General features: G+C 68.9%; 44 protein-coding genes, 5 tRNA genes and 8 pseudogenes. 31 read left to right on the top strand and 26 right to left on the bottom strand.

Going from position 1 to position 47881, the window contains the following annotated elements; all coding sequences use genetic code 11:
• Positions 1-57: 57 nt before the first annotated feature.
• The 4 genes and pseudogenes from BW737_RS05220 to BW737_RS05205 form a co-directional block, all read right to left on the bottom strand.
• Positions 58-1295 (bottom strand): annotated as a pseudogene (locus tag BW737_RS05220) (TadA family conjugal transfer-associated ATPase).
• Complete coding sequence (locus BW737_RS05215) at positions 1289-1507, bottom strand: hypothetical protein (RefSeq protein ID WP_143233282.1); 219 nt, start codon at positions 1505-1507, stop codon at positions 1289-1291. Before BW737_RS05215 ends, BW737_RS05220 begins: the two are co-directional and overlap by 7 nt.
• The gene (locus BW737_RS05210; RefSeq protein WP_086615463.1) at positions 1480-2397 is read right to left on the bottom strand and encodes a cellulose synthase operon protein YhjQ/BcsQ; all 918 of its coding nucleotides are present in this window, start codon (positions 2395-2397) and stop codon (positions 1480-1482) included. The genes BW737_RS05215 and BW737_RS05210 overlap by 28 nt, the downstream gene beginning before the upstream one ends.
• 146 nt (positions 2398-2543) lie before the next feature.
• The gene (locus BW737_RS05205) at positions 2544-3218 is read right to left on the bottom strand and encodes a Fic family protein (protein WP_257210497.1); all 675 of its coding nucleotides are present in this window, start codon (positions 3216-3218) and stop codon (positions 2544-2546) included.
• A gap of 1064 nt (positions 3219-4282) precedes the next feature.
• Here BW737_RS05205 and BW737_RS05200 point away from each other — a divergent pair.
• From BW737_RS05200 to BW737_RS05180, 5 genes are all read left to right on the top strand, one after another.
• Complete coding sequence (locus BW737_RS05200) at positions 4283-5212, top strand: hypothetical protein (RefSeq protein ID WP_257210496.1); 930 nt, start codon at positions 4283-4285, stop codon at positions 5210-5212.
• A gap of 127 nt (positions 5213-5339) precedes the next feature.
• A complete protein-coding gene (locus tag BW737_RS17790) occupies positions 5340-6236 on the top strand; it encodes a hypothetical protein (RefSeq protein ID WP_257210495.1) in 897 nt (298 codons plus the stop codon).
• Positions 6237-6427: 191 nt separating this feature from the next.
• Entirely contained in the window at positions 6428-7144 is a 717-nt protein-coding gene (locus BW737_RS05190) for an AzlC family ABC transporter permease (RefSeq protein WP_086615462.1), read from the top strand.
• On the top strand, positions 7138-7461 hold the full coding sequence (locus tag BW737_RS05185; protein ID WP_086615461.1) for a branched-chain amino acid transporter permease: 324 nt from the start codon (positions 7138-7140) through the stop codon (positions 7459-7461). The genes BW737_RS05190 and BW737_RS05185 overlap by 7 nt, the downstream gene beginning before the upstream one ends.
• Positions 7462-7560: 99 nt before the next feature.
• Positions 7561-8682, top strand: coding sequence for an alpha/beta fold hydrolase (locus tag BW737_RS05180; protein WP_086615460.1), 1122 nt, complete (start codon positions 7561-7563; stop codon positions 8680-8682).
• On the opposite strand, the gene nth is transcribed toward BW737_RS05180, so the two are convergent.
• Positions 8588-9334 (bottom strand): endonuclease III, encoded by a 747-nt coding sequence (nth, locus tag BW737_RS05175; protein WP_257210494.1) that lies wholly within the window; start codon positions 9332-9334, stop codon positions 8588-8590. The two genes, BW737_RS05180 and nth, sit on opposite strands and share 95 nt — an antisense overlap.
• 116 nt (positions 9335-9450) lie before the next feature.
• Here nth and BW737_RS05170 point away from each other — a divergent pair, with 116 nt between their 5' ends.
• The gene (locus BW737_RS05170; RefSeq protein WP_086615458.1) at positions 9451-10128 is read left to right on the top strand and encodes a Crp/Fnr family transcriptional regulator; all 678 of its coding nucleotides are present in this window, start codon (positions 9451-9453) and stop codon (positions 10126-10128) included.
• Positions 10129-10576: 448 nt separating this feature from the next.
• Here the strand turns inward: BW737_RS05170 and BW737_RS05165 are convergent.
• Positions 10577-10762: pseudogene (locus tag BW737_RS05165) on the bottom strand (DUF4177 domain-containing protein); the annotation flags it as partial.
• Between the two features lie 132 nt (positions 10763-10894).
• Positions 10895-11218: a WhiB family transcriptional regulator gene (locus tag BW737_RS05160; protein ID WP_073331031.1), complete on the bottom strand. Its 324-nt coding sequence runs from the start codon at positions 11216-11218 to the stop codon at positions 10895-10897.
• Positions 11219-11477: 259 nt separating this feature from the next.
• Between BW737_RS05160 and BW737_RS05155 the strand changes: the two are divergent.
• From BW737_RS05155 to BW737_RS05145, 3 genes and pseudogenes are all read left to right on the top strand, one after another.
• Positions 11478-13665: pseudogene (locus BW737_RS05155) on the top strand (transglycosylase domain-containing protein).
• A gap of 1 nt (position 13666) precedes the next feature.
• A pseudogene (locus tag BW737_RS05150) lies at positions 13667-14631 on the top strand (metallophosphoesterase).
• A gap of 77 nt (positions 14632-14708) precedes the next feature.
• A tRNA-Pro gene (locus tag BW737_RS05145) sits at positions 14709-14782 on the top strand.
• An 808-nt stretch (positions 14783-15590) separates the two neighbouring features.
• On the opposite strand, the gene BW737_RS05140 is transcribed toward BW737_RS05145, so the two are convergent.
• From BW737_RS05140 to BW737_RS05130, 3 genes and pseudogenes are all read right to left on the bottom strand, one after another.
• Positions 15591-16559 carry an NUDIX hydrolase gene (locus BW737_RS05140; protein ID WP_257210493.1) on the bottom strand — a complete coding sequence of 323 codons (969 nt, stop codon included), beginning with the start codon at positions 16557-16559 and terminating at the stop codon, positions 15591-15593.
• A gap of 69 nt (positions 16560-16628) precedes the next feature.
• Positions 16629-19254: pseudogene (locus BW737_RS05135) on the bottom strand (RNA degradosome polyphosphate kinase).
• A 117-nt stretch (positions 19255-19371) separates the two neighbouring features.
• Positions 19372-20059 (bottom strand): annotated as a pseudogene (locus BW737_RS05130) (hypothetical protein).
• A gap of 275 nt (positions 20060-20334) precedes the next feature.
• Between BW737_RS05130 and BW737_RS05125 the strand changes: the two are divergent.
• Positions 20335-20408: transfer RNA gene (locus BW737_RS05125), tRNA-Lys, on the top strand.
• 69 nt (positions 20409-20477) lie between these two features.
• On the opposite strand, the gene BW737_RS05120 is transcribed toward BW737_RS05125, so the two are convergent.
• From BW737_RS05120 to BW737_RS05105, 5 genes are all read right to left on the bottom strand, one after another.
• Positions 20478-20675 carry a hypothetical protein gene (locus tag BW737_RS05120; protein ID WP_143233281.1) on the bottom strand — a complete coding sequence of 66 codons (198 nt, stop codon included), beginning with the start codon at positions 20673-20675 and terminating at the stop codon, positions 20478-20480.
• A 226-nt stretch (positions 20676-20901) separates the two neighbouring features.
• The gene (locus BW737_RS05115; protein WP_086615455.1) at positions 20902-21159 is read right to left on the bottom strand and encodes a GlsB/YeaQ/YmgE family stress response membrane protein; all 258 of its coding nucleotides are present in this window, start codon (positions 21157-21159) and stop codon (positions 20902-20904) included.
• Between the two features lie 166 nt (positions 21160-21325).
• Positions 21326-21667 carry a GntT/GntP/DsdX family permease gene (locus BW737_RS19835; RefSeq protein WP_420835706.1) on the bottom strand — a complete coding sequence of 114 codons (342 nt, stop codon included), beginning with the start codon at positions 21665-21667 and terminating at the stop codon, positions 21326-21328.
• A complete protein-coding gene (locus BW737_RS19830; RefSeq protein ID WP_420835705.1) occupies positions 21643-21948 on the bottom strand; it encodes a GntT/GntP/DsdX family permease in 306 nt (101 codons plus the stop codon). The genes BW737_RS19835 and BW737_RS19830 overlap by 25 nt, the downstream gene beginning before the upstream one ends.
• 217 nt (positions 21949-22165) lie before the next feature.
• Entirely contained in the window at positions 22166-22687 is a 522-nt protein-coding gene (locus BW737_RS05105; RefSeq protein WP_086615454.1) for a gluconokinase, read from the bottom strand.
• 248 nt (positions 22688-22935) lie between these two features.
• Here BW737_RS05105 and BW737_RS05100 point away from each other — a divergent pair, with 248 nt between their 5' ends.
• Positions 22936-23622: a FadR/GntR family transcriptional regulator gene (locus BW737_RS05100; protein WP_257210498.1), complete on the top strand. Its 687-nt coding sequence runs from the start codon at positions 22936-22938 to the stop codon at positions 23620-23622.
• Between the two features lie 73 nt (positions 23623-23695).
• On the opposite strand, the pseudogene BW737_RS05095 reads toward BW737_RS05100, so the two are convergent.
• The 3 genes and pseudogenes from BW737_RS05095 to msrB all read right to left on the bottom strand — a co-directional run bounded on the left by BW737_RS05095 (position 23696) and on the right by msrB (position 26251).
• A pseudogene (locus tag BW737_RS05095) lies at positions 23696-24729 on the bottom strand (AEC family transporter).
• A 19-nt stretch (positions 24730-24748) separates the two neighbouring features.
• Positions 24749-25729 carry an endonuclease/exonuclease/phosphatase family protein gene (locus BW737_RS05090; RefSeq protein ID WP_086615452.1) on the bottom strand — a complete coding sequence of 327 codons (981 nt, stop codon included), beginning with the start codon at positions 25727-25729 and terminating at the stop codon, positions 24749-24751.
• A 63-nt stretch (positions 25730-25792) separates the two neighbouring features.
• Positions 25793-26251, bottom strand: a complete 459-nt coding sequence (gene msrB, locus BW737_RS05085; protein ID WP_180272067.1) for a peptide-methionine (R)-S-oxide reductase MsrB — start codon at positions 26249-26251, stop codon at positions 25793-25795.
• Positions 26252-26518: 267 nt separating this feature from the next.
• Here msrB and BW737_RS05080 point away from each other — a divergent pair, with 267 nt between their 5' ends.
• Positions 26519-28015: a carboxylesterase family protein gene (locus tag BW737_RS05080; protein ID WP_086615450.1), complete on the top strand. Its 1497-nt coding sequence runs from the start codon at positions 26519-26521 to the stop codon at positions 28013-28015.
• A 42-nt stretch (positions 28016-28057) separates the two neighbouring features.
• On the opposite strand, the gene BW737_RS05075 is transcribed toward BW737_RS05080, so the two are convergent.
• Both BW737_RS05075 and BW737_RS05070 read right to left on the bottom strand, forming a co-directional pair.
• Positions 28058-29665, bottom strand: coding sequence for a mechanosensitive ion channel family protein (locus tag BW737_RS05075; protein WP_086615449.1), 1608 nt, complete (start codon positions 29663-29665; stop codon positions 28058-28060).
• Positions 29666-29780: 115 nt separating this feature from the next.
• On the bottom strand, positions 29781-30074 hold the full coding sequence (locus BW737_RS05070; RefSeq protein WP_143233280.1) for an arginase family protein: 294 nt from the start codon (positions 30072-30074) through the stop codon (positions 29781-29783).
• Between the two features lie 149 nt (positions 30075-30223).
• Here BW737_RS05070 and BW737_RS05065 point away from each other — a divergent pair, with 149 nt between their 5' ends.
• The 10 genes from BW737_RS05065 (at position 30224) to BW737_RS05035 (ending at position 38267) form a co-directional block, all read left to right on the top strand.
• Positions 30224-30577: a PadR family transcriptional regulator gene (locus BW737_RS05065; protein WP_086615447.1), complete on the top strand. Its 354-nt coding sequence runs from the start codon at positions 30224-30226 to the stop codon at positions 30575-30577.
• A gap of 104 nt (positions 30578-30681) precedes the next feature.
• The gene (locus BW737_RS16705; protein ID WP_218961788.1) at positions 30682-31173 is read left to right on the top strand and encodes a permease prefix domain 1-containing protein; all 492 of its coding nucleotides are present in this window, start codon (positions 30682-30684) and stop codon (positions 31171-31173) included.
• A 1223-nt stretch (positions 31174-32396) separates the two neighbouring features.
• Positions 32397-33020 carry an ABC transporter substrate-binding protein gene (locus BW737_RS16700; RefSeq protein ID WP_218961787.1) on the top strand — a complete coding sequence of 208 codons (624 nt, stop codon included), beginning with the start codon at positions 32397-32399 and terminating at the stop codon, positions 33018-33020.
• Complete coding sequence (locus tag BW737_RS16695) at positions 33017-33319, top strand: hypothetical protein (RefSeq protein WP_218961786.1); 303 nt, start codon at positions 33017-33019, stop codon at positions 33317-33319. Before BW737_RS16700 ends, BW737_RS16695 begins: the two co-directional genes overlap by 4 nt.
• Positions 33229-33681 carry an extracellular solute-binding protein gene (locus BW737_RS16690; protein ID WP_218961785.1) on the top strand — a complete coding sequence of 151 codons (453 nt, stop codon included), beginning with the start codon at positions 33229-33231 and terminating at the stop codon, positions 33679-33681. Before BW737_RS16695 ends, BW737_RS16690 begins: the two co-directional genes overlap by 91 nt.
• A gap of 188 nt (positions 33682-33869) precedes the next feature.
• Positions 33870-34403 (top strand): carbohydrate ABC transporter permease, encoded by a 534-nt coding sequence (locus tag BW737_RS17785; protein ID WP_257210492.1) that lies wholly within the window; start codon positions 33870-33872, stop codon positions 34401-34403.
• Positions 34404-34417: 14 nt separating this feature from the next.
• Positions 34418-34879 carry a carbohydrate ABC transporter permease gene (locus tag BW737_RS17780; RefSeq protein ID WP_257210491.1) on the top strand — a complete coding sequence of 154 codons (462 nt, stop codon included), beginning with the start codon at positions 34418-34420 and terminating at the stop codon, positions 34877-34879.
• Positions 34876-35808, top strand: coding sequence for a carbohydrate ABC transporter permease (locus tag BW737_RS05045; protein WP_218961784.1), 933 nt, complete (start codon positions 34876-34878; stop codon positions 35806-35808). The genes BW737_RS17780 and BW737_RS05045 overlap by 4 nt, the downstream gene beginning before the upstream one ends.
• Positions 35805-37241: a GH1 family beta-glucosidase gene (locus BW737_RS05040; protein ID WP_086615446.1), complete on the top strand. Its 1437-nt coding sequence runs from the start codon at positions 35805-35807 to the stop codon at positions 37239-37241. Before BW737_RS05045 ends, BW737_RS05040 begins: the two co-directional genes overlap by 4 nt.
• 12 nt (positions 37242-37253) lie before the next feature.
• Positions 37254-38267: a LacI family DNA-binding transcriptional regulator gene (locus tag BW737_RS05035; RefSeq protein ID WP_086615445.1), complete on the top strand. Its 1014-nt coding sequence runs from the start codon at positions 37254-37256 to the stop codon at positions 38265-38267.
• 65 nt (positions 38268-38332) lie between these two features.
• On the opposite strand, the gene BW737_RS05030 is transcribed toward BW737_RS05035, so the two are convergent.
• From BW737_RS05030 to BW737_RS05020, 3 genes are all read right to left on the bottom strand, one after another.
• Positions 38333-38405 (bottom strand) — tRNA-Phe (locus BW737_RS05030).
• Between the two features lie 47 nt (positions 38406-38452).
• Positions 38453-38526: transfer RNA gene (locus BW737_RS05025), tRNA-Asp, on the bottom strand.
• 25 nt (positions 38527-38551) lie between these two features.
• Positions 38552-38624 (bottom strand) — tRNA-Glu (locus BW737_RS05020).
• A gap of 161 nt (positions 38625-38785) precedes the next feature.
• Between BW737_RS05020 and BW737_RS05015 the strand changes: the two are divergent.
• The 5 genes and pseudogenes from BW737_RS05015 (at position 38786) to BW737_RS16090 (ending at position 43380) form a co-directional block, all read left to right on the top strand.
• Positions 38786-39174 (top strand): annotated as a pseudogene (locus BW737_RS05015) (metallopeptidase family protein).
• Between the two features lie 63 nt (positions 39175-39237).
• Positions 39238-40407 carry an ABC transporter ATP-binding protein gene (locus BW737_RS17775; RefSeq protein ID WP_257210490.1) on the top strand — a complete coding sequence of 390 codons (1170 nt, stop codon included), beginning with the start codon at positions 39238-39240 and terminating at the stop codon, positions 40405-40407.
• A gap of 26 nt (positions 40408-40433) precedes the next feature.
• Positions 40434-41774, top strand: coding sequence for an FtsX-like permease family protein (locus BW737_RS05005; protein WP_099330337.1), 1341 nt, complete (start codon positions 40434-40436; stop codon positions 41772-41774).
• 128 nt (positions 41775-41902) lie between these two features.
• Positions 41903-42514: an NAD(P)H-dependent oxidoreductase gene (locus tag BW737_RS05000; protein WP_073331086.1), complete on the top strand. Its 612-nt coding sequence runs from the start codon at positions 41903-41905 to the stop codon at positions 42512-42514.
• 710 nt (positions 42515-43224) lie between these two features.
• On the top strand, positions 43225-43380 hold the full coding sequence (locus BW737_RS16090; protein WP_180272065.1) for a hypothetical protein: 156 nt from the start codon (positions 43225-43227) through the stop codon (positions 43378-43380).
• A gap of 343 nt (positions 43381-43723) precedes the next feature.
• On the opposite strand, the gene BW737_RS04995 is transcribed toward BW737_RS16090, so the two are convergent.
• The gene (locus tag BW737_RS04995) at positions 43724-44401 is read right to left on the bottom strand and encodes a hypothetical protein (RefSeq protein ID WP_257210489.1); all 678 of its coding nucleotides are present in this window, start codon (positions 44399-44401) and stop codon (positions 43724-43726) included.
• Here BW737_RS04995 and BW737_RS17770 point away from each other — a divergent pair.
• From BW737_RS17770 to BW737_RS04980, 4 genes are all read left to right on the top strand, one after another.
• Positions 44396-44614, top strand: coding sequence for a hypothetical protein (locus tag BW737_RS17770; protein ID WP_257210488.1), 219 nt, complete (start codon positions 44396-44398; stop codon positions 44612-44614). The two genes, BW737_RS04995 and BW737_RS17770, sit on opposite strands and share 6 nt — an antisense overlap.
• Positions 44615-45097: 483 nt before the next feature.
• A complete protein-coding gene (locus tag BW737_RS04990) occupies positions 45098-45568 on the top strand; it encodes a phage holin family protein (protein WP_086615465.1) in 471 nt (156 codons plus the stop codon).
• On the top strand, positions 45565-45975 hold the full coding sequence (locus tag BW737_RS04985; RefSeq protein ID WP_086615442.1) for a hypothetical protein: 411 nt from the start codon (positions 45565-45567) through the stop codon (positions 45973-45975). Before BW737_RS04990 ends, BW737_RS04985 begins: the two co-directional genes overlap by 4 nt.
• A gap of 212 nt (positions 45976-46187) precedes the next feature.
• A complete protein-coding gene (locus BW737_RS04980; RefSeq protein ID WP_086615441.1) occupies positions 46188-46397 on the top strand; it encodes a DUF3073 domain-containing protein in 210 nt (69 codons plus the stop codon).
• A 120-nt stretch (positions 46398-46517) separates the two neighbouring features.
• Here the strand turns inward: BW737_RS04980 and purM are convergent, their stop codons facing one another.
• Together purM and BW737_RS16085 are read right to left on the bottom strand one after the other, a co-directional pair.
• Entirely contained in the window at positions 46518-47681 is a 1164-nt protein-coding gene (gene purM / locus BW737_RS04975) for a phosphoribosylformylglycinamidine cyclo-ligase (RefSeq protein WP_086615440.1), read from the bottom strand.
• On the bottom strand, positions 47678-47842 hold the full coding sequence (locus tag BW737_RS16085; protein ID WP_180272066.1) for a hypothetical protein: 165 nt from the start codon (positions 47840-47842) through the stop codon (positions 47678-47680). The genes purM and BW737_RS16085 overlap by 4 nt, the downstream gene beginning before the upstream one ends.
• Positions 47843-47881 lie beyond the last annotated feature (39 nt).

Here is a 47881-nt window from a genome sequence, read left to right as displayed (position 1 = left end):
CGCGTCCCGGGCCCGGCGGCGAACCCGGCAGCAGCGGGGTGGGAGTCTCCCGGGTGCCTATGCCCAGGGCTGCGGCAACGGACGCTCCCCGATCCGTGCGGCCAGGCGGTCCACGCCGGGCCCGGCCGCCACCGCACCGTCGGTGTCCACCACCAGGGCGTCCCGGCACCGCATCCGCTCGCCGTCCCGCTCCAGCACGCCGACGGCGGCTACCCGGCGCAGCGTGGCCGCGCCGGGTCGGGTCTGGCGGCGCAGGTGGACGACGGCGTCGAGGGCGCTGGCGGCCTGGGCGGCGACGGCGCTCTCGCCCATGCCGGCCAGCGCGCCCAGGGCGGTCAGGCGAGCGGGGACGTCGGCGGGTGAGTTGGCGTGCAGGGTGGCCCAGCCGCCCTCGTGGCCGGTGTTGAGCGCGGTGAGCACGTCGCGTACCTCGGGGCCGCGGCACTCTCCGAGCACAATCCGGTCCGGGCGCATGCGCAGCGCGGTACGCACCAGGGTGGTCATGGGAACGGCGCCGACGCCTGAACGTTCTCTCCGCGCTCTTGCAGGTGAATCACATGCGGGTGGTCGGGGCGCAGCTCGCTGGCTTCTTCAATACACACGATCCGCTCGTCACCAGGCACCTGCCCCAGCAGGGCCGCCAGCAGGGTGGTCTTGCCGGTGCCGGTGGCGCCGGTGACTAGGCAGTTGGCGCGGCGGTCCACGAGCGCGGTCAGGACGGTGTCCATGCCGGGAGCGATGGTGCCGACGGCGACCAGCTCGGTCAGGGTGAAGGCGCGACGGCGCTTGGTGCGCAGGCAAATTAGGGTGCCGTCGGCACTGAGCGGCGGCAGGACGGCGTTCAGGCGGGTGCCGTCGGCCAGAGTGACGTCGACGATGGGGCTGGCGTCGTCCAGGCGGCGCCCGCACGCGGCGGCCATGCGCACGGCCAGCGCCCGCGCCTGTGCCTCTGGCAGGCTGGTGTCGGGAACCGCTTCGAGCCCACGGCCGCGATCGATCCAGGTGCGGCCGGCGCCGACGAGCACGTCGGTGACGCCGTCCAGTTCCAGCAGTGGTTGCAGGACGGGGCCGGCGCCCGCGACGTCGGCGCGCACATGTCGAGTGAGGCGGGCCAGACCGCCCGCGCCGGTGGTGGGAGCAGCCCCGGAGCCGAGGGCGGCGTCGAGGCTGGCGCCGTGAGCGAGGGCGCTGCGCACGCGGGTCAGTTCGTCGCGCCTCGCATCCCCGGCACCCGTTGCCGGAACTCCCGCCGGCCGGATACCGCCCGTTCCAGCCGGTGAGGTCGCGGCTACCATGGCGCGTCCTCGGGCGCTTCGTCGTCGCCCAGCAATCGCTCGGCGACGGCGCGCGCCTGGGAGCGCAGGGCGCCGCGGCCGCGGGTGGGGTCGTCCCCGCGGGCGATGCGCTGGGCGACTGCGCGCTCGTGCGGAAGGACGGCGAGGACCTCGGTGCCGGTCGTCAGCGCCAGCTCGTCTGGAGTCAGGTCCTCACCGAGCTTGCGCACCACCGTGTACACCCCGGGCGGCGTGGCGAGGCCCGTACCCGCCAGATTCGGCGGAGCGGCCTGCGCGGCCGGCGCTGGCGCCGCCTGGAACCGGGCCGCCAGAGCTCCGCGGCTACGGCCGAGCGCAGGTCGAGGCCGGACACCAGCAGGACGGTGGCACCCGGGGGTGCCGGCCAGCCGCGAGGCAGGTCGAGCAGCACCAGGTCGTGCTGGGCGCGCAGGGCATCCAGGGCGGGGCGCAGCTGCTGCGGATCGCGGGGCCCGCCGCGCCCGTCACCGGTCAACACGGGCATGCCCAACCAGGCGGGCAGGGCGGTGGTGAGTTTCTCCGGGCGGAAGGCAGGCTCGTCGTCGGGCAGGTCCGCCCAGCGCAGGCCAGGCAGTACGCCGTCGCCCAGGAGCAGGCCCAGGCCACCGGCAGGGTCGGCGTCCACGATGGCGACGCCGCTGCCGCGGGCGTGGCACGCACGCGCCAGGTGCAGCAGGAAGGTGCTGGCACCGAGCCCGCCACGGGCCCCTACGACCACCAGGAGCCGGGCCCGCGGCGGGTGCTGCGCGGCCAGCAGCAAGACCATGAGGTGGTCGGCGCCGTCGGGACCGCAGCAGCGCTCGAGGCTCCCGACCACAATCCCGGGTTGTGTTTGCACCGCGGGACTCTCCTGCCGCGTCAACAGCAGCACGGCGGAGACCTCCGGGTCGGCGAGCAGGGCGCGGGCGGAGCCGAGCGGGTCCTCGCCGGGTGCGGTGCCGACGGGGTCGGCACCGGTGCAGGCGCGCACGATGTCCGCCGGAAAGCTGTCCGGAACGGCGAGCGGATGGGCGGCAGGGGGCGCGCCGTCGGGGGCGCTGGCGAGGAGTACCCGCACATTGGGGACGAGTGGGGCGGTGTCCATGGGGCCTCCTGGGCGATGGTGCCGGGCGGCCGGTGCTGGTTCCGCCCGCCAACAGAGTGCGCTGGGTACCGCAAATGGTGCTGACGGCCTGTGGATAGGGCTCGCGCAGGCTGTCTTGAACCGTGCCTGTGGACAGCGGTCGAGGCTCAGGGCACGGCGGTGGTTCCGGCCTGGACGGAACGGCAGATGGCCTGCGCCTCCTGGATACCGACGAGGATCGCCTCCGCCTGCCACAGGATCCAGTCGATTACGCCGTCGGGCTGCCCGGAGGCGTAGGCGGCGGCCGCCGCGGCGTAGGCGCCGGGCGCGCGGCCGGCGTACTGGTCGACGACGGCCACGCCGGTGGGTTCCAGCCCGTCGCGGGTGATCAGATAGCGCACCAGCAGCCGGCCGACGGCGGCGTTGGCGGCGCTGAAGGGGCGGGCGGCGATCATCTCGCCGTGCACCACGGCGGCGCGCACGAGCGCGGGGGCACCGGGGAGGTCAATGAGGCCCAGCAGGGCGGCGATACGGTCCCGCAACGCGTCGGCGTCCGGGGCCGCCCCGGGACCGCCCTCTAGCGGCATCGTCCCCGGGGCACGTGGAATAGCGACGGCGTCCACGGGGATTTGTCCGGTGGCCGCGAGTGGGCCGGCGACGTCGCGGTGCAACGCGGTCAGTAAGGCGCGGGGACTCGGTTGGGCGGGACGGACGGGGCCGGCCAGGTCGGGCATCCATTCGGTAAGGCGCACGCCGGCGCGCCACAGGCCGGCGGCGACGTCAAGGGAGGGGTCGCCGGTGGCGGCCTCGGTCAGAATGCAGGCGGCGACGGCGTCGCGCAACACCGCGGTGGGCAGGACGACGCCCTCGACGGCGGCGGAGGCGATGGCGCTGCGTATTGCGGTCTCGGCGCGGGCCTCGCGCCAGCGCGACGCAGGGCCTGGTGCCAGCGCAGCTGTGTGGAGGCCTCGCGCACGGCGTCCTCGGCGCGCTTGACCCGCGGATCGGCGGCGAACGTGTCCAGCGCCCGAACGATCGGATCACCGGCAGGTGCGTGCCGCTGGTGCCGCGCACGAGCCGGGTCGGTTGCACGCGCAGCCCCGTCCCTGCGCCCTGGCCGTTCACCGGGCGGCGGCCCGATCGTCACCCCCAGGCTGATCACGGGGTCACTGTATGCGTGTGGGCGGAGCCACCGCAAGCCGGCGCAGATGGGACTACATCGCAAACACCCGTTATGTGCAATGCACCGCCAGCAGATGTCACACAGGTGCCCATTGTGTGCAAAGTGGCTCTTCCGGTTTGTAGGTGTGGTGGCTGGCGTGTTGCGGGGTGAAGGACCTGGTGAGCCTGCCGGTTCACCACGCCGCGCTTGTCTGCCGGCAGCCCCGCTGTCCGGAAGCGGGTTCATCTGCAACGCCACTTCGGGGTTAACAACGCCTGTTAACGGTCTGCTGAAGGGCCCGAAGGTATACAGCAGAACGTTAAGTAGCGTTGTTAACGCCCAACCGGCGCAACAGACCCCTCAGCCCGACTCAACCACCACACCCACAAACCGGAGGAACCCCATTGATCCTGTCGTCGTAGCAGGCATAGCCCACTACCAGTTCGAGACTCTGCACCCTTTCCGCGACGGCTGCTGGACTGACGCCGGTGCAGGAGGAACTGAAGCAGGTCGTTCATGTCTCCTCCCCGCGCTCGGCTCATGCCACTGACCTGGTTGACCTGACGGTCTCCACGCCGTCGTTCACAGTGCGCAAGGCAGCCGCACCGCTTCACCGCGCCTAGGGTTCTGCAGGTTCTACTGACCGGCGGAGACCTCGAGGATGCGGAGTAGTCGGCGCCGACGCGCCCCGACCGGCTTCCAGCGGAGCCCACCCTAACTGGCCACTCATCTAGAATCGCCTTTGTGACGCAAGACATTGGCTCCATCGAGACTGCGGCGCCGCGCTCGCGCCGCGGCGACTATCTGCTGACCGCTGTGGTCGGCCTGCTGGTACCGCCGCTGACGCTCGCCCTAGCGGGCGTGACCGCCCAGGCCTCCGCCGCCGGCCAGCTGGGGCGCATCATCGTGTTCGGGCTGCTCATGCTGATGCTGTCCGCCCTGGCGCAGTGGCTGTTCGCGGTGCGTTCCTCTTTGGGCGGTCTGGTAGGGGGAATCGTCGCGCTGGTGGCGCAGGCCGTAATCCTGCTCAGTCCCGAGCGCGCCACCGCCGCTCCCTTCGCATGGGCCCGTTCCCTGATCCCCACCGGCGCCGTGCTCATCGTGGCGGGACTGCTGCTGGGAGGTTCCTGGGGCATGCGCCTGGCCCGCCGCGCGGGCCGCGCGGAGGCACGCCTGTCGGTAAGGCTCGGCGCAAATGACCGGAGACCGGGAGTCACCCCGGCGGCGCCGCCTTCGCGACGACGCGATCATGTGGCCTCCTTCCCGTTTACGGCAGTGGCAGTAGGAGCCGGCCTGGCCCTGATCGCGGCCGGGTACGCGCCCCTGGTATCCCCAGGAGCAGCGCTCGGTGGTGCTCTGCTCGGGCCCGCACTAGCGCTGGTGCTGTTGGTCTTGGGCGCAGCACTGACGGGCAGATCGACCCTGGGGGCCCGCGTCACGGGGGCATTGCTGGTGCTGTTGTCCCTGCCCGCAATGCTGGCGCAGGTGTGGCCGCACCTGCCGGGAACCGTCCTGTTGGCCCGGTTGCTCCCCCACGACCCGACCGGCATCAGCCTGCTGCTGACGGGCACCGTGCTGCTCACGGTCGGCTGGGGCGCGCACCTGGCCCGTCACCGGGGCCGGGCGGGCGAACTCGCCGAGCTGCATTCCCGCGAAACGTCGCCGCGCGCTTAGCCTGCCGCGCCGACCCCGCCCCCTCCAGTTCCGCCCGCGCCTACTCGGTCGAGTTTCGTCACGGCCCCGGCACGCCTCCCCGCGGGCGGGTGCCCGACCGTTACCGTGGGCGTAGAAGGAGGTCCCGATGAGCACCGACACCACCGCCGGAAACGACCCCGAGACCCAGGCCGCCGACCCCGATGCCGAATCCGCGGCATGGGCCCACGCATCCGCGCAGGTAGACGCCGAAGCCGGGCGCACCACCGACGCGCCGGACGCCGCCGAATCAGCGCCCAGCGCTGCCGATCTCGCGGCCGCCCCCGCCACCGCGGAGGCCACCGCAGACTCCGTCGCCAGCCCCAGCGCACCGGACGAGAAGGCCACCTCCACCCTGTCCCCACCGGAGCCCGCCCCGGCCCCGGCCACTCACGCATCGCCCGCCTCGCAGAACACCGCACCCATGCCGGTCGACGCCGCCCCCGCCGCCGCGCGGCCCCGGCCGCGTACGGAGGACGACATCCTGCTGGACGGCTCCAGCGTCGTCGGCCACCCTAAGTCCCGCGCCGCCGCCCACTGGGCCGGCGTACTGGTCTGGGTAATCGCCCTGCCCCTGGCCTGGTACCTCTTTCACGCTGGGGCCACCGCTGCGGTCGACGGTGCCGCCCCACTGACCTTCGGCACGCCGGTGCGCGCGCTAGTGGAGCTGGGCGCGGGCGCCGTCGTGCTCGCCATCGCGTTGTGGACGGCTAGCCGCTCCAGCCTGGGGTCCTTCGTCGTCGGCGTGATCTCACTGCTGGGCGGTGTGCCGTTCCTGGCGGCGCCGACGGCGATGAACGACTCGGTCGGGCCGTTCCTGGACCGGCTGACGGCGCACTCGAACCTGGGCGCATCCCTGTCCAGCTACTTCTGGGCTGATGCCGTCAGCGGCAAGTTCATTGCCTTCGGCCTGTTCATGATCATGGTTGGCGTGGTCTCGCACAATGCCCGCCGCGCGGGTCGGCGCGAGCAGGAGATCATCGACCGCGGACGCCGCCACGACTGACCCGAGCAGCGACCGCGCCTGCCACGGCGCCATCGTCCACCGGCGGCCCGCCCCCCGCACAGCGGCGCAGTCTCAGCATGAAGCCAACGGCGTTCCCGCCTCCAACAGCAGCCTAACCTGGGCCGGTGCCCGATCCCCGTATCTCACCCGCCGGCCCACGCCCGTCATCCACGCCTCGCCCGGCGTCGCAGATGGCGACGAGGCGTGACGCCGCCCGCGACGCCGTACCGGTCGTCATCGGTTACATCACGCTCGGCCTGGCGGCAGGCCTGCTGCTGGTCGCCGAGGGCCTGGACTGGTGGTGGGCGCCGCTGTGGAGCGTGCTCATCTACTCCGGCACCATGCAGATGCTGCTGGTACCGCTGGCCGGCGCCGGGGAGCCGCTGGCCGCAATCGCCGCCTCTACGCTGTTCGTGTCTGGCCGGCACGTCTTCTACGGGCTGGGGTTCCCACTGGACCGAGTGCGCGGCCGCCTGGCGACCCGCCTGTACGCGATCCACGCCATCACCGACGAGGTGTATGCCCTGCTGGCGTCGCGGGAGCGGGCGGCGATGAGCGGACGCTACATCGTCACCGTCGAGGCCATGAGCCACAGCGCATGGATTTCCGGTACCACCGCGGGGGCGCTTGCGGGCACCGGCCTGGCGGCCCTAGTCGGCGAGCGGGTGGAGCTGCTCGGCTTCGTGCTGACGGCGCTGTTCGTGGTCCTGGCGATTGAGAACTGGCGCTCCCACCCGGACCTGGCGGTGCTGCTGATCGGGTTCGTGGCCGGCGCCGTCGGACTGGCGGTGGGCGGTTCGGCGGCCCTGCTCAGCGCCCTGGGCACCCTCGCGGTCGCCCTGATCGCGCTGTACACCTGGCGGCAGCGTGCCGCCCGTCCCGCCGGCGAGGAGGCGCACCGATGCTGACCAACTCCCAACTGGCGCTGACCGTTGTGGTGGTGGCGGCCATTACCTACGGCTGCCGTATCGCGCCCTTCGTGCTCCTGCGCGGGCGCGGCCGGGTACCGCTGCTGACCTTCCTCGGCGACGCCATGCCGCTGGGCGTCATGATCGTGCTGGTGGCCTACACACTCGACGGCGTGACCACCGCCCCGGCCACCTGGCTGCCCGCCGTCGTCGGCATCGGCGCCACCGCCGCACTGCACCTGTGGCGCCGGGCGATGGGCCTGTCGCTGGTGGGAGGCACCGCCGTCTACGTGGCGGCCTCGCTGCTGATGGCCTGAGCCGCTGGGCTCAACGAGCTTCGTTGCTGCGATACCGACCTAGGCGAGGAGCGGCCACAGATCGAGCGGGTGCGGCCGTCTTGCCAGTAGGCTGCCGGTGTGCAAGCCACCGTGACTCGTCCCGGACCGTGGACCCACCGCCACGTCACCGCCGGCGGTACCCGTTTCCACGTCGTCCTGGCCGGCCCCGAGGCTCCCCTGACCTCCGCCGTCCCACGCCCGGCCCCATCAGCCTCACGTGGCCCCGAGACTGCCGTGCCGGCCGGCCATCCGGTTCTCCTGCTGCATGGCTTCCCCGAGTGCTGGTGGACGTGGCGACACGTGATCCCGGCACTGGCGGACGCCGGCCACCGCGTGATCGCCGTCGACCTGCGCGGCTTCGGTGGCTCCGACCGCCCGCCGTCGGGCTACGACCTGGTCACACTCGCCCGGGACGTCGCCGCCGTGGTACGCGCGCTCGGACACGACCATGCGATCATCGTCGGCGCCGGGCTCGGCGGGCAGGTCGGCTGGACGCTGGCCAGTCTGGAGCCGGAGCTGACGGTGGGGCTGATACCGATTGGCGCGCCGCATCCGCTGGCCGTGCGTTCCCTGCCCATGCGCAACGTCATGGGCTCGGCGGTGCAGCACCTGTTCTTCAATGTGCCGCTGCTGCCCGAACGCAGCCTGAGGACGACGGCGGGCGTCGAGCGGCTACTGCGCTCGTGGGCGGCCCCGGCCACGCGCCCCCTGGTCACCGAGGGCGCCGAATACTACGCCGCGCTACTGGCGCGTCCGGGCGCGGCACGCTCCGCGCTGGAGAACACCCGCCGCTCCACCCTCACGCGCGCCGAGGTGCAGACGCTGAACCGGCCGACGACGGTGCCGGTGCTCTCCGTGCAGGGCGAGTTCGACCCGGTGCAGCCCGCTCGGGCCCACGCCCGCGATACTCATCATGTGGTCGGCGTCCTGCAGCAGGTGACCATCCGCGGCGTAGGGCACTTCCCGCAGGAGGAGGCGCCGGAGCGGCTGGTGGATGTGCTGCTGCCCTTCCTCACCGAGCTGGCGGCCCCGCCCCGGCAGGACGCGCCACAGTCGCAGTCCTCCGCCCGGGTCCAGCGGACCGGTTGGCGCCGCGGGACGTCGTTCATACGCCGACCCGGGGGCATAGCCCGGCGGCGTTTAACACGCACGCCTCGCAGCGGGGCGCACGGGCGCGGCACACCGTCCTCCCATGCATGATGAGGCGGTGACAGCCGTCGGTCCACCGCTCCGGCGCCCATAGGGCGGCGAGATCGCGTTCGACGGCGAGCGGGTCGTGCGCCGTCGTCCAACCCAGGCGGCGCGATAGGCGGCCCACATGCGTGTCCACCGTGATCGCGGGCATGCCGAAGGCGTTGCCGAGCACCACGTTGGCGGTCTTGCGCCCCACCCCGGGCAGCGCCACCAGCGCCTTCCGGTCTGCGGGCACCGCACCGCCGTGAGCGGCCACCAGTTCGGCACCCAGTGCGATCAGCCGCGCGGCGCGGGTGTGGTGCATGCCCAGGGGCCGCAGCCGCGTCTCCAGGTCGGCCCGGTCCGCGCCGGCGAGCGCGGCCGCGTCCGGGTAGCGGGCGAACAGGCCCGGGGTGATGGTATTGACGCGGGCGTCGGTGGTCTGCGCGGACAGGACCGTCGCCACCAGCAACTGGAAGGGACCGTCGTGATCCAGGGTGCAGCCGGCGTCCGGATACAGGCGGATGAGTTCTTCGTCGACGGCGGCAGCCCGCTGGACGGCCGCATCGTTCGGGGCGCTCGGCGCGCTCGGGGCGGGCGTCGGCCCGTCCGCCCTAGGCACCGGCCCGCCCGACGCCGTCGCCTGCATTCCCGAAGACTCGTTGATTTGACCTGGCACACAGTGAGACTACAATGCTCGTCGGCGTGCCACAGGTCACAAGCCGTGGCTAGGATATGACGTAAGAGGCCCCGCTCGTTCCCGGGCCCGCCGCACGACACCACAGGAGGACCTTCGTGGAAGACAGCATCATCTCCAAAATCCCGTTGTTTGAGGGGATGAATCCGGAGGAGCGGGAAGAACTGCGCAACATGATGACGCAGACCACCCTGCGCCGCGGCGAGATCCTCTTCAACGAGGGCGACCCGGGCGACCGCCTGTACATCCTCCTGTCCGGCAAGATCAAGCTCGGCCACGCCTCGGCCGACGGGCGGGAGAATCTGCTGGCGGTGCTCGGCCCCGGCGAGGTCGTCGGTGAGCTGACCCTGTTCGATCCGGGTCCGCGCTCCACCACGGCGACCGCGGTCGCCCCCACCGACCTGCTGGCGCTGGAGCACACCCAGCTGATGAGCTTCATCGAGACGCACCCCACCCTGGCCAAGGACATGCTGCGCGCCCTGGCCCAGCGGCTGCGCCGCACCAACACGGCCCTGGCCGACCTGGTCTTCTCCGACGTGCCCGGCCGCGTCGCCAAGGCCCTGCTGGACCTCGCCGACCGCTTCGGCTCCAGCACGGAAGACGGCGTGCACGTGCCGCACGACCTCACCCAGGAGGAGCTCGCCCAGCTGGTCGGCGCCTCGCGCGAGACGGTCAACAAGTCGCTGGCGGAGTTCGTCTCCCGCGGTTGGATCCGCCTGGAGGGACGCGCCGTAACGCTGCTAGACGTCGACCGCCTGCGCCGCCGCGCCCGCTGACGTCCACGCCTTCTCTCCCCCGAGAACGGCACAAGTAACCCGCCGAAACCGACACGAATGACGTGTCGGTTTCGGCGTGTTTGCAGGTTGTCGGCGTGAATGTGTGTGCGGTCCGGGCGTGTCACGGGGATGCCCGCCGGTGAGCTCTTCGGTTTGGACCGCTATCCCCTGTTTGGACCGCGTAAGTCCATTTGGACCGCTTGCCCCTGTTTGGACCGCCGTTGTGTGCCACATGAGCGGTCCAAACCGACATGAGCGGTCCAAACCGACGTGAGGGGTCCAAACCGACGCGAGGGGTCCAAAGTGCGCTTCGAACCGGGTTGTGGTCGCGGCGGTGTGCGGTGGTCGAGGCCACGCGGCACGTCGGCAAACGCGAAGAGTCCCTCTTCCCGGGCAGCAGGATTACTGTCACTGCTTCCTCGACACTCCCGCACCGCGCGGAACCCTCAGCCAATGGCCGCTTCAGATAGGCGACCAGGTTCTCCGCACCGTTCGGGCCGGGAATCACCTGCACGAGTTCCCAGCCGTCGGCTCCCCACTGGTCAAGAATCTGCTTGGTGGCGTGGACGAGCAGGGGCACGGTTGCGTACTCCCACCGGGTTGTTGCCGGGGCATTGCTGGTTGCATCAGTCATGACCCGAGCCTATGGGCCCATGACTGTCGCTGAAAGCCTCGCAGAGACCTTGGCGGCAATGTCACCCCATACGGTCGGCAATACCGGTCCCCGCGCACACATGCGCCGGACGCGACCGCCCGGGCAGCGGACTCACCGCACGCGCGCGAGAATGCGGGGAGCGCGCCGAGCGTGAATCTCCGCGACGAGCTCGTCGTCCTCCCGGCGCAGCCACTCGCTCCAGTCGGTCACCTCCGGGAACCGCCGCAGCAGCGCTCGGCGTTCGCGCTCGGTCAGTCCTCCCCAGACACCAAAACTCAGCTCGGAGTCCAGGGCCTCCGCCAGGCACTCCATACGTACCGGGCAGGTGAAGCACAGCGAACGGGCATCGCGCTGTTCCGCCCCCTTGCCGAAGAGCCTGTCGGGCTGCACGCTTGCGCAGGCCGCACGGGCCGCCCAAGTCTGGTCGCTCGTCATTTCTCACTCCCCTACCGCTGCGGCCGACTACAATGTCAGCCGGGTCACACGTAGACGGTATGCCAACCGATGGTCATTTGCCAAATTGACCAGCGCGCGTTGCCCGCGCGCGAGCCATGCGCCCCGGTAGGCCCAGCGAGATCGTCACACAAGCCACCGCTGCCACCGACGCCGCGCAACGCTCCTCTTAGGCGTTTTTCAGCCGCCGTCCGCCGTCGCCCGGTGCACAAACAGACCATTTCGCCGTAGTGTGGGCCTCATGTCGAAGTCTTCCTCCCGCGGCAGGTCCTTATCCTCCCCGGCCCAGGTCGTAGCGATGCTGCTGGTCTTCCTGCTCCTGTCCGGCGCGGGCGGAGTGCTGGCGGCGGGCTTCGCCATGCCCGCCGTCGGGGTCGCCTCCGCGATCACCAACGCCTCCGCCCAGCTCTTCGACGAGCTGCCCGACGACTTCAACGTCCTTGAGCCCAGCCAGGTCTCGGTGATCAAGGCCTCCGACGGCAGCCAGATCGCCCAGTTCTACGCCGAGAACCGCATCGTCGTCTCCCTGGACGATATTTCCCCGAATATGCAGAACGCCATCGTGGCCGTAGAGGACCAGCGCTTCTACCAGCACAAGGGCATCGACCCGGCCGGCATTGTGCGTGCCGTGGTCTCCAACGCCAACGGCGGCTCGCAGGGCGCCTCCACGCTCACCCAGCAGTATGTCCGCAACGTCCTCATCGAGGCGGGCCTGCAGAACGACGACGACGCCGCCGTCGCCGCCGCCAAGGCGCCTACCGTTGCCCGCAAACTGCGGGAGATCAAGTACGCGCTCACCCTGGAGCAGAAGTACTCCAAGCAGCAGATCCTCGAGGGCTACCTCAACATCGCCTCCTTCGGCCCGTCTACCTACGGGGTGGAGGCCTCCGCACAGCACTACTTCTCCCACTCTGCCAAGGACCTTTCGGTTGCTGAGGCGGCACTCCTGGCGGGTCTTACCAACGCCCCCGGAATGTACGATCCCGTCCAGTACCCGGACAAGGCGAAGACCCGGATGGACTGGGTGCTGCAGAAGATGTACGAGGAAGAGTTCATCACCGCCGAGGAGTACCAGGCCGGGCTGGACACTCAAATCACGGACCTGCTGAAGGTAACCGACTCGGTGGGCGGCTGCGGGGCCGCGGGCTCGGCCGCCTACTTCTGCGAGTATGTGGTTGGGGAAATCGAGAACTCCGACATCTTCGGCGACACCGAGGCCGAACGCCGCCAGTTGCTGCTTCGGGGTGGCCTGGAGATCACCACCACGCTGGACCCGGCCAAGCAGAAGAACGCTAACGACACGATCCAGGCCTACGTGCCCACCGGCGATCCGTCGAACGTCAAGACGGCACTGGTGTCGATCGAGCCGGGCACCGGCCGGATCCTGGCCATGGCCCAGAACACCAACTACGGCGATGCCACCGGCTCCGACCCCACCGCCACCCAGATCTCCTACTCGGCCGACTATCTGCACGGCGGCATGGAGTCGAACGGCTTCCAGCCCGGGTCGGCGTTCAAGACCTTCGCCCTGGCCGAGTGGTACCAGGAGGGCCGCTCCGGGTACACGGTCACCAACACCACGCCACGCACCTTCTACTCCTCCGACTGGAACATCTCCTGCGACCCCGACTTCCACCCCGAGGCCTGGGCACCCAAGAATGCCGACGCCTCCGAGAACGGCCGGCACACGGTAATTGACAACACCGCCATGTCGATCAACGTCGGCTACGCGAGATGCTCGCCCAGATGGATGTGTGTAGCGTCACCCAGCTGGCGGCCGATATGGGCGTTACTAAGGCCAGTGGGGATCCGGTCGACCCCTATCCGTCCATCGTGCTCGGTGGCACCGAGACCACGCCCATCGCCATGGCCAACGCCTATGCGACCTTCGCCGCCCACGGCGTGTACTGCACCCCCATTGCCATCGACTCGATCACCGACGCGACGGTAATGAGATGAGTACGCCGTCGGCCAGCTGCAGCCAGGTGATGAGCGCAACCGCGGCAGACCAGGTGACCCTCACGCTCCAATCGGTACTGACCAGCAAGGGCACCGGTACGGCGGCCACCCTTACTGGGCGCCCCGCGGCCGGCAAGACCGGCACCACCGACAAGATGGACAACGCCTGGTTCATCGGCTACACCCCGCAGCTGGCCACCGCCATATGGACCGGCCACTCCGACGGCTATTACGCCATGAACGGCCAATACATCGGCGGGCGCTACTACGCCACCATGTACGGCGCCGACCTGCCCGCACCCATGTTCAAGACCTACATGGACGCCGCCCTGGCCGGCGAGCCGGTGGAATCCTTCAACCAGGTCAGCCTCGGCGCCGGCGCACCGACAACCAGCAACTCCGACGACGACGCCCAGGCGCAGCAGAACTCCACCGCGGCCCAGGACGACGACTCCGACGACGAGGACTGATATGTCCACGGCCCGCAACGCCGTGCTCGGCGGCCTGGCCGCCGGCGCCGGTCTACTCGGTTATGCGCTGCTCGAGGCGCGCTCGCCGGTGCTGCGCCGGGTGGATGTGCCCGTGCTGTCACCCGGCCAGCGCCCGCTTACGATCCTGCACCTGTCCGACCTGCATCTGACCGACCGTACCGAGGCGCGGGTGGAGTGGGTGCGTGGTTTGGCGAACACACGCCCCGACGTCGTCGTCAACACCGGCGACAATCTGTCCTTCGCAAGTGGACTGGAACCGCTGGGCCGGGCGCTAGAGCCTTCGCACGCCTGCCCGGCGCCTTCGTCATGGGCGATCACGACTACCGCACCACGGTATTCAAGTTGCCCACCCGCTACCTGCGCCGCGATCCGCGCTCCGGCGACGACCCCGAGCAGGAGGCCGCCGTTGAGCCGCTCCCCTGGCGGGAGGTACGCGACCTGCAGGCCGACGCCGGCTGGGTCAATCTGACCAATGCCCGCGGCAACCTCCACGTCAATGGCCGCCGCATCGAGCTGGTGGGGGTGGATGACCCGCATGTAGATCGGGACGCATTCCCGCCCCCCGCGCTGGTGCCCCCGAGCACGGACGACGGCGATCCGCTCCTCGACCGTGCTGGCAGGCCGCTGCGGTTGGGGCTACTGCACGCCCCCTACCGGCGGGTCCTGGAGGCCATGGCGGCAGACGGCGTGCAACTTGCCTTCGCCGGGCACACCCACGGCGGGCAATTGTGTCTGCCCGGATACGGGCCGCTGGTGACCAACTGCGACCTGGATCGCCGCCGAGCCTCGGGACTGTCGCATTGGCCGGACGCCCGCCTCGACGGCCGTGAGACCGACGCCATGTTCTTACACGTGTCCGCCGGCCTGGGTACCAGCCCGTACACACCGGTGCGTGTGGCATGCCGCCCGGAGGCAACACTGCTGACGCTGCTGCCGGCAGGCTGATCGCCCGGCGGGTGACCGAATCCTCAGACACACGATTTCCCCCACCGGCGCGACGGCGGCTATAGTCGTCCCGCACACGGGGTGTGGCGCAGTTTGGTAGCGCGCTTCGTTCGGGACGAAGAGGTCGTGGGTTCAAATCCCGCCACCCCGACGACGAGGACGCCCGCGAGCTTGCTCGTGAGGCGTCCGAGGAGGAAGGGGCAACAGGCCGCCAGGCCGAATACCCCGACGATGAGAAGGTCCATGAGCTCGCTCATGGACCTTCTTGCATCTCCGTCACCAGTAGTCGAGGGTGGGTTATCGGCGCGAATGTGTGTGCGGTTCGGGCGTGTCGTGGGGAGGCCTGCTGTCAACCTCCTCGGTTTGGACCGGGTTCCTTCAGATGGACCGCGTTTCTGCGCTTGGACCGTCTGAGAGTGCGTTTAAGGCGGTCCAACCGCAGGCGGACGGTCCGACCGCAGGCGGACGGTCCAACCGCAGGCGGGGGGCGCCAATGGACACCCGGAAACATGCCTCGCCGGTACAGGAGGAATGGGCGGGGACGGGGATCTCCCGGGTTCAGCGAGGCGACGGCCAGGCGATCTGTCGTTGCCGCCGCTCGTACTGCTGCCGGGTAGCTCGGCCCGGGAGTGTGTACCGGTCGCCCATGACACGGAGGCGGTGAAGCTCTTCGCCTACCCGTCGGTGGGCTTTTTGGCCGAAGCGGGCGTTGTTCGCAACACGGCGGTGGAGGACCGGCAGCCAGGCGGCCGCTCGGCGTCCGCGACGGGCGTACTCACGGCGATCGTCGAGGCGCGTGTATTACCCTGGTCGCGACGTCGGGCCGTGACGGGCCCCGGGCTCCAACATAAGCCGCCACGAGCGGCCATCGCGCCGACTGGCGCTCTCCGGCCCGACGTCCTTCAACAGCACCGGTCCCTGCACGTCATTGGTGCCGCTCTCGCGGGGAGCGGGCGGCGTCAGCGGCCCTCGGACAGCACCGGGCGCTGCTTTTCAATCGCAACGGCGCGGATCTTGCCACGCGGACGGCGCGCCATGTGCACCACCATGATCTCCCCGGTCTTCAGCCACGGGTCCCGATCCGGAACCGAGCGCAGCAGCTTGCCGGGTGCATAATCCGAGATCGCCTCCATGACGGTGGGCAGCACCGGACGGTGCGTGCACACGGCCACCGGCACATCGCGGCGCCGCAGCACCTTGGAGACCACCTTGCGGGCGGCCTTCGGCTTGGCGGCGTGCGCGGCCTCCGTCAGCGCCGGCTCGGTCACCAGTTCCAGGCCGGCGGCCTGCGTGTACGGGGCTACGGTGTCGTAGCAGCGGCGCCACGGGCTGGTGATCACCTGGGCGACACCGTAGGCGGCCAGCACCGGCACCAGCGCCCGAGCGCGCACCTCCCCCTGATCCTTGGTCAGGGGGCGAGTCGCCTCGTCGGTTTCCGCGTCCCGCTCCTTGGGCCGGTTCCACACCGAGCGCTTGACGGCGCGGGCATGGCGCACGAGCACGAAGGTCCAGGTGTCGAGCTTGCCGTCCTCCCACAGGTCTACCAGGGAGCCGAGCAGGTCCCGGTCGGCCGGGTGAGTGAGCAGCGTGCGGGCCTTCTTGGAACGTACCCATTCGACGTCGTCGATCTCCGCCACGTCGGAGGGTGTCACCGGTGTGCGGGCACGCAGGGCCGGGGAGTCGCCGACGGCCTCGCGGGCGGCCCAGTAGCGGACCTCCTTGCGGGTGCCGTCGGGCAGCTTGTAGCGCACCGTGTCCAGCGGTTGCCCGAGGGCGATCTGGATGCCGGTCTCCTCGGCTACCTCGCGTACCGCGCAGGTGCGCACCGACTCCCCCGGCTCCACCTTGCCCTTGGGGAAGGACCAGTCGTCATAGCGGGGGCGGTGGACCAGGAGGATCTCCAGGTGTCCGTTCGTCTCACGCCACACCAGGCGCCCGCCGCCCGGATCACCGCATCTGTGTTGGACTTGTCTGTCATATCCGGTGATTCCCGCTCGTCAGTGTCCGCTCCGCAGCCGCGAGCGGGCACGGGTCATGAGCGTGGTCTGGATGTCCTCCAGCCGGTTGCTTCGGCGTCGTGAGTGTGCCGGGTCCAGCTGCCATCGGGTTCCAGCCACCAGGAGGAGACCGCGTCGGAGGCCGCGTGGGTGACCAGCCATTCGAGCTGGGCGATCATCACCGGGTCGGTGATGCGCACCAGCGCCTCCACCCGGCGGTCAAGGTTGCGGTGCATCAGGTCCGCCGAGCCGATGAACAGGTCGGTCTCCCCATCGTTGCAGAAGGCGTAAATGCGGGAGTGCTCCAGATAGCGGCCCAGGATCGAGCGGACCCGGATGTTGTCGCTGAGCCCGGGCACGCCGGCGCGCAGGCCACAGATACCGCGCACCACGATGTCGACGTCGACGCCGGCACGGCTGGCCCGGTACAGGGCGTCGATGCAGGCCTCGTCGATGATCGAGTTGACCTTGATGCGGATCCAGGCGGGCTTGCCGGCCCGCTTGTTGGCGATCTCGCGTTCGATGCGTTCGATGAGCCCGTCGCGCACGGTGCGCGGGGCCACCAGCAGCCGGCGGAAGCGGGCGCGGGGGGCGTAGCCGGAGAGCTGGTTGAACAGAGTGGTCAGGTCCTGGGCGACGTCGCGATCGCAGGTGAGCAGACCCAGATCCTCATACCCACGGGCGGTCTTGGGGTGGTAGTTGCCGGTGCCGACGTGGCAGTAACGGCGCAGCCCGTCGGACTCTTGACGCACCACCAGCAGCAGCTTGCAGTGGGTCTTGAGCCCCACCATGCCGTAGACGACATGTACGCCGGCCCGTTCGAGCTTGCGCGCCCAGGAGATGTTGTTCTCCTCGTCGAAGCGGGCCTTGATCTCCACGATCGCCACCACCTGCTTGCCGGCCTCGGCCGCCTCGATGAGCGCATCGACGATCGGAGAGTCTCCGCTGGTGCGGTACAGGGTCTGCTTGATGGCCAGAACCTTGGGATCGGCGGCCGCCTGCGAGACGAACTCCTGCACGGAGGTGGAGAAGGAGTCGTAGGGGTGGTGCAGCAACACGTCGTGCTCGCGCATGGCGGCGAAGATGTCCCCGGGGGTGCTGGACTCCTGGGGCGCCAGCCCGGCCGCGGTGACCGGCACGAAGCGCGGGTACTTCAGTTCCGGGAGGTCCAGATCGTGCAGCTGGTTGAGGCTGGTCAGGTCCAGCGGCGCCGGCAGCTCGAAGACGTCGTCGTCGTGCAGGTTCAGGGCGCGCACCAGGTAGCGGCGCACGAAGGGGCTGATGGTGTCCTCCACCTCCAGGCGCACGCTCGCGCCGAAGCGGCGACGCTCAAGCTCCTTCTCCATCGCGGTCAGGAGGTTCTCGGCGTCGTCCTCCTCCACCTCTAGGTTCTCGTTGCGGGTGACCCGGAAGAGGTGATGCTCGAGGATGTCCATACCTGGGAACAGGTGATCCAGGTGCTGGGCGATCACGATCTCGATGGGGATGAAGGCGGCGCCCGCCTGCTTGTTCTTGGGATCCAGCTCCCGCCCGGGCACGGTGATCAGACGCGGCAGCGACTGCGGCACCTTGACGCGGGCGAAGTGCTCCTTGCCGGAGCGGGGGTTGCGCAACAGCACCGCCAGGTTGAGGGACAGGCCGGAGATGTAGGGGAAGGGGTGAGAGGGGTCCACGGCCAGCGGAGTGAGCACGGGAAAGATCTGGTGGCGGAAGTAGCGCGTGATCTTCTCGGCCTGCTCGGGATCAAGCTGCTCCCAGTCGAGAATCTCGATGTTGCGCTCGGCAAGCTTGGGACGGATGTCGTCCTGGAACAGGGCCGCCTGTCTGGCCATGAGCTCCTTGGTGCGCTCGGTGATGGCCGCAACGACCTGATGGGCGTCCAGGCCAGAGGCGCGCACGGGCGTGATACCGGCCTTGATGCGACGCATCAGCCGGCCACGCGCACCATGTAGAACTCGTCCAGGTTGGAGGAGAAGATCGCGGTGAACCAGGCACGCTCCAGCAGCTGCAGGTCCTGGTCCTCGGCCTGCTCCAGGACCCGCTGGTTGAAGTCCAGCCAGGTCAGCTCCCGGTCGGTAAAGCGATCGGTAAAGGAGTCCAGCGGCGGCAGGTCGGCTTCCGGGTCGTCGACGACGGCGCCTGCGGCTCCGTCCGCTTCGGCCTCCGCGTCCACGGCCGTGTTTGCGCAGTCGGCCGGATCAGCCTCGGGCAGGGCCACGGAGTTCTCCGCGTCGAAGCACCCGGTCTGCTCATTGGCATCGGGAGCCGAGACCGGAGGTGCACCGGCGTCATCGCCCCGGTTGCTCGCGACGGCGGGGGCATCCTCGTCGAAGTCCTCGTCCTCATACTGGGGACCGGCGTCGTCATCGGCGAAGTCGCGCGGGTCGGCCGCCTCAATGACGTGATCCTCGATGATATCCAGGTCGTCCTGGGTCAATGCCGCGGCGTCGTCCGCATCCGCAGACGCCGCCGAGGTCGCGGCGAGCGCTTCGGCCTCCGCGGGACTGACCGGAGAAGAACCCGGGTCGGCGGCGTGCCGCGCCTGCGCACGCGCCCAACCACCAAGGAAAGAGGCCAGCGGCGCGGAGTTCGTTGAGGGGGTCGCTTCGGAGTCGGGCGTCGTCATGGGGAAATCGTCCCACGTCCGCGCCCCTGGTGGGCCGTGAACCTCACCGCGGAACCGTGGAGTCCAGGCGGCCGGCGTCATCGCACGCGGGCCGGCAGGCGCCGGCACGGGGCCGGATCAGTCCAGCAGGCCAGCGCCGGCACGGCGGGCCGCCTCCAACAGCTCGTCGGCGGTGGCCAGCAGCGCGGAGTCACGCCGGGTGACCTGGTGCGCCAACTCGTCGGCGTCGTCGTCGATCCAGACGGGGCTGGAGCCGGCGGCCAGCGCGGTCAGGAAGCCGGACGTGGCGGTCAGGATGGGAACGAGCGCGGGTACGGAGCCTCAAGGGCGCCGGCAAGGACTTCGTCCAGGGCGCCGCGTATGTCCGCGGGGGCAGGGACCCGGCGGGCGTCGACCAGTGCCGCGTCGAGGCGAACACGCGCAGCGGCGGCCTCGGCCTGGCTGGCGATGGCGGTGAGATCCACGACGGTGGCGTAGCGCCGCGCAACCAGTTCCGGGTCGCGGCGAATCCACTCACGTACCAGGAACAGCCGCCAAAGCGTGCCCGGCAGGGTGGTTGCGGGCGAGTCCGCCCACAGCTCGGCCACGGCGTCGACCCCGTGGCCGGCAACGGCCGCTACCACACCGTCGCGGGTGATCGACTCCACGGAGACGTCGGTTTCAGGTGCGTCTTCGGGAAAGCCGCCAATCAGGGCCTGCGCGGCACGGTGGGCGAGTTCGGAGGCGACGGCGGTGTCGTCACTGCCTCGATGTTCTCGGCCGCTTCGGGGTCTAGTCGGGCGGGACGATGGAACTGGCGAGCCATAGGAACTCCTTGTGTCGCGGGTGTTAGCCGGGTCGGTCGCGTCGATGGCGAGTGCCCGGTTCGCGTTACTGATGGCATTGTCCCGCATGAGTGGGCAGAGGGGTGAGGGATATCCGGCGCGCATAGCGAACAGCGCACGCGCACAGGCATCCCGTCTGCGATGGGCACTCCGGGAAAGACCATGCATGCTCAGGCTCTCCAGCAGAGAGTGGCCGCGGAATCGGCTATGCTGACGCCGCCGACCGCGTCTGGATTCCGCTCCCGGCCGGAGGCGCGCCCCTCTAGCTCAGTTGGTCAGAGCTGCGGACTTTTAATCCGAAGGTCGTGGGTTCGAGCCCCACGGGGGGCACCGGCGGTGTACTGCGCCCTCATGCTCCCCACCGCCGCGTCCCTGTGCGCGCGGCGCCGGGAGCGGCGATTACGACCACAGCCGGCGAACTACCAGCAGCAAGGTGACGGACGCCAGCGCGACAAGTCCGGCTGCCGGAATCAGGTAGGGCACCACCGCGGCGTCGGCGCCACCCTCCACCAGTAGTTCGACGGCGCCTTCGAAGAGAGTCAACGCGAGCACGCCGAGCAGCACACCGATCATATTCGCGACAACGGCAGCAATCACGGACCGCATTGTTTTCTCCCCCCTTGCACGCGGCACCCCTCGTCCCGAATACCGCTCGACCGCCCAGAGCAACCATCCAATGGAGCGGGCAAGATCGTTGGCCAAGCCCATTTACGCGAACACACCCATGAACGTTAACGGTGAGCCCGAGCATATAGGGCATGGAATTGAAAGCCGGCACAGTGCGTGGCGAGGCGGTTGCACACCGTCTCGCCACGCCCGCGCCTCACCGCCTGCGGGCGACGGCCAGGTAGATGTAGATCGCGATCATGGCGGCGATCAGCGACAGGAGCCAGCGGATCCAGTCGATGCCCGGGGTTTCGGCCACACCGAGCGCCCCCGCCAGCCAGCCGCCGACCAGCGCACCCACGGCCCCCAGCACAATGGTCCACAGAATTGACAGATTCTGGTCACCCCTCATAATCAGCCTGGCCAGGGCGCCGATAATGCCGCCAAATACGATCATTCCAATGAGCTCACCCATGACGCATTCCCTTCATGTAGTGCGAAGCGATGCACTCGACGCCGCAATCACCGCATGGAGTGCCGGCGCCCTAAACGCCTGGAATCAACATACATCAGGAATTCTCCTCTGTGAGAGCCATCTCCCCCGGATACGGTAAAGCAACCGCCTACCCATGCTTTTCCGGTTAACTTCCCACGGCATTCAGTCCCGGCCTCCAGGAGTTACACACCTTCCGGCCCAGGTCTGAATGGACCCTGAAAGTCGCCAGTTCGCCGCCGGCACCCACGATCAGCAGCACTCCGACAATGGGCCCGAGTGCGCCACCGACGCGCGCGGAGATCTCATCGGCGGTGTCACCCATAGGCACACCGAACACGAGGATCGCCAGCAGCACGGTCAGCAGCAGGGCCACGATGGGCTGCCCCAGGAACAGGGCGAAGTCAACGATCGGATTGCTCCACTCCTCCGGCACCGCCGTTTCGACCACCGTGTGCATGAGCATTAGCAGCCCCGGCAGTAGCACCACCCCGATGGATACGCCGAAGGAGGGGCGTGTGCCGCTGCGCTCCTGCTAGCTGCCGCCGAGCGGCTCAGTGGCCTCGATCGGCGCCCAGCGAGCCATGAGGTGAGCCGACAGCGCGCCCGCCGGGCAACGATCATCACCACGGGAATGAGCAGAACGATGCCCACCTCGAAGAAGAGTGGAATGCCAACGACGAAGGCGATCATGGTGCCCACGTCTCCGATGGTGGAGCCCAAAACGGAGGTGAAGGCCGTGAAGGTGTCGGCCAGCGGGACTCCGGCCACTAAAGGCGAGTACGGCCGATCCGAGGGTGAGCGCCAGGAATGGATGGACCTTCCTCCAGACGATCAGCACGACGATCGTTGCGATGCCCAACAGTGCGGCAAGGATCAGTTGCAGGTCAGTGTGCCTGCGGCACCGCATCCGCGGCGGTCAGGACTGTGTACGTCATTGTCTTTGTCTCCGTGGCGAAGATGTGTGGGAAACGGGAAGTGGTCGCGGTCAGGCCGGCGCGGCGACCTCGAGCGCCGCGAGGATCGCCTCAAAGGTCTCTTCGGGGGTGGCGCGCGAGACCACGGTGACGCCGTCCTCGTCGTCGGCCAGAGGCTCGAGGGTGGCGAATTGCGAGGGCAGGAGGCTCGGGGGCATAAAGTGCCCTGCTCGGTGCTCCATGCGCTCGCGCAGCTCGTCCTGCTGGGCGACCAGGTGGATGAAGAAGACGCGCCCGTCCGCCTGGGAGAGCAGGTCCCGGTAGATCCGCTTGAGTGCGGAACAGGTGACGATGGTCTTCCTACCGGCAGCCGCCTGCTCGCTCATCCAGTCACGCAGGGATTCCAGCCACAGGCGGCGGTCCGCGTCGGTCAGCGGCACGCCTTGGGACATCTTGTCGATGTTCGCCTGCGGGTGGAAATCATCCGCTTCGGCCACCGGCCAACCCAACGCGGCATGGAGATTGGCGGCGGCAGTGGTCTTCCCACAACCTGCGACGCCCATGAGCACCAGATGCTCGACCGCTTGTTTCACGGCGCTCTCCTCAGACTCCTTTGTCGGCCATACGTACTATGATTATGATAGTTACGTACTATTTTTAAATGGGACCTAGGCCCCTAGGTGGGAGTTGTCGTTCGTCCAGCCTCTCACCTGACGCCTTCGCCAGCCCACGCCGATGCCGCTATCATCGCGATTCCAAGCCAGCCGGGGCCGCCGACGACCCCACACAGCCAGACCACCTTTCCAGGAGCATCCATGCAGCCTCAGCCCTGTGCGGCGACATTCTCGACGCGCTCGGCACTGCGATCGCCTCGGGCCAAGTGCGCCCGGGAGAGGCGCTCACTTTGGAGTCCATTCAGACGCGTTACGGCGTCTCGCGCACGCTCGCCCGCGATTGCATGCGCACCCTGGAATCGCTGGGCCTGGTCGAGTCTCGCCGCCGCACCGGCGCGGTGGTGCGTCCGCCGCAGGACTGGGCCGCATTGTCTCCTTTGGTGATCCGCTGGCAACTGGAGGCCTCCCCCGACGGCCCCAAGCTCGGCGCGCTCACTGAACTGCGTGCCGCCGTCGAGCCCGTGGCTGCTGCGGCTGCGGCCCGGCGCGCGACCGAACCGCAGCGCGCCGAGCTGTTGCACCTCGCCGCCACCATCCGCGAGCGCGGCCGCACGGGAGCAGTCGCTTCGTATCTCGACGCCGACATTGCCTTCCACGGCCTGGTACTGGAGGCCAGCCAAAATGACACCTTCGCGGCCCTGACGGATGTGGTGGCCGAAGTTCTCACCGGTCGGACCCGTCTGGACGGCGGCCTGCAGGCGCCCGAGCCCGAAGCTCTCGAACTGCACCTCCGCCTCGCCGAGGCCATCGCGGCGGGAGACGCTCAGGAGGCCGAACGCTGTATGCGCGAAATCGTGGCGGAGGTACGTGAGGTGCTGTTGGAGCGCGGGCTGCGGGGATTCCTGACGGCTTGACCTGATAACGAACCGCGGCCTCGCCTGCCCATCGCACCGTTGCCGCACACATGCCGACGTCGGCGTCAACGCTTCACAGCACCGCCGCGGCCAGGAGCACCACCGGCACGAATCCCGCCGTCGTGAGCAGCACGGCGTCGCGGGCAAGAGGCTTGGACACCCCGTAGCGGGAGGCATACATGAACACGTTTTGCGCCGTCGGCAGTGACGCCGTCGTCACCGGCATCAACAGGGCGGCGCCGCGCAACCCGGCCGCTAGCCCCAGCCCCACCGCCAGGCCGGGCACGACCAGCAGTTTCCAAGCCACCGCCCAGCGCAGCGCGGTGCGACTGGCAGCATCGTGCACCGGCTCGGGCGGCACATTGACGACGCGGGGCGCGGCTCCACCCGTCCCTTCGGCACTTCCGGCCTGGCCGGATTTCGGCGCGCCGACCATGCTCTGCGGCGGCCGCAGTCGGGAGGCGGCCAGGCTCATACCCAGCGAGAGCATCATCAGGGCACAGCGATCCGCCCCAGCGTGTCGAGTAACTCGGCGAGATGCCCGCGCAGGGCGGCACCCAGGTCGAAGCCGCTCAGGTTCACCAGCACGCCGACCAGCACGGCGAGCACCAACGGGTTGCGCAGCGGCAGGGTGTAGGTGGCGAAGCGGGAGGGGCTGCCGCGGCGGGTCACGGTATCCAGCACGGTGAAGGCAAGTGGGGTAAGCACCAGCAGTTGCAGCAGCAGGATCGGAGCGACCGCGGTGGCGTCGCCGAGCACCAGTACCAGCACCGGGATGCCCAGATTGGCAGCGTTGACATAGGCGGAGGCGAGTGCCCCGATCATCGCCTCGGCCACCGGGCGATGCAGCAGACAGCGATGCACGCCCCAGGCGGTCGCCAGCCCCAGCAGTTCGGCCCCGACGGCGACGGCGGTGCCCACCGAGGTGACGGCCTCGAGGTCGGCGTCGACGAGCGTGGTTATCAGCAGGGCGGGAGTAGCGGCGAAGAAGCACAGCCTAGTCAGGACGGTGTCGGATCCCACGGGCACCGCCCCGGTGCGCACCAGCACCCAGCCCACCGCGATGACGACGGCGAAGACCGCCAGGCCCCCAACGACGTCGGCCACTGGTCTTCCTCACCCGCTCTCAGCCGACCGGTTCGAGGTCGATCCAGGTCCCGGCGTGGTCGGAGACGACGAAGGTGCGAGTCCCGCCGCCGACGGCGCGCAGCGACTCCCCCGGCGCAGGGCCTATTCCACCGGCAGACTCGGCCGCTGGCGGTGGCGTCGCAGCGGCAGCGGCGGGCCGAGGGTCGGTCAGGAAGTGATCGATGCGACGGGTCGGACGGGCGGCAGGGAAGGTGGGTCCGTCGCCGAGCATCCGGGCCACCCCGAGGGCTGCCACCTGTTCGGTCGGCAAGTTGAAGTCGCCGGCAAGCAGGTGGGGGCCGGGGAGGGCGGCCAAGGCGTCCCAGGCGGCGCCCAGCTGCCGGCACGCCGTGTCCGTGCGGGTGGCCAGGTGGGTGACGCCCACATTGAGCACGCCGACACCGGGTAATGCATGCTCCGGCAGCTCCAGCCCAGCGGCCAGCAGATTGCGGGCGGTGGCGGTGAACAGACGGTAGGAGCGCGGGTCGATCGGGTTGCCGCGGCGCACCAGGCTGGCGGGACCGCGGCCCAGCCGCATCACCCGCCAGGTGCCGATGGGGTACCGGCTCAACAACGCATTGCCGAAGCCGACCGGCCCCTGGCCGAGCACGGCGCGGGCCGGGCCGAGCACGTCGTCGGCGGGATCGGTCAGGGCGGCGCGCAATGGGCGGCGACGCAGGCCGGCGACGGGTCCCGCATAGGCGGCGGCAAAGCGGTGATAGCGCCAGCCCAGCAGCTCGGCCAGAACTCCCGCCTGATCCAGCCGCCCGGAGCGGGCCTGACCGAGGTCGACCTCTTGCAGTGCGACCACGTCGGGGCCGAGCTCGGCGATCTGCTCCGCCAAGGCCGCCAGCACGGCGCGGGCGATAGCGGGGTCACGGATGTCGGCACCGGCCAGCGAGCCACTGGCCGCGGTCCCGTCGCCCGCGCCGACGCCGGGCTGACCATGTTGCAGGTTCAGGGTCAGCACGCGCAGCACGTTGGGCCTCCTATTGGCGTTACCGGTTTCGACAGCGCGGCGCGGATGCTCGCCAGGCCGGGGCTACGCCTCGGCGGAGTCTGCGTCGGGCTCGAAGCTCAGGCTAACGGAGTTCATGCAGTAGCGCTGGCCGGTAGGAGTGCTGGGGGCGTCGTCGAATACGTGCCCGAGATGACTGTTGCAGGCCGCGCAGCGCACCTCGGTGCGCACCATGCCGTGAGAGGTGTCCGTGGACAGCACTACGGCGTCGGTGCGGGACGGGTCGTAGAAGGAGGGCCAGCCGCAGTGGGAGTCGAACTTGGTGGCGGAGCGGAACAGCTCCGCCCCGCAGGCGCGACACCGGTAGATGCCCTCGCGGTGCTCATCGAGCAGTGCCCCGGTGTAGGGGCGCTCGGTGCCGGCCTCGCGCAGCACGTGGTACTCCAGCGGGCTGAGCGCGGCCCGCCACTCGGCGTCGGTGCGAGCAATGGCGGCGGGGTCGAGGCGGGGACCGGCGGCGTCCTGATGGTCTGAGGTGCTCATGGATCCATCGTGGACCCGTCGCTCCCCACAGCCAAGCACACAGCGCCGAACAACCGCCACCGACATTTTAAGGATTGCCTCACCTTATTTATATAGATAACATCGTTATCTAAGGCGTGGGTTACACACGGGAATGAGTCGCGGACACAGGAGGGGCAATGCCGCAACGGGCCGGAAGCACACGCCGACCGGTGCAGATCCCGCGGCGGATCCTTGTCGCCATTGAGGGCTCAGACCGATGACAACAACGAAGGGAACGCAGTCACGATGCTCCACACCGCGATCGGAACGCTCCGGGCCGAACGGGTGGGCTCCACCGCCGACGACGGCGCCCCGGTCTACCGCATCCTCGGCATCCCCTACGCCCACGCTGAACGCTTCCAGGAGCCGGAGCCCGTGATCTCCGGCTCGGGCGACGGCTTCGTCAATTCCGGACGCGGCCAGTGTTTCCCGCAAAGACTCATGCCGGGCTTCATCAACCTGTTCCTGCGTCATTTCCAATTGCGTCCCGAGTGGCAGCCGCGTCGGGATCTCCAGACCGAGGACTCGCTGCGGCTCAACGTGTGGACCTCCGGTCCGGAGCCACTGAAGCCGGTACTCGTCTTCATCCACGGCGGCGACTGCGGCTCGGGCACCCTGCCCATCTACGACGGCACTCACCTCGCCGAGCAGGGCATCGTGGTGGTCACCGTCACCTACCGGATCGGCGTGTTCGGGCACCTGCATGTGGTCGACGGCGACCGGATCAGCTGCGACCGGGCCCCACTGGACCAGCAGGCGGCGCTCCGCTGGGTGAAGGCCAATATCTCCGTCCTCGGCGGCGACCCGGACCGGATCACCCTGATGGGTCATTGCGGCGGCGCCCAGTACGCCCTCTACCAGGCGCTCAACCCGGACAACCGTGATCTGTTCCATCGACTCATCTTGTGCAGCGGGCAACGTGCCACCCCGCAACCGTTGGAGTCCGCCAGTGAATGGGAGGCCTTCACCCGTCTCCTGGAGGCGAACCGCATCCGCGACTATCACCAGCTGACCACAGCACCGGTGGGCCGCCTGCTGCGCCTGACGCAGCCCACTATGGCCCTGTCCACCACCATGGATCAGCCCTTCTTCAAAGTCGATCCGCGCAAGGTACTGAGCGAGGGCGCCTTCCCCCACGTGCCGGTGCTGGTGGGCTCCACCGCGGACGAGTTCTCCATGATCGAGTTCCCCCTGTGGTACCGACGCATGGGCATCGCCACCACACAGGAGGAGTTCGAGCGGGCCGCCGCGCGCCTGTACGGGTCCTGGGCCGAACCCATCGCCGCCTCGCTGCGCCCGGAGGCAGTGAGTCTTCCGGACCTGCAGATAAAGATGATGGAGCTACTCGTCTTCCACAGCGCGGCGTTGAACCTGATGGAGCGCTTCGCGGCGTACACCAGGGTCTACGGCTACCGCTTCGAATACGTCCCCAACCTCTACCGCGGCCTGCGCGGCGCCTATCACGGCGCGGAAGTGGCGATCTTCTTCGGCAACCTGGACCGCATGCGCATCCCCATCACCGCTGACAACCGCCGGGCGATGGCCATCACACAGCGAGACTGGCTCGGCTTCGTACGTGACGGCTCCATGCCCGGCCGCCCCGCCTTCGATGAACGGGCGGAGATCACCCGTTACCGGGGCGAGGGCGAGGCAGTCCGGTTCCCGCATCTGGAGTTGCTGCGCGAGCTGGAAGGGACGGACCTGGCCCGCCGGGTGGTGAACACCTACATGAGTCGTCGTTGACATCGACTTCACACAACACTGCGGTGAAGGCGTCTTCAGCGGTCAGTCGTCGGCCTCGTCGGCATCCGTGGTGGACTTGCCCAGGCCGAGTTTGCCGGTGGAGGCATCGGCGGGCTGAGCCGAGTCCAGGTAGGCCTGCTGCTCCTGGGTGGAGATGACGCCGGTCGCCTCCCCGGTGTCCACCGGCCGGCGGCTGGACCCGGCGGTGCCGCCGCTGTCGGGAGCGCCGCCCGGCGCCGCATCCCGGGCGAGTATGCGACGCCGCCGGACCTTGTCGCGCCGAGCCCGGCGGAGTTTCGCCCGTCCCTTGGCGACGGCGCGCAGGCGCGCGGCCTCAATCGGATCATCTGCGACGGGGCGCTGTACGGCCGTGGCCTCCTCCACGACGACGTCCGCCTCACCATCGGGCTTTTGCAAGGTGACGAGCTCCTCGGCCAGCCGCGCCACCTTCTCCGGCGTGGGGTCGTGAGTGACATCCACGTTGTCGACCTCAACACGGGTGCGCGGCAGGGCGTAGGGGGCCTCCCGCTGCAGCCAGGCGACCAGTTCCTCGCGCAGCTGGCACTGGAGGGTGAACACGTCGGCGTTGTTGGCGCCGGACACGGCTATCCGCACGGTGACGGTGCCCGCGGAGGTGTCGGTGACGTCCACGGAGGCGACGCGTCCGTCCCACACGGCCGAGCCGGACAGGATCCGTTCCACCTCGGCGCGCAGGGCCGCCACGGGCGCGCGCCAGTCCAGGTCGATGGTGAAGGTGCCGGTGAGCTGGCTGCCGCGCCGAGACCAGTTGGCGAAGGGATTCTGGGTGAAGTAGGTGGAGGGGAAGATCAGGCGCCGTCCGTCCCACACGCGCACGACCACGTAGGTCAGGGTGATCTCCTCGATGAAGCCCTGCTCGTCGTTCACCACGACGACGTCGTCCACACGGATGGCGTCGGTGGTGGCCAGCTGGATGCCGGCGAAGAGGTTGCCCAGGGTGGACTGGGCGGCGAGACCGGCGACTACGGAGACCAGCCCGGCGGAGGCCAGCAGGGAGGCCATGGCCACGCGCGCCGACGGGAAGGTCATGGCCACCCCGACGAGTCCGCAGATGACGATGATGACCTCGGCCACGCGGCGCAGCACCTGCGCCTGAGTGGTGATGCGTTTGGTGCGGCCGACGTCGCCGTGGGAGCGCACCCCAATCACGATCGACGACTCGATGGCCTTGGCAATTCCAACCACCACCCAGGTGGAGGCCAGGATGATGCCGATGAGCAGGGCGTGGAGCACGAACTGTGCCCAGTCCGGCTGCGACAGGTCGAAGAAGGCGACCTGCCCGCCGAGGAAGGCGCCGACAAGGGCAGCCATCACATACATCGGGGTGCGGCAGAAGCGGATGAGCTCGGCATACATCACTCGGTGTCGCCCCATGGCGCGTAGGACGACGACGAGGATGAAGACCAGGGCAATGCCGATCAACGCGCCGAGTCCGGCGCGCCAAGCCAGCGAGAACACGTCTGCGGTTGCCTCCACGACGGCCTCGGCGGCCTCGGAGGCGCCATCGGTGGCCGTGGACGTCGCGGAATCCGTCGGGGTGTCGGCGCTCAGCGCGGCAGAGAAAGCGAGGGCGCGAAGCGATGCGGCTGCTGCCGCCGATGCGAAGGCCATGTGCCCAAGATTAGAGCCCGGCGCTGTGCTCCGGCTGTGCGCGGCCCCGACCTCGCCGTCTTTCACATCACTGAGCGTCACGTCACCCGAGACCGCTCGGCCGTCCGCGCCCCCGTCAGTCGGTGACCAGCGGCAATCCCGCCAGGACGGCCCCCAGGGCGAGCAGCTCGCGGGGAACGTATTCGGCCACCGTGAGCCCAACGACGTCGGCCGCCTCGCCGAGGTCGGCAATCAGGCGGTGCACCCGGGCGGCGGTGAGCCCGCCGGACACCCGCCCGAGGCCGAGGGCGACCTCGTCGGCGTCGATCGTGTCGACGTCGGGGTGGGAGTCGATGGTCCGCAGGATCGCGGGGCCGTCGTTGGGCGGGTAGGACGGGAGGAATCCGGGGATGGGCTGCACTGCATCCATGTCTTGACCGTGAACGTCGGCGTCGCGACGGGGACCGACAGGCGATAGAACACTAGACGTACTACGCCTGTCGTAGTACGTTGTACGTATGGACATCGTCACGCCCTGCGGCCGACCACCGCGGCCGGGCAGCTTCGAGGAACGCCGCCATGATTAGCGCCGACGCCATACGCGGCTACATCGACCTGATCGTGCTCACCCTCCTGCGCGATCACCCCTCCTACGCCTACGAGCTCGCCAAGACCATCACCCAGGTGGCGCAGGAGCAGTACACGATCAAGCAGACCACGCTGTACTCCGCACTCAAGCGCCTGGAATCCACAGGGCTCGTCTCCTCATTCGCCAACACCAGCGAGTCAGGCAAGCCCCGCACCTACTACCAACTCACCGACGCCGGCGCCACCCACCTGGCGGACAAACTCGCCGAGTGGGAGGACACCAAGGCCCTCATCGACCGTTTCGCGCAGCGCGCTCCCAACTCAGACATATCGACGTCGCCCTGACCGCACAATCACCGCCCCAGACACATGTCACACAAGACAACCCGCCCACAGCCGACCCGGCTAGGCACCCGCCCGACCGGATCTCAGACACACAAGGAACTCTGATGGATGCCATCGACACCTTCCTCGAAGCCATGTTCGCTCCCTACCCCGCCACCCCGCGCCTGTCGGAGGCCAAGCGGGAGCTCCACGCCATGATGGAGGACGCCTACGCCGACGCCGTCACCTCCGGTAAGTCTCACAACGAGGCCGTAGGCCAGGTAATCACCGACTTCGGCAACCTGGAGGAACTGGCACCCGTGCTCGGCATCCTTCCCGACATTCGCGACGCCGGCGCCGCAGCGAATGCCGCTCCGCCGATACGCCCGTCGCAGTCCCGGCAGGCACGCCCGTCTCAGCCCCGACCATGCCCGATACGACGTCGTCGGAGTACCCCGTCATCACCCTGCCGGAGGCCCAGGCCCTGGCCGAGGCGCGCCGCACCACCGGTGCCCTACTCGGCATTGGCGTGGCCCTGTGCGTGCTGGCGGCGGCGCCGCTGTTTCTGGCCCTCGGCCTGTCCCAGTCCGACGACGGACTGGGACTCATCCCCCTGAATGAGGACCAGGCGACTGCGGTAGGCCTTCCCCTCACCCTGGTGGTGGTGGCCCTGGCCGTGACCCTGTTCATCCGCCGCCATCGGGCATTCATGGGCCTGACCCACCTCACGAACGGCAAGTTCACGCGTAATCCAGTCGTCTCCGCCTGGGCGGCGCGGCTGCGCCTGGAACACGAGGCAACACGCTCGCGCGCGCTGGTCATCGCCGTCGCCCTGTGGATCCTGGCCCCCATCCCCGTGCTGGGCGCCGGCATTCTGCTCCAGGACCACAATGGCGGCGAGCAGTTGCTGGGTCTGACCGTCACCCTACTCATAGTGGCGCTCGGGCTGCGGATCTTCCTGCCGACCACTTGGGCATCCATGACGCACACGACCGTCACCGAGGAGGGCCGCCCCGCCGATGCCGCGCCCACCTGGCGCAACCCCGGAGACTCCCCGTTCATTGAGGCGATCGCCGGGCCATACTGGATCGGCTGCGTGGCCATCTTCCTGGCCTGGTCCTTCATCTCCTCCGACTGGGGCATCACGTGATGATCTGGCCGATTGCGGGCGTTCTGTTCGGCGCGATCGCCGCCGGTGAAGCCGGCCTGCGCTCCTGGCGCTCCCACCAATCCGCCCAGGCTCAACGCTGAGCCGCCCGCCGCCGCCCCACCCGGGAGCGGCCGGGGTTTGAGCGCGGTCGTCAAGGCCGTCGGGTCCAGCGACCAGCTTGGGCGGGCCCCCACTTGCTGCGCCGCGTTGTTGCACCGCGTCTGGCCCGGATGCCTGCGGGTTGGGCTGGCCTGCTGGCGGGTTCGTCCGGCCCATCCCCTGCGTTTCCAGAGGTCTTCTTCGGGGGTGGTGGTGTCCAGTTTCGAGGGCCGGGGTGGCGTTGCACGACCTTGGACAGTACTGCACGACCTTGGTGCACCTTCCACGACCCCAGGGTGGTCGTGCAACAGGCACCAAGGTCGTGGAACGCGGCCCGGGGTCGTGCAGGACACAGGCGGGTGAGTGGTTCGGGGGCTGGCCACCATGTTCTCGGATGCAGTTCACGCGCGAGCCGGTCACGTGAGGCTGCGGGCCGCCACAGCCTCCGAGAGTGGACGCCGGGGCGAAAGTGTGTCATGATTTACCCACCCTTTGAGAGCGCTCTCATACAAGGGAGGCCAACCCAAGAGCGCTCTCAAACGAACACCCGTGGCGCAGTGCTGCGCCGCGCATCCCAACAAAGGAGTCATCGTGTTCAAAAAGCAGGCCATGGCCGGCCTCAGCGTCCTCGCCGTCGGCGCGCTAGCACTCGCCGGCTGCGGCTCGGGAGGCTCCGGGTCATCAGACACGGACGCGGGCGGCCAGATCACTCTCACCATCGCCACGTTCAACGAGTTCGGCTACGACAATCTGCTCGACGAGTACATGAAGCAGAACCCCGACATCAAGGTCGTCGAGAAGAAGGCCGCCACCTCCAACGAGGCCCGTGACAACATGAACACCCGCCTCGCCGCGGGTTCGGGCCTGGCCGACGTCGAGGCCATCGAGATGGACTGGCTGCCCGAGCTCATGCAGTACTCCGACCAGTTCGTCGACCTGTCCTCCGACTCGGTCGCCGACCGCTGGCCCGAGTTCAAGGTCGCCCCGGCCACCACCGCCGATGGCAAACTCATCGGCTACGGCACCGACGCCGGCCCGGAGGCCGTGTGCTACCGCGCCGACCTGTTCGAGCAGGCCGGCCTACCCACCGACCGCGATGAGGTCGCCGAGCTTCTGGACGGAGACTGGGACAACTACTTCGAGGTTGGTAAGCAGTTCGTCGACGCCATCGGCATTCCGTGGTACGACTCAGCGGCCGGCACCTACCAGGCATGATCAACCAGATCGAGAACCCCTTCGAGAACGACGACGACTCCGTCATGCCACTGAAGTCCAACGACACCATTCACGACACCTACAACACGATCCTCGAGCAGTCCGACGCCGGCCTGTCTGCGGGTCTGTCGCAGTGGAGTGAAGACTGGGTCAACGCCTTCCAGAACGACGCTTCGCCACCATGCTCTGCCCGCCGTGGATGCTCGGTGTGGTTGAGGGCAACGCCGCAGGCGTTGAGGGCTGGGACGTGGCCCCGGTCTTCCCCGGCGGCGGCGGCAACTGGGGCGGCTCCTACCTGACCGTCCCCACCCAGGGCGAGCACCAGGAGGAGGCCAAGGCGCTGGCCGACTGGCTGACGGCCCCCGAGCAGCAGATCAAGGCCTTCCAGACCAAGGGCAACTTCCCCTCGCAGACCGAGGCGTTGGATGACCCGGCCCTGCTGGACTACACCAACGAGTTCTTCAACGATGCCCCAATCGGCCAGATCTACTCCGACATGTCCAAGAAGATCGAGATCTCCCCGTACAAGGGCACGAACTTCTTCGCCATCACCACCGTCGTCACCGACGCGCTCACCCGCGTGGACGTCGACAATACCGACGATGCCGACTCCTCCTGGGACAAGGCGCTGAGCGAGTTCGACCAGCTCGGGCTCGAATAACACCCCCAGGCACCCGCACATGATCGTGGCGCGGCCCGGTACCGCGGAATCCCGCGCGCCGGACCGCGCCACGACGTATCTCGACCGCTGACCGGAAAGGATCGGCAATGACGTCAGCAGCAATCTCGACGCGGGACCGTCGGACCGCGCCCACCCCACCACCGACGCGCTCACAGCGGCGCGGGTCCATGTCCCGGCGGGACAGGCTGGGACGCCTCGACTTCGTAGTCTCCCCGTACCTGTACATCGCCCCCTTCTTCATCGTCTTCGCCATCACCGGCCTGTATCCACTGCTGTACACGGCCTGGGTCTCGTTCCACAAGTGGCACCTGATTGGCGGCGACCAGGGATTCACCGGGCTGGACAACTACATCAACGTGGTGCAGCAGCCGAACTTCTGGATCGCCCTGCGCAACACCTTCTCCATCTTCCTACTCTCCAGCGTTCCGCAGATCATGCTGGCGGTTTTGATCGCCTACGTGCTCAACACCAACCTGCGGGCGAAGACCTTCTGGCGCATGGGGGTGCTGCTGCCCTACGTGGTCGCCCCGGTGGCCGTGTCGATCATCTTCTCCAAGCTATTCGCCGACCAGTCCGGCATGGTAAACGCCATCCTCGGCCACATCGGACTCGACCCGATCGGCTGGCACGCCTCGGCGTTCTGGTCCCACATCGCAATCGCGAACATGGTCAACTTCCGCTGGACCGGCTACAACGCCTGATCATTCTGGCGGCGATGCAGGCCATTCCCCGCGAGCTGTATGAGGCCGCCACGGTCGACGGCGCGGGCCGCATGCGTCAGTTCTGGTCCGTCACCATCCCGCAGCTGCGCTCCACCATCATCTTCGTGGTCATCAACTCCACCATTGGCGGCCTGCAGATCTTCGACGAGCCGCGCATGTTCGACACCATGGGCAACGGCGGTTCCGACAACCAGTGGCTGACACTGACCATGTACCTGTACCAACTGGGTTGGGGGCCGCAGAAGAGCTTTGGCCGCGCCTCGGCGGTCGCCTGGATCCTGTTCCTGATCATTCTGCTGTTCGCCTCCCTCAGCTTCATGCTCACCCGGCGCATCTCCTCCTCGGGCACCGCCCCAGCCAAGAAACGCCGTCGGCGCCGTCCCGGCCGCGAACGCGCCGGATCCACCAGCCGGGCAACCGCCGGCGCCGCCGGCAAGGAAGGAGTCTTGTCATGAGCAGCAACGAGCCGTCCCTGGCAATGATCGAGCAGACCGCCGGCAAGCGGGCCGCCCGCGCCGCCGCCCGGCGTCGCGCCAAGCAGGCACACCGGGGCTTCGGCCCGGACCGCCGTCCGGGACCGGTGGGTTACATCTTCCTGATCGCCGCTGTCCTGATCAGCGCCTACCCGCTGTACTTCGCCTTCCTGCTGGCCACCTCGAACGCCGCGGAGATCGCCAAGCACCCGATCCCCTCGCTGATTCCCAAGGGCGAGTTGGTGGACAACATCACCCGAGTGATCAACTCCGGCATCGACCTGTGGGGTGCCTTCCTGAACTCCCTGATCGTTTCCGGCGTCGTCTCGCTGTCCGTGGTGTTCTTCTCCACGCTGGCCGGCTACGCCTTCTCTAAGCTGCGTTTCCGCGGCCGTGACGGCCTGCTGACGTTCGTGATCGCCACCATGGCTGTGCCCGCGCAGCTGGGCGTGGTCCCCCTGTTCATCGTGATGGCCAAGCTGGGCTGGACCGGCGAGCTGATCGCCGTCATCGTGCCGGCCATGGTCTCCGCCTTCGGCGTGTTCTGGATGACCCAGTACATCCGCGACGCCCTGCCGTATGAGCTCATTGAGGCCGCCCGCGTGGACGGGGCCTCCATGTTCCGCACCTTCTGGTCGGTGGCCTTGCCGGCCGCCCGGCCCGCCGCATCCATGCTGGCCCTGTTCACCTTCGTGGGCTCGTGGACGAACTTCTTCTGGCCCTTCATCGTACTGGGCGCGAAGAACCCGACCCTGCCGGTCGCCCTGCAGCTGCTGCAGGCCTCCTACTTCAAGGACTACTCACTCATCATGGCGGGCGTGGTCGTCGCCACCGTGCCGCTGCTGATCCTGTTCATCTTCGCCGGACGTCAGCTGGTCTCCGGCATCATGCAAGGAGCTGTTAAGGGATGACCACAATCACCTTCCCGCCCGGATTCCGCTGGGGCGTAGCCACCGCCGCCGCGCAGGTTGAGGGCGCCGCCCATGAGGGCGGCAAGGGGGACTCCATCTGGGACGTGTTGTGCCGCCGCCCCGGGGCCATTGACGACGCCTCCAACATCGACGTGGCCTGCGACCACTACCACCGCGTCGACGACGACGTCGCCCTCATGCAGTCGCTGGGCCTGCCCACCTACCGCTTCTCCGTGTCCTGGGCCCGGGTCATGCCCGATGGGCGCACGATCAATGAACGGGGCCTGGACTTCTACGCGCACCTGGTGGACGCCCTGCGCGCAGCCGGGATCGAGCCGTGGCTGACGCTCTACCACTGGGACCTGCCCCAGGCCCTGCAGAAGGAGGGCGGCTGGACCGTCCGCTCCACCGCCCAGGCCTTCGCCGACTACGCCCGGGCCGTCTACGCACGGCTGGGTGGCAAGGTGGACATTTGGACCACGCTGAATGAGCCCTGGTGTTCCTCCTTCCTGTCCTACGCGGGCGCAGAACACGCGCCCGCCGTCAACGAGCCGGCCCAGGCCGTGGCGGCGGTCCACCATCTCATGCTGGGGCACGGCCTGGCGGTGCGCGCCCTGCGTGAGGCTGCAGCTGCCGCCGGCCGCAGCCCACGCATCGGCATCACCCTGAACTTCTCCCCCGTCCACCCCGCCGATCCGAGCAGCCCCGTTGACCGCGACGCCGCCCGCCGAGTGGACGGCACCCAGAACCGGCTGTTCCTGGAGGCGATGCTGCGCGGCGCCTACCCGGCCGACGCCGTCGCCGACATGGCCGTCTGGGCTGACATCCACGACTGGGTGCAGGAGGGGGACATGGCAGCCATCGCCGAGCCGATCGACGTGCTGGGGGTCAACTTCTACAACGGTCAGACCGTGGCCGGCCCCGAGCCGGGACTGCGGTTCGGGGGACCGGAGGCGGGGGCGGGTCCCTCGGCGAACGTCGGCTCGGAGAATGTTCGCGCCGTCCCCCAGGACCTGCCGGTAACGGACATGGGCTGGCAGGTAGAGCCGCGTGACCTGTATGAGCTGCTGATGCGGCTGGAGCGGGAGTACACCTCGACGGCGGGGCCGGACGCAGCCGGCATCCCGATCGTCATCACCGAGAACGGCGCCGCCTTCCGCGACGAGCCGGACGAGCACGGACGGGTCGAAGACCTGGACCGTCTGGCTTATATCCGCGACCACCTGGTGGCCGTGCACGATGCCATTTCCGCCGGCGCCCGGGTGGAGGGGTACCTGGTGTGGTCGCTGATGGACAATTTCGAGTGGGCCCGCGGCTACACCAAGCGCTTCGGTATCGTCCGGGTGGACTATGACACGCTCGAGCGCATTCCCAAGGCGTCGGCCGACTGGTTCTCCGCGGTGGTGCGCAACAACGGCTTCGAGCTGGAATGACGGGAGATTTCCATGCGCTCATCCGACAGGGTCACGTTGGAGGACGTGGCCCGTGCCGCCGGGGTCTCCCGGGCCACTGCCTCACGGGTGGTCCGCGGGGACGTCGGCGTGACCGCGAAGAAGATGAAGGCCGTGCAGGCCGCCGTCGACTCACTGGGATACATACCCAATTCGGCGGCGCGGGCGCTGGTGTCCCACCGCACCGGCACAGTGGCCGTGGTCATCCCCGAACCGGATCAGATGATCTTCTCCGATCCCTTCCTGACCCAGACGGTCCTGGAGATCTCCAGCGCCCTGGACGCGGCGGACATCCAGCTGGTCATGGTCTTCGCCGATCAGGCCGGCCATGGCCGCCGCGCCGCCAAGTACCTGCGCAACGGGTCGGTTGATGGGGCGATCGTCATCTCCCATCACCGCTTCAGCGGGCAGGTGGAGACCATGGTGAGTACCAACATTCCGGTGGTGTTCATCGGTCGGCCGGTGTCCCTGCAGACCTACGAGAGCTGGGTCGACCTAGACAACGTCTCCGCCGGCAGGCTCGCCGCCGTGCACCTGCTCGACCGGGGCGTGCGCCGGCCGGCGATCATCACCGGCCCGCTGGACATGGTGGCCGCACACGACCGCCTGCGAGGCTTCCGAGACGTGATGGCCGGGGAAGGCATCGATCCGCTCCTGTTGGAGGGCGCCTTCACCGCCGACTCTGGGCGTGCAGCCGGCGAGGCACTGGCGGCGCGGATCGAGTCCGGCGAGGTCGACGGCGTGTTTGCCTCCTCGGACCTGATGGCACTGGAAGCACTCAAGGTGTGGCGCGAGCGAGGCCTGCGGGTGCCCGACGACGTCGCCCTGGTCTCCTGCGACAACACCCCTCAGGCAGCAGCCGCAGACCCTCCGCTGACCTCGATCGACAATCCCACCGATGTACTCGGCCGAGCCGCGACCGACATGCTGCGCTCAATCCTCGATGAGACTTGGGACGGGCAGCCGGTGCTGGTGCCGGCCCGCCTGGTGGTGCGGGAGTCTCACTAGCCGCCAACCGGAGGCGAGAATGAGCGAAGCCCGCGGGACCTTGTGGGTCCCGCGGGCTATCGCCGTGGCTCCGACCGGCGTCGATCCGGTGACCTTTCGATTTTCAGTCGAACGCTCTACCAACTGAGCTACAGAGCCTAGGCGCGCGATCGCCCAGCCGTTTCCGACTGAGCGACCCGCATCCGCGACCTCGACGGGACTTGAACCCGCGACCTCCGCCGTGACAGGGCGGCGCGCTAACCAACTGCGCCACGAGGCCAATATGTCATCACTCACGTGAATCGTACCCCCAACGGGATTCGAACCCGTGCTACCGCCGTGAAAGGGCGGGGTCCTAGGCCGCTAGACGATGGGGGCCCGGTGCCCTTGGCGTCGTCGCGCCTCGAACCGGGATGTACGGTATTGGGCCGGAACCTATCCGCGCAAATCTTACGGACGTGAGCCTGCTCACCACCCCTTTGGCGCCCTGCAGACAGGCGTCCGACCGGCCCCTTGCCGACGCATGGCAGGCTGTTCCCATGACCCCAATCCGCCTGTCCGACGCCGAGTTCGAGTCCGCCGTCGCCGACGCCCTGGACGCCATCCCCGAGGCGCTCGCAGCCAGATGGACAACGTGGTGGTGCTGGTCCAGGACGAGCCGGACGCGGACATGCTCGGCCCCGATGACTACGACCCCGCCGGTCGCCCCACCCTGCTGGGCCTGTACGACGGCGTGCCGCTAACCGAGCGCAATGCCGACTGGTCCCTGGCCCTGCCCGATCGCATTCTCATCTTCCAGGGGCCGCTGCAGCGCTGGTGCCGCAGCCGTGAAGAGCTGGTGGAGCAGGTGACGATAACCGTGATCCACGAGGTCGGTCACCACTTCGGCATCTCCGACGCCCGCCTGCACGAACTCGGCTGGGAGTAGGCGCACACATTCACACGGGACATGCGCTTCACTCCCAGCGCGATTACATGTGACACTACCGTTATGACCACAGTTGCACCCGGTGAGTCCTCCTCGCCCGAGGCGCGTCACCTGAGCACCTCACCCACGCCGCCCCGCCGCGAGACACGCATAAGCCGCCGTCACCCGAAGGGGCTCATGGCCCACGGTCCAGTCGGGGACCCGGTGGTCACCGCCCGCAACCTGTCCAAGCTCTTCGGCGACGGCGAGCGCACGGTCACCGCACTGGAATCGGTAGACGCACATATCGCTCACGGCCGCCTCACCGCCATCCTGGGACCCTCCGGCGCCGGCAAGACGACTCTGCTGCGCTGCCTGGCGGGCCTGGAAACGCCCACCTCGGGGACGATCATCCTCGACGACGAAGAGATATCGCTGCTGAACCAGCGGCGTCTGACCCGCTTGCGGCGTGAACGGATCGGCCTGATCTTCCAGTCCCGCAACCTCGTCCCCTCCCTGAGCGTTGTCGAGAACATCACCCTGCCGTTGACACTGGCTCGACGGCCCGTCGATACCGCTCGCCTGAACCGGATCGTCGACGTCGTCGGCCTGAGGGGCCGTCTCGATTACCGCCCCAACGAACTCAGCCCGGAGATGGCCCAGCGAGTGGCCAGTGCCCGCGCACTCCTCGGCACTCCGGCGGTGGTGCTCGCCGACGAGCCGACCGGTTCCCTCGGCTCGCCGGCTGCCACACAGATTCTGCGCATCCTGCGCACCGCGGTCGACGAACTGGAGCAGAGCGTCATCGTCGCCACTCACGACGCCGACGTGGCCGCCCACGCGGACACCGTCCTGTTCCTGCAAGACGGCAGTATCGTCGCCGAAATGAATCAGCCGGACCGCGATCAGCTCCTAGATGCTCTACACGATCTGGGCGACACGGCCAACGCCAGTATCAGCGTCGGCAACGGCGAGCGGGAGGTCTCTCAGGTGGAGGAGGCCTGGGCGCAGCCGCTCGGCGCCCGGGGAACCGCCCGCTCCCACACCCGCGGTAGCCGTCCCCACGACTGGGACGCCCCCGGCGAGCGCTCCCGCCCCGGAAGGTCCGCACGCGGCTACGACGCCGCGCCGCATGACTGGGACGACCCCGGCGACCGTCAGACCCGACCCGGGCGACGGCCGCATCGGGCAGCCGGCTCCGGCAACGCCGGGGCGGACGGCACAGATCGCAACGACCCCTGGGGCTACCAGTGATCCGGGCGGTCTGGCACGGTACGCGCATGCGACCCGGCTCCGCTCTACTGCTTGCCGTGGTCGTCGCCGCGGCCACGGCCATTATGGTCGGCGCCTTCACTCTGGTCGCCGTCGACCGAGACGGTGGATCAGTGGCAGGCGGACAAGCCGACGCACTGGCTCGGGCCGGCGCTCATGCATTGGTACTGGGCCTCGGCGGCTTGACGGGACTCATGCTCGTACTGATCGTCGCCGAGGCCTTCAGCACGAGCCTGCGTCGGCGCGCTTGGGTATTCACGCTGCTGCGGGAGACCGGGGCGTCCGCATCGCTGCTGGTGGGCGCCGTGCTCATCCAGGCGCTCCTCATCGGCCTGTTGGGCAGTGCATTCGGCCTGCTCGGTGCCATTGGGGCGCCGCGTCTGCTCACCGCCGAGCTCGCCTCGGCCCTCAGCCCGACCTGGAACTCCGACAAGGCGCTGATGCCGCAGGAACTCGCCGTCGGCACGGCCCTACTGGCCACGCTCGTCGGCAGCATGCCGCCCGCCTTGCGCGCGGCTACCGCCCCGGCGGGGACGACGCCGGTCGCGCCCTCATGCCCACGACAGCCATCGGCGGTACGTGGCGCCATCGGCACACTGTTACTTGTTGCGGGTGCGGTTGGCAGCGTCGTGGTCTGGCACGCGGATGCCCTGACCCACCGCGTCGGCATCCTGTGGACAGCGGCCGGGGCGTTGCTCGTCGGCCTGCTCATTGCGCTGCCGCAGGCGGTGCGCGCGCTGGTCGCCGTGTTGGGGCTGCCGGCGCGTGTCGGTTCCAGCGGCCGACTGGCGCTGCGGCAGGTGGCGGCCGCACCGCACGCTGCGGCCGCCATCGCGGTGGCCCCGATGCTTGCCACTGCGGCGGTTTGCGCGGGCGCACCGCTCGCCGTCTCACTGCGCGCCACCATGACGGATGACGCCGCTCCTGGACGAGCGGCTGCACAACTACTGGATGTACTGCCCGCCTTGATGATCTGCGTAAGCGCGCTCGCCGGTCTGTGCGCGGCCGGAGCCCTGGCGGCAGCGGCCGCTGAGCGGACAGATGAGGGGGCGCTCATGCGGGCGGTGGGGCAGAGCCGAGGGCAGCGGGCTGCGCAACTTCTGTGTGAATTCGCCCTCGCCTGCGTCGCCGGACTGGTCCTGGGCGCGGCGGCCGGGCTGGTTCTGGCCGGGGCAGGAGGAGCCGTGCTGGCCGACCAGGGAATTGGCGGCTTCCCGATCCCCTGGCGGCAACTGCTGCTACTGCTGGCGATCGGCTGCGGCGTCGGCGTGCTATCCGCCCTGGCGCCGGCGCTGGAACCAGCACCGCGAGTCGCATCAACCACAGAACCAGACGGGGCGCCTGCGTAGCCCGCCCCAGTCCGTTACCATGCCATTACCTTCCCGCAAGCCCACGGTGAGGTGGCCGACTCGTGTCGGCTCTTGCCGTGCCCGGCCACTGGAGGTTCCAGACCCGCCCGCACCTGTTGAGGAATGCCATGGCGAAGACCACCATCTTCATCTTTCACCCCGATCTCAGCCAGTCCACCATCAACCTGCGCCTGGCGCAGGCGGCGGAAGGACTGGAAGGAGTCGAGATTCGCGACATGTACGCGTTGTATCCCGACTTCAACTTTGACGTCGAGGCCGAGCAGGATTTACTGGAACGCACCGATCGGATCGTGCTCCAGTTCCCGATCCAGTGGTACTCCAGTCCGCCGCTGTTGAAGAAGTGGGAGGATGACGTCCTGACTTGGGGGTGGGCATACGGCACCAACGGGGACGCCCTGCAGGGCAAGGAACTGCTGCTGGCCGTGTCCGCCGGCGCGGTGGCCGCACACTACCGCCGCTTCGACACCCGCCGTTCGGTGACCGACGTCCTGTTCCGGCGGCGGCGGCGCGATCGGGACGCCGCCTCGTCCGGCTACACGATGAACGACGTACTGCGCCCCTTCCAGGCCACCAGCGTGATCATCGGTACCGACTACCTGGAACCCTTCGTCACCCCGGGGGCGACCACGATGCACACCGCCGACCTGGAGGCGCGCGCCAAGGCCTACGCCCGCTACGTGACCTCACGCAAGCTGCGCATACTGGACACCTACCAGTAACCCGCGCGCCGGCAGTAACTCGCCGCGAACGGCGCTGTCCCGTGTGGACGTGTGGGCAGATTCGCCGCGAATCGATACTCCCGGCACGTATTCCCGGCGGCGAGGCGTATCTTCCCACACCGCCGCGGCGGTGCCGCGGGGTCGGACCACCGTTAGCCTCATGCCACCGTGATTCATCCCCGCAGCCCCCTCGCCGCTCGGCGACTTCTGTCACAGCCGAACGCCAGCCCGCCGTTACCGGGCGGCCTTCCAGGACCTGCGGCGGCACGCATGTCCATCACCGGGGACGTTGCCGAGCGGCTAGTGCTTGCTCCGACTCGCCCAGTACCGGTCGACGGCGAACTGGTGGACTCCACCTCCAAGGTCGCACTGGCCCCCGGCGAATGACGGCGCTAGTCGCCGCCGGTCCGGATCTATCCACCGCGTTGGCCACACGACTGGTCCGCTTCGACGAGGCTGCTCCGGCCGTCACACTCACCGGGCGGGCCCCGACCGACATGCCGTTGGAGCAGATGCGCGTCGATCGTCATCTCCGCAGCGACGGCGCAGCTGTTCACCGGAACGCTGCGCGAGGCGCTGGACGTGCGTGGCGGGGCAGCACTCGTACCGGTTGACGTTGACACTCTGGCGGCTACCGAACGAGAGCATTCCGGGGTCGCCGACATGAACCAGGACGTGCATGTGGTGGTGGCCCGCGCGGGCGGTGACGCGTGCCCGCGCGCCTGCACCGGGAGCTGCTGACGCGTGCCCGAGCCGGTGGCCCCGACGCCGTCATCTATCGCGCCGTAGTCGCCCGGGCCACCGGGGAGCAGCCACAGGCGGACACGGACCGGGTGGCCGTCATGCTGGACGGGCGGATCGTGTAGCTGGGGGCACAAGACGAGCTCGTCGCCCGCGGCGGGAAGTACGCGAGCCTGTGGGATGCCTGGAGCCAGGAGTAGGCCGGAGAACATGACCACACCGCCGGCGTGCGCCCACGGCACCCTCTGGCATGCGCCCACGGCAGCCCACTGGCATCCCGCTCGGGATTGCTCACACCCTGCCGTTGGACCCCATTCCTTCAGTTGGACCGCGTTTCTGCGCTTGGACCGCCTGAGAGTACCTCTGAGGCGGTCCAACCGCGGGCAGGCAGTCCAACCGCGGGCAGGCAGTCCAACCGCGGGCAGGCAGTCCAACCGCGGGCGAGTAGTTGATCGTGCGTAGTGTGTTTCAATAGCTGGGGTAGATGCCCGCTCCGGCGAGGATCTCCAGCAATCCCTGTTCTCTCAGTGCGTCATCCCAAAGCCAACGCACAACCCGCATCCCCGTGGCACTCTCGATATCGAGTTCCCGACGCCGCTCGGCCAGCAGGACCTCCTCCACCGGTCTGCCCGTCAACTCTCGCCCGTACTTGACCCGACCGTCGAACTCTCCGATCACGCCGTGTTCGTGCCAGATGAAGTCGACGCGTCCAAGCAGTCCGCCCCGTTGATCCCGCACGGGTTCCTGCAAAGCGGGTAGCGGCAGGTGATGCTCGATCATCACCGCCCGACTCAAGCTCTCCCCCGGTGACTCCGCGTTGGGGTCGGCCGCCTCGATCGTCCGGCACAGCCGTGGCCTGCCCCGCGAGCGCTTCGGGGCGGCCGCGGCGATGGCCTCCTTCGTCACCCGGCCGGCTCTCAGCATGGCGTCAAAGCCGGCCAATACATCACGCAACGGCCGACGGCGTCCCAGATCCGCGAGGGTCTGCGCCACTGAGGCCACCGGCACGCCGTCGTCAAGCACCGTCTGGAAGTCGCAGCCAGCGCGTAGCGTGTGGATCCCCGCCGATGATCGGCCGCCATCGCGTCCAAGCCGCACCACCTGCACCTGCTGAGGAATATCGCCCACCAGCGGAATCTCATGCATTACAGCCGCCGACTCCCGGGCAAGCACGGCACCGTCCAACGCACCGGTGAGTCGCGCGGCGACGACCTTGGCCCGATGCACCTGGGACCGGCTCAAACCGCGGAGATCATGGCGCTGCACATAGGCGCCGCGCAGGATGCGAACAAGTTCTCCGCCGGGACGCGCGGCCCGGGCAAGGGCGCTCCTATCCCGGCCGCGCCCGGCGAGTTCTGAGGACAACAGGATCGGAATCGGCGAACACCACATATCGCCACTGTGCGCTCCGGTCTCGATGATCGTCCCGGTGCCTGTGAATACACCGAGCAGGACCCTGCACGAACCCTGCCTGTGGACGCCGGTAACGCAGCCGGCGACCGCAACTGAGCATGCGTCGTCTCGTGCCGCCCCGGTTTGGACCCCTATCCCCGGTTTGGACCGCGTAAGTCCATTTGGACCGCTATCCCCTGTTTGGACCGCCGTTGTGTGCAACTGGGGCGGTCCAAACCGACGCAAGCGGTCCAAACCGACGCAGGCGGTCCAACCGCGTTCAGCCTCTTCATCACCGCACGGTTGCACTGCAACTTCCAGCGGCGAATCAGTCACTCACGGGGCAGTCAGCTGCCGCCAAGGCCCGGCATGTGAGATTCTGGTGCTTACAGCAGGAGCGGCCTCCGCCGCCCCGCGGTGTTCATCAGCAGGCATGAGAAGGTCGGTTCCATGAGCCAGCAGGCCCAACAACCCAAACAGCCCCCAACGGCGTCTTCGTCATCTGCCTCGGCGACGGCACAGCCGACGCTCGCCGAGCTCGTGACCCGGATTTCGGACAACGTCTCCGCACTGGTACACGGCGAGATCGATCTGGCCAAGGCCAAGGGCAAGCGCATGGCCACGACCATGGGGGTGGGCGGAGCTCTAGTTGCTGTGGCCGGAGTCGTCGCCCTGTATGGCGTGGGTTTCCTGCTGGGGGCCATCGTCGAGTTGATTGCGCTTGCACTGCCCCTGTGGGCGGCCAAGCTCATCGTCGCCGTGGTGCTGTTGCTCGTCGCCGGCATCGCCGCGCTGCTAGGCGCCAAACGCCTCCAGGCCGCCAAGGCCGACATGCCCGACCCGAAGGGCGCTCTCCAGCACGACCTGAACACCGTTAAGTCCGCCGCCGCCACCGGCTTCGAGAAGGGCAGCCAGCAGTGAGTGAGAACAATTCGACCGCAGCGGCCACCCCGGAGGAGATCGAGGCCCGCCTCGCCGACCTACGCGCATCGGTTGTAAGCGACGTTGAGGAGCTCACCGTCCGGCTCGCTCCCAACGCCCTTAAGGCGGCCGCCCGCACCACCGCCGAATCCACCGTCGCCGACCTGCGCGAACGCGCCGAGTCCACGGCCGCCGGATTGAAGGCCCGCTTCAGCGGCGGCACCGACACGCCGTCGGTCTCCGCCGACGCGCCGAAATACGACAGCTCGTCGCTCTTAGCGCGCGCCCGGCGCCTACTCGACGACGCCCAGGACGGCGATCCTCAGGCACTGGCCCTGGTCACCGGGGCCGTGGCGGCGCTGGCCGGGTTGAGCGCTATAGCCCTGATCAAGGCCCTGCGTCGCTAGCGCCGTCGTCTGTCACCCGGCCCCGTCCGGACTCGCCTGAATCCGTATTCCCAGTACCGCCGCGCCCATCCGTGGGCCTTACCACGGCCGAAGCGCTGCCTGCGGAATGGTGTTTCGGCGCGGCGACGTTGTACGGTTGCCCCACGACACATTTGCCCAGTTGCTGCGCGCCCACGTGCGCGCCCAGAGATATGTTGGAGGGGGTCGAGCCTATGGGGCGCGGCCGTCAGAAGGCCAAGGCGACCAAGGTCGCCCGCAAGCTCAAGTACTTCAGCCCGGAGACCGACTACGCGGCGCTCGAACGAGAGCTCGCCACGGCGTCCTCCGCAGCGTCCCCCGACGCCGAGTCCGACGAAGACATGTATGAGGAGTTGGCCGCGAAATACGCGGTCGACGACGACTGGGACGACGAGGACGCCTGACCCGGACACCTCGCCATACGTGGTCACACGTGAGCGCGGCACCTGAACGCCGCCACGTGACGCCGTGACGCGCCGCCGGGGCCACCTCGACCCCAGGCGGTCACCCGTCCCGGCGCCGGCTCAGGCGACCCGGTAGGTTCCCAGCAGGTCCACGCCACCACCGTTTACACCCTTGGTGCCGGCAATCAGCCGCCCCCGGGGCGTGTAGTCGGCGGCGTCCTTGACGCTGCCCAGCACCCAGGCGGGCATGCCCGCAGCCTCGGCGCCGCTCAGCACCGCATCGACGGCGCTCGGGGATACCACCGCGACCATGCCCACCCCCAGGTTGAGGGTGGACTCGAGGTCGTCCCACGGAACCGCGCCCAGGCGGCGCACGACGTCGAACACCGCGGGCACCGTCCAGGTGCCGCGGTCGACCACCGCGATGGTTCCGGCGGGCAGGACGCGGGCCAGGTTTGCCCCCAGACCGCCGCCGGTGACGTGCGCCAGGGCGCGAATACGCAGCTGCTCGGGGTCGACGTCGGCGGGGTCAACCTGAGCGATGAGATCCAGCAGTACTCGGGTGTACAGGCGCGTGGGCTCCAGCAGTTCCTGCCCGACGCTGCGACCGAACTCGGGCACCTCGCGGTCCAGAGACCATCCGGCCTGCTCCACCACGCGTCGCACCAGCGAGTAGCCGTTGGAGTGCAGGCCGGAGGCGGCCAGGGCCACAAGTACGTCGCCGGGACGCACCCGCTGCGCGCCGAGCGTCCGGTCGGCCTCCACCACGCCGGTGGCCGCCCCGGCGACGTCGTAGTCATCCGGGCCCATGAGGCCGGGGTGCTCGGCGGTCTCTCCCCCCAGCAGCGGGGTATCAACGGCGGCACAGGCCTGGGCGACACCGCGCACGATGTCGGCGATGCGCTGCGGGATCACCTTGCCACAGGCGATGTAGTCGGTCATGAGCAGGGGGCGGGCGCCGACCACCACGATGTCGTCGATGACCATGCCCACCAGGTCCTGGCCTATGGTGTCGTGAATGTCGAGCGCCTGGGCAATGGCGACCTTGGTGCCGACCCCGTCGGTGGAGGTGGCCAGCAGCGGACGGCGGTAGCCGCGCAGCTCGGAGACGTCGACCATCCCGGCGAAACCGCCCACTTCCCCGACGACGGCGGGGGTCATCGTGGCAGCGACCGAGGCCTTCATCAGTTCCACCGCCCGGTCACCCGCGGCCGTATCGACGCCGGCGGCGGCATAGGTGATCGGAGCATCGGGGGTGTTGGCGGCAGGTGCGCTCTGGCTCATCGGGCGAGTCCTTCCGGTGCGAGATCGGTGGGTGCAGCGGCGTGCTGAGCGGGTGCGGAGTCGGCGCCCGCAGGCGAGGCGGTACCGGCATCCGCGGGGTCCCGGTGGGGGCTGCCGGCGCTCAGGTCCGGACGGGTGACGCGGCGCGGAGCGGCGGGCACGGGGCGGCGTCAGCCTCGGCGCGGCGACGCCGGTAGGCG

Source organism: Actinomyces ruminis (assembly GCF_002154335.2).
Lineage (GTDB): Bacteria > Actinomycetota > Actinomycetes > Actinomycetales > Actinomycetaceae > Actinomyces > Actinomyces ruminis.
The sequence above is the reverse complement of the archived record's forward strand: the minus strand, read 5'-3'. Positions and strand labels throughout refer to the sequence as shown.

Coding starts and splice junctions, on each gene's coding strand:
- BW737_RS04995 (WP_257210489.1), bottom strand. CDS start 44,401: ATGCATGAGATTCCGCTGGTGGGCGATATTCCTCAGCAGGTGCAGGTG.
- BW737_RS16695 (WP_218961786.1), top strand. CDS start 33,017: ATGATCAACCAGATCGAGAACCCCTTCGAGAACGACGACGACTCCGTC.
- BW737_RS05045 (WP_218961784.1), top strand. CDS start 34,876: ATGAGCAGCAACGAGCCGTCCCTGGCAATGATCGAGCAGACCGCCGGC.
- BW737_RS05000 (WP_073331086.1), top strand. CDS start 41,903: ATGGCGAAGACCACCATCTTCATCTTTCACCCCGATCTCAGCCAGTCC.
- BW737_RS05005 (WP_099330337.1), top strand. CDS start 40,434: ATGCGACCCGGCTCCGCTCTACTGCTTGCCGTGGTCGTCGCCGCGGCC.
- purM (WP_086615440.1), bottom strand. CDS start 47,681: ATGAGCCAGAGCGCACCTGCCGCCAACACCCCCGATGCTCCGATCACC.
- BW737_RS05190 (WP_086615462.1), top strand. CDS start 6,428: ATGGCGACGAGGCGTGACGCCGCCCGCGACGCCGTACCGGTCGTCATC.
- BW737_RS05035 (WP_086615445.1), top strand. CDS start 37,254: ATGCGCTCATCCGACAGGGTCACGTTGGAGGACGTGGCCCGTGCCGCC.
- BW737_RS05115 (WP_086615455.1), bottom strand. CDS start 21,159: ATGGGTGAGCTCATTGGAATGATCGTATTTGGCGGCATTATCGGCGCC.
- BW737_RS05080 (WP_086615450.1), top strand. CDS start 26,519: ATGCTCCACACCGCGATCGGAACGCTCCGGGCCGAACGGGTGGGCTCC.
- BW737_RS05210 (WP_086615463.1), bottom strand. CDS start 2,397: ATGGACACCGCCCCACTCGTCCCCAATGTGCGGGTACTCCTCGCCAGC.
- BW737_RS17780 (WP_257210491.1), top strand. CDS start 34,418: ATGCAGGCCATTCCCCGCGAGCTGTATGAGGCCGCCACGGTCGACGGC.
- BW737_RS05160 (WP_073331031.1), bottom strand. CDS start 11,218: ATGACGAGCGACCAGACTTGGGCGGCCCGTGCGGCCTGCGCAAGCGTG.
- msrB (WP_180272067.1), bottom strand. CDS start 26,251: ATGAGCACCTCAGACCATCAGGACGCCGCCGGTCCCCGCCTCGACCCC.
- BW737_RS04980 (WP_086615441.1), top strand. CDS start 46,188: ATGGGGCGCGGCCGTCAGAAGGCCAAGGCGACCAAGGTCGCCCGCAAG.
- BW737_RS05040 (WP_086615446.1), top strand. CDS start 35,805: ATGACCACAATCACCTTCCCGCCCGGATTCCGCTGGGGCGTAGCCACC.
- BW737_RS17790 (WP_257210495.1), top strand. CDS start 5,340: ATGAGCACCGACACCACCGCCGGAAACGACCCCGAGACCCAGGCCGCC.
- BW737_RS17770 (WP_257210488.1), top strand. CDS start 44,396: ATGCATTACAGCCGCCGACTCCCGGGCAAGCACGGCACCGTCCAACGC.
- BW737_RS05065 (WP_086615447.1), top strand. CDS start 30,224: ATGATTAGCGCCGACGCCATACGCGGCTACATCGACCTGATCGTGCTC.
- BW737_RS04990 (WP_086615465.1), top strand. CDS start 45,098: ATGAGCCAGCAGGCCCAACAACCCAAACAGCCCCCAACGGCGTCTTCG.
- BW737_RS17785 (WP_257210492.1), top strand. CDS start 33,870: ATGTCCCGGCGGGACAGGCTGGGACGCCTCGACTTCGTAGTCTCCCCG.
- BW737_RS05185 (WP_086615461.1), top strand. CDS start 7,138: ATGCTGACCAACTCCCAACTGGCGCTGACCGTTGTGGTGGTGGCGGCC.
- BW737_RS17775 (WP_257210490.1), top strand. CDS start 39,238: ATGACCACAGTTGCACCCGGTGAGTCCTCCTCGCCCGAGGCGCGTCAC.
- BW737_RS05075 (WP_086615449.1), bottom strand. CDS start 29,665: ATGGCCTTCGCATCGGCGGCAGCAGCCGCATCGCTTCGCGCCCTCGCT.
- BW737_RS05070 (WP_143233280.1), bottom strand. CDS start 30,074: ATGGATGCAGTGCAGCCCATCCCCGGATTCCTCCCGTCCTACCCGCCC.
- BW737_RS16705 (WP_218961788.1), top strand. CDS start 30,682: ATGGATGCCATCGACACCTTCCTCGAAGCCATGTTCGCTCCCTACCCC.